51 protein-coding genes and 1 pseudogene are annotated in these 48,266 nt (G+C 34.0%); 14 read left to right on the top strand and 38 right to left on the bottom strand.

Annotated features, from left to right (window positions below):
• The 3 genes and pseudogenes from AO58_RS17295 to AO58_RS0113335 form a co-directional block, all read right to left on the bottom strand.
• Nucleotides 1-489, bottom strand: a pseudogene (locus AO58_RS17295) (hypothetical protein); the annotation flags it as partial.
• Nucleotides 419-2,479, bottom strand: coding sequence for a VWA domain-containing protein (locus tag AO58_RS0113340; protein WP_081764673.1), 2,061 nt, complete (start codon nt 2,477-2,479; stop codon nt 419-421). The pseudogene AO58_RS17295 and the gene AO58_RS0113340, both read right to left, overlap by 71 nt.
• A 48-nt stretch (nt 2,480-2,527) precedes the next feature.
• Nucleotides 2,528-3,067 (bottom strand): hypothetical protein, encoded by a 540-nt coding sequence (locus AO58_RS0113335; RefSeq protein WP_024982183.1) that lies wholly within the window; start codon nt 3,065-3,067, stop codon nt 2,528-2,530.
• Nucleotides 3,068-3,484: 417 nt separating this feature from the next.
• On the opposite strand from AO58_RS0113335, the gene AO58_RS0113330 reads away from it, so the two are divergent.
• From AO58_RS0113330 to AO58_RS0113320, 3 genes are read left to right on the top strand one after another with little or no spacing between them, the layout of a single operon-like run.
• Nucleotides 3,485-3,970, top strand: a complete 486-nt coding sequence (locus AO58_RS0113330; protein ID WP_024982182.1) for a SixA phosphatase family protein — start codon at nt 3,485-3,487, stop codon at nt 3,968-3,970.
• A gap of 7 nt (nt 3,971-3,977) precedes the next feature.
• Nucleotides 3,978-6,044: a polyphosphate kinase 1 gene (gene ppk1, locus AO58_RS0113325; RefSeq protein WP_024982181.1), complete on the top strand. Its 2,067-nt coding sequence runs from the start codon at nt 3,978-3,980 to the stop codon at nt 6,042-6,044.
• Between the two features lie 36 nt (nt 6,045-6,080).
• Complete coding sequence (locus AO58_RS0113320; protein ID WP_024982180.1) at nt 6,081-6,971, top strand: Ppx/GppA phosphatase family protein; 891 nt, start codon at nt 6,081-6,083, stop codon at nt 6,969-6,971.
• A 63-nt stretch (nt 6,972-7,034) separates the two neighbouring features.
• Here the strand turns inward: AO58_RS0113320 and AO58_RS0113315 are convergent, their stop codons facing one another.
• The 17 genes from AO58_RS0113315 to AO58_RS17280 form a co-directional block, all read right to left on the bottom strand.
• Nucleotides 7,035-7,499 carry a hypothetical protein gene (locus AO58_RS0113315; RefSeq protein WP_024982179.1) on the bottom strand — a complete coding sequence of 155 codons (465 nt, stop codon included), beginning with the start codon at nt 7,497-7,499 and terminating at the stop codon, nt 7,035-7,037.
• A gap of 24 nt (nt 7,500-7,523) precedes the next feature.
• Nucleotides 7,524-7,709, bottom strand: a complete 186-nt coding sequence (locus AO58_RS0113310) for a CsbD family protein (RefSeq protein ID WP_024982178.1) — start codon at nt 7,707-7,709, stop codon at nt 7,524-7,526.
• Nucleotides 7,710-7,825: 116 nt separating this feature from the next.
• The gene (locus AO58_RS0113305; protein ID WP_024982177.1) at nt 7,826-8,314 is read right to left on the bottom strand and encodes a hypothetical protein; all 489 of its coding nucleotides are present in this window, start codon (nt 8,312-8,314) and stop codon (nt 7,826-7,828) included.
• 57 nt (nt 8,315-8,371) lie between these two features.
• Nucleotides 8,372-8,794, bottom strand: a complete 423-nt coding sequence (locus AO58_RS0113300; RefSeq protein ID WP_024982176.1) for a low affinity iron permease family protein — start codon at nt 8,792-8,794, stop codon at nt 8,372-8,374.
• 1 nt (nt 8,795) lies between these two features.
• Entirely contained in the window at nt 8,796-9,182 is a 387-nt protein-coding gene (locus tag AO58_RS0113295) for a hypothetical protein (RefSeq protein WP_024982175.1), read from the bottom strand.
• 6 nt (nt 9,183-9,188) lie between these two features.
• Nucleotides 9,189-9,413 (bottom strand): hypothetical protein, encoded by a 225-nt coding sequence (locus AO58_RS17290; RefSeq protein ID WP_074917710.1) that lies wholly within the window; start codon nt 9,411-9,413, stop codon nt 9,189-9,191.
• A gap of 54 nt (nt 9,414-9,467) precedes the next feature.
• The gene (locus tag AO58_RS0113285; protein ID WP_035717810.1) at nt 9,468-9,737 is read right to left on the bottom strand and encodes a hypothetical protein; all 270 of its coding nucleotides are present in this window, start codon (nt 9,735-9,737) and stop codon (nt 9,468-9,470) included.
• A 127-nt stretch (nt 9,738-9,864) separates the two neighbouring features.
• Nucleotides 9,865-10,797: an MlaD family protein gene (locus AO58_RS17285; RefSeq protein WP_024982172.1), complete on the bottom strand. Its 933-nt coding sequence runs from the start codon at nt 10,795-10,797 to the stop codon at nt 9,865-9,867.
• A gap of 113 nt (nt 10,798-10,910) precedes the next feature.
• Complete coding sequence (locus AO58_RS0113275) at nt 10,911-11,645, bottom strand: ABC transporter ATP-binding protein (RefSeq protein ID WP_024982171.1); 735 nt, start codon at nt 11,643-11,645, stop codon at nt 10,911-10,913.
• Between the two features lie 2 nt (nt 11,646-11,647).
• Nucleotides 11,648-12,406, bottom strand: coding sequence for an MlaE family ABC transporter permease (locus tag AO58_RS0113270; protein WP_024982170.1), 759 nt, complete (start codon nt 12,404-12,406; stop codon nt 11,648-11,650).
• A gap of 6 nt (nt 12,407-12,412) precedes the next feature.
• The gene (locus AO58_RS0113265) at nt 12,413-14,773 is read right to left on the bottom strand and encodes a glycosyltransferase (RefSeq protein ID WP_074917713.1); all 2,361 of its coding nucleotides are present in this window, start codon (nt 14,771-14,773) and stop codon (nt 12,413-12,415) included.
• A gap of 1 nt (nt 14,774) precedes the next feature.
• Entirely contained in the window at nt 14,775-15,806 is a 1,032-nt protein-coding gene (locus AO58_RS0113260; protein WP_024982168.1) for a glycoside hydrolase family 130 protein, read from the bottom strand.
• A gap of 524 nt (nt 15,807-16,330) precedes the next feature.
• Nucleotides 16,331-16,765: a response regulator gene (locus AO58_RS0113250; RefSeq protein ID WP_024982167.1), complete on the bottom strand. Its 435-nt coding sequence runs from the start codon at nt 16,763-16,765 to the stop codon at nt 16,331-16,333.
• A 4-nt stretch (nt 16,766-16,769) separates the two neighbouring features.
• Nucleotides 16,770-18,782, bottom strand: a complete 2,013-nt coding sequence (locus AO58_RS0113245) for an ATP-binding protein (RefSeq protein ID WP_024982166.1) — start codon at nt 18,780-18,782, stop codon at nt 16,770-16,772.
• A gap of 83 nt (nt 18,783-18,865) precedes the next feature.
• The gene (locus tag AO58_RS0113240) at nt 18,866-19,405 is read right to left on the bottom strand and encodes a helix-turn-helix domain-containing protein (RefSeq protein WP_024982165.1); all 540 of its coding nucleotides are present in this window, start codon (nt 19,403-19,405) and stop codon (nt 18,866-18,868) included.
• A gap of 346 nt (nt 19,406-19,751) precedes the next feature.
• Complete coding sequence (locus tag AO58_RS0113235) at nt 19,752-20,309, bottom strand: acetate uptake transporter (RefSeq protein WP_024982164.1); 558 nt, start codon at nt 20,307-20,309, stop codon at nt 19,752-19,754.
• A 114-nt stretch (nt 20,310-20,423) separates the two neighbouring features.
• Nucleotides 20,424-20,768, bottom strand: a complete 345-nt coding sequence (locus AO58_RS17280) for a DUF8439 domain-containing protein (protein ID WP_024982163.1) — start codon at nt 20,766-20,768, stop codon at nt 20,424-20,426.
• A 79-nt stretch (nt 20,769-20,847) separates the two neighbouring features.
• Here AO58_RS17280 and AO58_RS0113225 point away from each other — a divergent pair, with 79 nt between their 5' ends.
• Nucleotides 20,848-21,069: a hypothetical protein gene (locus AO58_RS0113225; protein WP_024982162.1), complete on the top strand. Its 222-nt coding sequence runs from the start codon at nt 20,848-20,850 to the stop codon at nt 21,067-21,069.
• A 10-nt stretch (nt 21,070-21,079) separates the two neighbouring features.
• Here the strand turns inward: AO58_RS0113225 and dnaX are convergent, their stop codons facing one another.
• From dnaX to AO58_RS0113200, 5 genes are all read right to left on the bottom strand, one after another.
• Complete coding sequence (gene dnaX / locus AO58_RS0113220) at nt 21,080-22,165, bottom strand: DNA polymerase III subunit gamma/tau (protein WP_024982161.1); 1,086 nt, start codon at nt 22,163-22,165, stop codon at nt 21,080-21,082.
• A gap of 197 nt (nt 22,166-22,362) precedes the next feature.
• Nucleotides 22,363-22,500, bottom strand: a complete 138-nt coding sequence (locus tag AO58_RS0113215; RefSeq protein ID WP_024982160.1) for a hypothetical protein — start codon at nt 22,498-22,500, stop codon at nt 22,363-22,365.
• A 62-nt stretch (nt 22,501-22,562) separates the two neighbouring features.
• The gene (locus AO58_RS0113210) at nt 22,563-24,374 is read right to left on the bottom strand and encodes a M56 family metallopeptidase (protein WP_024982159.1); all 1,812 of its coding nucleotides are present in this window, start codon (nt 24,372-24,374) and stop codon (nt 22,563-22,565) included.
• 5 nt (nt 24,375-24,379) lie between these two features.
• Nucleotides 24,380-24,736 (bottom strand): BlaI/MecI/CopY family transcriptional regulator, encoded by a 357-nt coding sequence (locus AO58_RS0113205; protein ID WP_024982158.1) that lies wholly within the window; start codon nt 24,734-24,736, stop codon nt 24,380-24,382.
• A 134-nt stretch (nt 24,737-24,870) separates the two neighbouring features.
• Complete coding sequence (locus AO58_RS0113200; RefSeq protein ID WP_024982157.1) at nt 24,871-26,088, bottom strand: MFS transporter; 1,218 nt, start codon at nt 26,086-26,088, stop codon at nt 24,871-24,873.
• Nucleotides 26,089-26,181: 93 nt separating this feature from the next.
• Between AO58_RS0113200 and AO58_RS0113195 the strand changes: the two genes are divergently transcribed.
• The 5 genes from AO58_RS0113195 (at nt 26,182) to AO58_RS0113175 (ending at nt 30,184) form a co-directional block, all read left to right on the top strand.
• Nucleotides 26,182-26,784, top strand: coding sequence for a DUF1684 domain-containing protein (locus AO58_RS0113195; protein WP_024982156.1), 603 nt, complete (start codon nt 26,182-26,184; stop codon nt 26,782-26,784).
• Nucleotides 26,785-27,441, top strand: a complete 657-nt coding sequence (locus AO58_RS0113190) for a TatD family hydrolase (protein WP_024982155.1) — start codon at nt 26,785-26,787, stop codon at nt 27,439-27,441. It abuts the gene before it with no gap.
• A 381-nt stretch (nt 27,442-27,822) separates the two neighbouring features.
• Nucleotides 27,823-28,536: a tRNA threonylcarbamoyladenosine dehydratase gene (locus AO58_RS0113185; RefSeq protein ID WP_024982154.1), complete on the top strand. Its 714-nt coding sequence runs from the start codon at nt 27,823-27,825 to the stop codon at nt 28,534-28,536.
• A gap of 79 nt (nt 28,537-28,615) precedes the next feature.
• A complete protein-coding gene (locus AO58_RS0113180) occupies nt 28,616-29,275 on the top strand; it encodes an HAD family hydrolase (RefSeq protein ID WP_024982153.1) in 660 nt (219 codons plus the stop codon).
• Nucleotides 29,276-29,338: 63 nt separating this feature from the next.
• Nucleotides 29,339-30,184 (top strand): DUF2911 domain-containing protein, encoded by an 846-nt coding sequence (locus tag AO58_RS0113175; RefSeq protein WP_024982152.1) that lies wholly within the window; start codon nt 29,339-29,341, stop codon nt 30,182-30,184.
• A gap of 75 nt (nt 30,185-30,259) precedes the next feature.
• On the opposite strand, the gene cysM is transcribed toward AO58_RS0113175, so the two are convergent.
• From cysM to AO58_RS0113160, 3 genes are all read right to left on the bottom strand, one after another.
• On the bottom strand, nt 30,260-31,147 hold the full coding sequence (gene cysM, locus AO58_RS0113170) for a cysteine synthase CysM (protein WP_024982151.1): 888 nt from the start codon (nt 31,145-31,147) through the stop codon (nt 30,260-30,262).
• The gene (gene epsC / locus AO58_RS0113165; protein ID WP_024982150.1) at nt 31,147-31,938 is read right to left on the bottom strand and encodes a serine O-acetyltransferase EpsC; all 792 of its coding nucleotides are present in this window, start codon (nt 31,936-31,938) and stop codon (nt 31,147-31,149) included. The genes cysM and epsC overlap by 1 nt, the downstream gene beginning before the upstream one ends.
• 256 nt (nt 31,939-32,194) lie before the next feature.
• Nucleotides 32,195-32,482 (bottom strand): DUF2752 domain-containing protein, encoded by a 288-nt coding sequence (locus tag AO58_RS0113160; protein ID WP_024982149.1) that lies wholly within the window; start codon nt 32,480-32,482, stop codon nt 32,195-32,197.
• Between the two features lie 103 nt (nt 32,483-32,585).
• Here AO58_RS0113160 and AO58_RS0113155 point away from each other — a divergent pair, with 103 nt between their 5' ends.
• Entirely contained in the window at nt 32,586-32,771 is a 186-nt protein-coding gene (locus AO58_RS0113155) for a hypothetical protein (protein WP_024982148.1), read from the top strand.
• A complete protein-coding gene (locus tag AO58_RS0113150) occupies nt 32,761-33,312 on the top strand; it encodes a DUF8465 domain-containing protein (RefSeq protein ID WP_024982147.1) in 552 nt (183 codons plus the stop codon). The genes AO58_RS0113155 and AO58_RS0113150 overlap by 11 nt, the downstream gene beginning before the upstream one ends.
• 63 nt (nt 33,313-33,375) lie before the next feature.
• Here AO58_RS0113150 and AO58_RS0113145 read toward each other — a convergent pair whose 3' ends face one another.
• Nucleotides 33,376-34,323: a hypothetical protein gene (locus AO58_RS0113145; RefSeq protein WP_024982146.1), complete on the bottom strand. Its 948-nt coding sequence runs from the start codon at nt 34,321-34,323 to the stop codon at nt 33,376-33,378.
• Between the two features lie 147 nt (nt 34,324-34,470).
• Here AO58_RS0113145 and AO58_RS0113140 point away from each other — a divergent pair, with 147 nt between their 5' ends.
• Nucleotides 34,471-35,385 (top strand): EamA family transporter, encoded by a 915-nt coding sequence (locus AO58_RS0113140; protein ID WP_024982145.1) that lies wholly within the window; start codon nt 34,471-34,473, stop codon nt 35,383-35,385.
• A 148-nt stretch (nt 35,386-35,533) separates the two neighbouring features.
• Nucleotides 35,534-36,658 (top strand): cysteine desulfurase family protein, encoded by a 1,125-nt coding sequence (locus AO58_RS0113135; protein WP_024982144.1) that lies wholly within the window; start codon nt 35,534-35,536, stop codon nt 36,656-36,658.
• A gap of 71 nt (nt 36,659-36,729) precedes the next feature.
• Here the strand turns inward: AO58_RS0113135 and cysK are convergent, their stop codons facing one another.
• The 5 genes from cysK to truA all read right to left on the bottom strand — a co-directional run bounded on the left by cysK (nt 36,730) and on the right by truA (nt 42,512).
• The gene (gene cysK, locus AO58_RS0113130) at nt 36,730-37,644 is read right to left on the bottom strand and encodes a cysteine synthase A (RefSeq protein ID WP_024982143.1); all 915 of its coding nucleotides are present in this window, start codon (nt 37,642-37,644) and stop codon (nt 36,730-36,732) included.
• A gap of 176 nt (nt 37,645-37,820) precedes the next feature.
• Entirely contained in the window at nt 37,821-39,209 is a 1,389-nt protein-coding gene (gene lpdA / locus AO58_RS0113125) for a dihydrolipoyl dehydrogenase (RefSeq protein ID WP_024982142.1), read from the bottom strand.
• Between the two features lie 106 nt (nt 39,210-39,315).
• A complete protein-coding gene (locus AO58_RS0113120) occupies nt 39,316-39,858 on the bottom strand; it encodes a hypothetical protein (protein WP_024982141.1) in 543 nt (180 codons plus the stop codon).
• A 31-nt stretch (nt 39,859-39,889) separates the two neighbouring features.
• Entirely contained in the window at nt 39,890-41,644 is a 1,755-nt protein-coding gene (locus AO58_RS0113115) for an ABC transporter ATP-binding protein (RefSeq protein ID WP_024982140.1), read from the bottom strand.
• A gap of 130 nt (nt 41,645-41,774) precedes the next feature.
• A complete protein-coding gene (truA, locus tag AO58_RS0113110; protein ID WP_024982139.1) occupies nt 41,775-42,512 on the bottom strand; it encodes a tRNA pseudouridine(38-40) synthase TruA in 738 nt (245 codons plus the stop codon).
• A gap of 363 nt (nt 42,513-42,875) precedes the next feature.
• Between truA and AO58_RS0113100 the strand changes: the two genes are divergently transcribed.
• The gene (locus tag AO58_RS0113100) at nt 42,876-43,367 is read left to right on the top strand and encodes a metallophosphoesterase family protein (protein ID WP_024982138.1); all 492 of its coding nucleotides are present in this window, start codon (nt 42,876-42,878) and stop codon (nt 43,365-43,367) included.
• Here AO58_RS0113100 and AO58_RS0113095 read toward each other — a convergent pair whose 3' ends face one another.
• The 4 genes from AO58_RS0113095 to AO58_RS0113080 form a co-directional block, all read right to left on the bottom strand.
• On the bottom strand, nt 43,368-45,065 hold the full coding sequence (locus AO58_RS0113095) for a tetratricopeptide repeat-containing sensor histidine kinase (RefSeq protein ID WP_024982137.1): 1,698 nt from the start codon (nt 45,063-45,065) through the stop codon (nt 43,368-43,370).
• A gap of 100 nt (nt 45,066-45,165) precedes the next feature.
• The gene (locus tag AO58_RS0113090) at nt 45,166-46,866 is read right to left on the bottom strand and encodes a tetratricopeptide repeat-containing sensor histidine kinase (RefSeq protein WP_024982136.1); all 1,701 of its coding nucleotides are present in this window, start codon (nt 46,864-46,866) and stop codon (nt 45,166-45,168) included.
• 32 nt (nt 46,867-46,898) lie between these two features.
• Nucleotides 46,899-47,558 (bottom strand): response regulator, encoded by a 660-nt coding sequence (locus AO58_RS0113085; protein WP_024982135.1) that lies wholly within the window; start codon nt 47,556-47,558, stop codon nt 46,899-46,901.
• Nucleotides 47,559-47,687: 129 nt separating this feature from the next.
• Nucleotides 47,688-48,101 (bottom strand): DUF4293 domain-containing protein, encoded by a 414-nt coding sequence (locus tag AO58_RS0113080; RefSeq protein WP_024982134.1) that lies wholly within the window; start codon nt 48,099-48,101, stop codon nt 47,688-47,690.
• Nucleotides 48,102-48,266 lie beyond the last annotated feature (165 nt).

The following is a 48,266-nucleotide window of genomic DNA, read 5'->3' as shown; positions in this document are numbered from 1 at the left end:
AACTACATCACCTACATTGGTAATGCCATCATTATTAGCATCAACATAAGTACCTTCTTTGGTGATGTTGATACTTGATTCTGAAATAGCGTAATTATAATTAGCTTTACAGCCATTTTTATCAGTAATTTCAATAGTGTAATTTCCGTTTTGTAAGCCAGAAATGTCTTCTAATGTAGAACCATTTGACCATAAGAAAGTATAAGGTGATGTTCCTCCTGTGACAGTAATGTTTATTGAGCCATTGTTACAATTTGCACAGTTGTTATTGTTTATAATAATAGCAGTTGCACTTAATGGAGCTGCAGGTTGTCCAACAGTTACTGAATTAGATTGAGAAGAACAAGAATCAGTTACCGTTACGGTATAAGTTCCCGCAGGCAAATTATTTACAGAAGCAGTAGAACCAACTACTGTATTAGAAGCATTTTTCCAAGAATAAGTTACTGTTCCTACAGCTCCAGTTACAGGCTGCTGCAGGTTGTCCAACAGTTACTGAATTAGATTGAGATGAACAAGAGTCACTAACTGTTACAGTATAAGTTCCTGCTGGTAAATTGCTTACAGAAGCAGTTGAACCCACCACAGTATTGGAAGCATTTTTCCAAGAATAGGTTATTGTTCCCACAGCTCCAGTTACAACGCCTGCAGTTACAGAACCCGTACTAGCTCCAAAACAAGAAGCATCAGTTTTAGAAGAAGCTGCTAAAGCCAAAGCCAAAGCCAAAGCTGCTGCAGGTTGTCCAACAGTTACTGAATTAGATTGAGATGAACAAGAGTCACTAACTGTTACAGTATAAGTTCCTGCTGGTAAATTGCTTACAGAAGCAGTTGAACCCACCACAGTATTGGCTGCAGGTTGTCCAACAGTTACAGAATTAGATTGAGAAGAACAAGAATCAGTTACGTTTACGGTATAAGTTCCCGCTGGCAAATTGTTTACCGAAGCAGTAGAACCAACTACTGTATTAGAAGCATTTTTCCAAGAATAGGTTACTGTTCCCACGGCGCCAGTTACGTTACCCGCAGTTACAGAGCCAGTGCTAGCTCCAAAACAAGAAGCATCTGTTTTAGAAGAAGCTGCTAAAGCTAAAGCCGCTGCTGGTTGCGTTATATTTACTGTTAAAGCCGCAGTACTACATCCATTTTTATCTGTAGCAGTAACAATATAGGTACCTGCAGCTAATCCTGTTCTGTTTTTTGGGTCGTTGGTTCCAGTTAAATCTGACCAATCATAAGTGTACGGAGAAGTACCTCCAGTAGCATCATTTAATGTTATTGCCCCAGTAGAGGTGCCAAAACAGCTTACGTTTGTTTGCGAAGCTAAAGTGATAATTGGACAAGGAATATTTGTTGAAGATGTTGGGATGTTTAGTGTTGAATTTTGACAACTAGTGTTTCGATAATTTAGAGATGAAGAACTCACAGTTTTACTTCCACATACATTTGCCTTTGGTGTAAGTTCATATTTTAGGGTTATTGTTTCTACATTCAAAAAGTCAATGTTCCATGAAATCGATTGACCTGAAACAGATGCTGTTCCCTTTGAAGGTGTAACCGCTCCTATTGTAAAGTCATTACTAACTGACTCTGTTGCAAATGGTGTTCCAGTAATTTGTTGAGCAATCCAAGAAAGTTGAGTAGATATTTGGTTATAAATTCCAGTTAGGTTCGCTGCGTTTTCTGTAAAAAAAGCACCAGCCGTTTGAACATTGTTTAAGGTATATTCAGCATTACTTTGATCTGTTCCTGATATTGCACCAAATAAACCCACTGCAAAAATTTGATTGTTATATGTAGTTCCAGAAACAACAGTTGTTTTAGCATCATTTGCTGCTGTAATAGCTGCTTGAATACATGTGCCTTGTTGGCCATTAGTACAGTTGTCACCATTTGCTACATTTCTAGTAGCAACACCATCTGTTAAAAGCACAATACTTCTTGATGTAATACAATCAAAAGTACCTTTTGCAGTTAACTCTTGATCAGCTTTTCTAATTCCGTCCTCTATGTTTGTTGATCCATTTGCAACTAAAGCATTAACATCATTAATTAAAGTTTGTTTACCAGAAGCTAGTGTTAGAGTTCTTACTAATGAACCATTGCTACTATATTTTACTATTGCGATTTTATTTTTTCCTGTTGGATTGTTTGCTGGAGTAAAGACATTGTTTATAAAACTTATAGCAGCATCTTTTGCATAATCTAAAGGTATATTTGGATCATTAGCAATATCGAAACCCATACTTCCTGAAACATCTATTACTAAAACAACTTCAGAAGGCCTTGCCACTGGATTAGAACCTTGCAATTTTAACTCAACATCAATTTTACCACATACTCCTGGTCTTACAGTAACCGTTTTTGTTGGTGTAATTGTTTGTGAGTTTACAAATCCAGTCATTAAAAGAAAAACAAACAAAATAAATGATTTGTTCAATTTTATCTTATGGATACTTAGGTGTAATTGTCTTTTCATCTTAAACTATTTAATAGTGATATTTGGGTATGAAATGATTTAATGATTTTACTCTTGATTTGGATCACTCACTAGAGTATGTAAAATTGTAGTGATAGAATAATTGCTACAATCATTTGATGTAGCGGCAATTTCGGTGCAATTCCATCTGTTGTATGGTGTTCCAGAAGGTATTGTAAGCTTTACTAAAAAAGATTTTGTTTCGCCTGAATTCAAAACTATATCTGAAATTGGATTTGAATCAACATCTGTAAAAAAGAAATTGAGATTAACATTGTTTGATGTAGAACTACCATCATTATTTGTGCAGTTTTTATTAATATCAATTGCTTTTAAATTGAATGACGCTTGGTTGGAGGTTTCATTTGAAATTAGAAGTCTGTATTGAGTACCTTCTGATGAAATACTTCTTGAGTTTCTGTTTTTTTCAACTTGAAGTTTAGACTTACAAGAATTTTGTGCATGGATCAAACTACTACCTATCATAAAAACCAATACTGCCAATATGCTTTTTGTGTAGTATCTTAAGGAAGATTTTTTTTGGTCTATAGGTAAGTTTATTTTTTTTTGAGTAGAGGTAGCTTTCATTGTAAATGATTTTAAGTAATAATTTATGTTTTGATTAACTACTTCAAAATTAGATACAATGAAAAATATATTGTTTTTTTTTCCGTAAACAACCTGAAAAATCGTTAAAAGGAGTTTTTTTAAATGTTTTTTTGTGAATATCTTTCCATTTTTTTGGATTTGTAATTAATTTCTGTTATATATCTAAAATAGGGAATGGTCAATCTAAATTTATTTTTTTTAAATTTTTCAATGTTTTATTTTATTTAGGATTTAGCTATATAAAAATGATAAACAATTGTTAATTAAGTTTCGTTTTCGTTGTTGCCTTGAAAAATTAATGTAATTTAAGTGCTCTTTATAACGTCTATTACTTTCTTTTTTGAGGGTAAATCACAACTACAACATAGATTTATAACTATATAATTTTTTATAAGTATGAAAAACTTAATTCTAATTCGACATGCAAAATCAAGTTGGGAAGCCCCTTTGAAAGATATAGACAGACCTTTGTCTAAGAATGGTTTACAAACAGCACATAAAGTATCAAGTTACGTATCGAAATATTTGCCAAAAACCTATTTGTTTTGGAGCAGTGTTGCAGAGAGAGCCTCTCAAACAGCTTTAATTTTCGCACAAAATTTGTCTTATCCTATTGAAAGTATTATTTTCAAGGAGGATTTGTACACCTTTGATGAGCACCAATTAACTAGTGTTATTAAATCATGTGAAAATCATTTTGATAATGTAATTCTTTTTGGTCATAATGGTGCAATTACAAATTTTGTTAATAGATTTGGGGATGTTTTTATTGAAAATGTTCCTACTTCCGGTTTTGTTTCTATGCAATTTGATGTAAATGATTGGAGCTCAATTGAAAAAGGGAAAACGTTGAAAATTATTGTTCCTAAAAATTTAAAATAGTAAAGTTTTGACACATAAATATATTGATAGAGAGAAGAGTTGGTTAGCTTTTAATGCCAGAGTATTACAAGAAGCAGCAGACCATTCAGTGCCTTTATTGGACAGGTTGCGCTTTTTAGGTATTTTTTCAAATAATTTGGATGAGTTTTTTAGAGTTCGATTTGCTGCCATTCGACGATTGAGTCTTTCTGGTATCTCAGGCGAAAAATATTTAGGTGGAGTTTCTGCTCAACAATTAGTAAAAGAAATTACCGAAATTGTAATAGAACACCAAGAGGAAAGTTTGAATATCTTGAGAGATATTGAGAGTCAATTACAGCAAGAGAATATTTATATTATTACCGAAAATGATTTAGACAAGGAACAAGAAAATTATCTTAAAGATTTCTTTATTCAAAGAGTTAGTCCTGAATTGGTTACCATTATATTGAACGATTTGGCTGAATTTCCTTTACTAAAAGATACTTTTGGTTACTTGGCTATTAAGTTGGTTTTAAATAAAGAAGAGGAAGTACGTTATGCGGTGGTCGAAATACCAAAAACCATTAATCGTTTTGTAGTATTGCCTTCAAAAAATGGTAAACAGTATGTAATTCTTTTGGATGATGTCATCCGTCAAAATTTAGGCAGTATTTTTAATATTTTCGATTATAAAAAACTATCGGCTCACATGATAAAAATCACTAGAGATGCCTCTTTGGATATTGATAGTGATTTGAGTAAAAGTATGATTGAAAAAATTGCGTTGAGCGTAAAAGATAGACGAATAGGAGAACCGGTTCGATTTATTTATGATCAAGAAATTGAGGAAGATACCCTTCGTTTCTTTCTAGATAAAATGCATATCGTTTCTACAGATAGTATCATTCCAGGAGGGCGTTACCATAATAGACGTGATTATATGAGTTTTCCAAATCTAGGAAGATACGATTTATTGTACCAATCAAATGTAGCACTTCCTATACCCGGCTTGAGTCTTGAAGGAAGTATGTTAGATAAAATTAGTAAAAAAGATTTTTTATTAAATGCACCTTATCAATCGTTTTCTTATTTGACCAAATTCTTAAGAGAAGCCGCATTAGATCCTAATGTGCTTTCTATTAAAATAACCTTATACCGTTTGGCCAAGAACTCTCAAATAATTAGTTCATTAATAAATGCTGCAAAGAATGGAAAAAAAGTTACGGTTCAAATAGAATTGCAAGCTCGATTTGATGAAGCTTCCAATATTTCATACGCAGAGCAAATGAAAACGGAAGGTATCGAATTAATTTTTGGTATAAAGGGACTGAAAGTACACAGTAAAATATGTGTTATTGAGCGTCAGGAAAATGATAAAATTAAGCGTTATGGATTTGTTTCTACAGGAAATTTCAACGAATCAACCGCAAAAATATATACAGATGTAACCCTTTTTACAAGTCATCAACAAATTTTAAAAGACATTAATAGAATTTTTGATTTCTTTGATGTCAACTATCGAGTTCATCGCTACAAACATTTAATTGTATCGCCTCATTATACTCGAAGTAAATTTACAAAGTTGATTGATAGAGAAATTTCTCATGCTTTGGCAGGTAGAAAAACTTACATTCGATTGAAAATGAATAGTCTTTCAGATTTTGAAATGATTGATAAATTGTATCAAGCGAGTAAGGCAGGAGTTAAAGTTCAATTACAAATCAGAGGGATTTGTTCCTTAATACCAGGTGTTAAAGGGTTGAGTGAAAATATTGAGGCTATCAGTATAGTAGATAACTATTTAGAACATTCAAGAGTATACATTTTTGGTAATGCCGGAATTCCAGATGTCTTTATTTCTTCTGCCGATTTTATGACCAGAAATTTAGATGCTAGAGTAGAAGTAACTTGTCCAATTTATGATCAAGATATTAAAGACGAATTGATGGATCATTTTGATTTAGGTTGGAAAGGGAATGTCAAAGCTAGATTTCATTCTGAAAATTTAGACAATCTGTATCGTAAACCAGGAGATAAACCTCTATTTAGAGCTCAAACAGAAACGTACAAGTATTATCAAAACAAATTAGAAGTAGTTACAGAAGAGTTATAGAATAAAGAAGTTAAAAAATAAATGATAGAAGGAAGTATGATTAAAATTAAAAAATATGCCGCAATCGATATTGGATCAAATGCCATGAGATTACTGATTGCAAATATTGTGGAGGAAGACGGAAAGGAGACTCAGTTCAGTAAGAGTTCCTTGGTGCGTGTTCCTATTCGTTTGGGGCAAGACGCTTTTACTGTTGGTGAAATTTCTCCAGAAAATATTGAAAGAATGTGCGATGCCATGAAAGCATTTAATCTTTTGATGAAGGTACACAAAGTGGAGAGTTATAAAGCATTTGCAACTTCAGCAATGCGAGAAGCCTATAATGCAAAAGAAGTTGTGGCCATAATTAAGAAAAAGGCCGATATTAAAATTGAAATCATTGATGGTAAAAAAGAAGCAGCAATCATTGCTTCAACAGATTTACATCATTTATTAAAAACTGACGAAACTTATTTGTTTGTAGATGTTGGTGGAGGAAGTACTGAATTTACTCTGTTTTCTAATGGAAAAATGATCACGTCACGTTCCTTTAAAGCAGGAACAGTTCGTTTACTCAATAACATGGTACATGATGTGGTATGGGACGAAATTGAAAAATGGATCAAAACCAACACGGCAGATTATGAAGAAGTTACCCTTATTGGATCCGGTGGAAATATTAATAAATTATTTAAGATGTCAGGTAAATCACAAGAGAAACCTTTGTCCTTTATTTATATTAATTCACAGTATAGCTATTTGAATTCATTAACTTATGAACAGCGAATTTCGCAGTTGGGCTTAAACTCTGACCGTGCTGACGTAATTGTGCCAGCAACACGAATTTATTTAAACGCCATGAAATGGAGCCGAGCTAGACAAATCTTTGTTCCTAAAATTGGATTATCAGACGGAATCGTAAAAGCAATGTATTACGGTAAAATATAAATAAAAAAAGCAAAGGATGTTACCCTTTGCTTTTTTTTATTATCTCTTCTTTTTTTAAAAAGCTTACTTTTTATTGTTTACAGTCAAGTCTTTAAAAGCTTTTCCTAATTCGGTCATATCCGAATCAACTTCTCGTTTAAAGGAATCCCAATCGGTTTGATTGTTCTCGTAATTTTTGACTTTCATTTTCAATGAAGCATTTCTATCTTCAAAGGATTGAATGCTTTTAGAATAATTGGCATCAAAAGTTTTGCCTGGTTTTTTCAAAGCAGCTTTCAATTCAGCAATGCGAACTTCATTAGCAGCAATACTAGTATTTACTTCTTCTTTGTACGTTTGCCACTCCATATCGTTGGCCTTTTTTGCTTCGTCAACATTGATGTCTTCGTTAACGGCATCAAGATTTTCGTTAGCATCAATCACTTTTTCGGTTGCATCTGCCTCTTTTTCTGTATTCGATTTACAAGCAGTGAATACCATTACTGCAAGGAACGCAGTTATTGCAAATGTATAAATGGATTTTTTCATAATGTATAGTTTTCAATTAATGGATTAAAGCGATTCGATAATCCTTTTCAATTCGGCTTTGGTTTTGCCTAATTTTTTTTCAATTCTACCCAACATTTCGTCTTTTTTTCCATCTAAGAATAATAAGTCGTTATCTGTTAGTTTGGCAAATTTTTGTTTGAGTTTCCCTTTTTGTACTTCCCAATCTTCTTTAAGTTCTGTAGTATTCATGATGATAATATTTAAATCAAGAATGTATTTTCCTGACTGTACAAAGGTGCGAAAGCTTGGGAATTTTGAATTGTACTATTTTGAGTAAGAGTTGTAATATTCACACATTGTCTCACTTAAAATCGATATCGGATTCCCAAAGCAATGTCTGGTCCAAAATTATTTTCACGATAATCATTTGAATTAAAATACAATTCAGGTCTAATATCAAGTGATACTTGAATTGGAACATCAAAGTCGTATTCAATACCTAAGTCGCCAGTCACAAAAGCAAAAACGCCATTGTCATCATTCAGATTGTCATTATGATTCCAATACCCTAATCCGCCACCAACTCCAGCATACCAATTAAAACCGCCTTCAATATTCCAAACCCATTGGTAAATTCCTGCCAATTTTAGTGCGTCAATATTGTTATTACTACGCCATCCCAAATCCAGTTCTAAGCGGTTGTTTTTGGCCATTTTTCTTTGATAGGAAAGCTCTCCACCAAAACCATCGTTATCACCAATTCTTAGTCCAAGTGCATTTTTTGAAATTGTTTGTCCTTGTGAACACCAGCTTAAAACTATAAGCAGGCTAGTCATTACAATTGTTTTTTTCATTTTATTGTTGTTTTATAAATTAAAGTTGAAGGCATTAGTATTTTGAATTGATTACATTCAAACTTGATTTTCTGTATTTACATCATTCAAAGCAATATTTACTTCTTTTTCGAATGTAGCATCAGATTCTATGTATTCTTCAGAAAGTTCTCTGATTTCTTTTTCTGTTTTATTACCCGTGTTCATTACAGCATTTTTAGCTCTTTCGTGTGAGGAAATGAGTTCATTCATTTTCAAATGAATTAAAGCCGAATAGCGATTGAAGGATTTTTGAATAATAAACAAACTCAAAAAAGTAAAGCCAAAAATGATATCACCAATATTTTGATGCCAATTATTCGAAGTGAATAAATTAGTACTCCACCAAAAAAGTACTAGCGTTAAAGCCAAAACAAAAGCAAAATAACTCCCGAGAACTTTGGTTACAACTAACGTAAGTCTTTCGAAAAGCAATTCAATTTGTAGTGATTTATTTTTCATTTTAAGGAATTTTAAATGTGGTATTTATCAATTCAATCTTTTGATTTTCTGTCATCTTATCAATGTCCTTGCTGTAAATTTTTATCGCATCAAATTTGGGTTTACCTTGAATGATGTTTATCAATTCGGTTTTTGCATTCGTTGGACCAAAGAAAAAGACTTCGCTACAAGGAGCAACCTCGGCTATTATTCTTTTATAAAAATCGCTTTGTAAATCTTGTTCTTTGTTGTGCCAATGACTTTCTCCTTTTTGTAAAATTTCTTCTTTCACAAAAGGATTCATTTCAGAAGCTATCGTTTTTTCTAGTACCGCTGTTTGATTGTTATAATCAAATACCATCGCTGTATAATGATCCAAATAGATGGCTTTTCTTAAAGTGTTTTTCATGATTTTTTAGATAGATTGAAATAAAACATTGTGGTTTGGGGCATACTTCATCAGTAAATTTCTCAAAGAATTATAATAATCATTTAAAGCTTTTTGATCTACTTCGGGCGAATGCAACATTGGAATTGTTATGGTCATTTCGTTCAAAAAAGGCATTAGTTCTGGAAACTCATTTTGAATCGTTTGAGTAATTCTGAATATGTTGTCATTGAGTTCAGTTACGGATTTCATAGCGATGCAATTAGAAAAAGCACCCAAGGATTAGGATGCTTTTATGGGGTTAAATCAAATTCTAGCCAAAGTCCTATGCAATCTGAGATTGTTTTTTTTGTTTTTTTTCTGAATCTTTTTTGCCAAATCAGATTCGTTTTTTGCTTTGCAGTTACATCCACAAGCCATAGTACTGTTGCCCTCTTTTTGAAATTTTGCTGCTTCATGATGCAGTTTTGCCGCTTTTTCGTGATGTAATGCGGCTTTCTCATGATTGTCAATTATTTTTTGACTTTCTGCTTTTGGGTCTTTTTCTTTTTTTGGAGACTTAATTATGTTTGCCATGATAAGGTGTTTTTAAGCTAATGAAAATGTTTTCATTGCTAATCAAAGTTCTTCTTTTGTTCCCAAGAAGTTGTTACATAACTATTGGTATAAGTTGCTTTATTCCTAGGTTTTGAATGCTGCTGCTTTAGTTCTCTTTTTTTTCTGCCTTGGCTTTTTTTCTAAAAAAACCTCTTAGCAAAAAATTGTGTTTAGCGGCTTCTTCGATTTCTAGTAAATTTTTAGAACCTTTTTCAATATTGGTCAAAGAAGAATCGAGTGAGGCAGCTAGTCGTTCATCATCTACCAATTTGGATAAAATCCCACGACTGCTATTTAACTTTTTAGAAAAAACATCTATTTCATAAGTACTTTTTTCTAAGTTGGTGACCGTTTTTTTTATCGAAGCCGCATATTCTGGATTGGTCATTAATTGTGATAAAGTTCCATTTTTGTCATTCATATTTTTGCTAAAAATGGCAAACTCATCTGAGCTTATTTTTAAATTCGTCATGGTTTGAGCAATTTGATTAGCAAATTCTTCATCGGTCAACACTTTATTTAAAGCTCCTTTTCCTTTATTAATTTTCAAACTAAATTCCGAAAGTTGAAGCGTGATTATTTGAGCGTTATCGACACTTTTTTGCAAACTTTTCATCAAATCTTCGAGTTCAATGGCTTTTACAGAAACAATGGTTGCGTTGTCTTTTACAATTTCATTTGATGAAGTTCCTGGTGAAATCGTGAGTACTTTATCACCCATCAGACCATCTGTTCCTATGCTAGCTTGCGCATCTTTTTTGATGTAGGGCTGAATCTCTTCTTTGATAATCAGTTCCACAATCACTGCCGAATCGGATAGAAACTCGATATTTTTTACACTTCCGACATTAATTCCAGAAAAGCGAACATTATTGCCCACTTTGAGTCCACTAACATTTTTGAATTCTGACCGCAAGCGAAACGTACTCCCAAAAAGATTTTTATTTTTTCCTATAAAATAGATTGTAATGACAAACAAAGTTGCTCCCAAAAGAACAAATGCTCCCAATTTCCAAGTATAGTTTGATGAATTTGCCATAGTATATGTTTTCTGTTCCCACTTAAGGTTTTATGAATTTGTGTATTCCTAAATAGTTGCTTTAAGCAATACCATTTTAGGAGGGGTTTTCTTTATTGAGTAATATTAGTTGCTCATATGAAAAAAGATTTTACCCATTCGTCATTACTATTCTCTAACTCAGAATAAGTTCCTTCGGCATGAATTACGCCTTCATTTAGAATCATGATTCGGTCACTTGTAGCTTTTGCGCAAGCCATATCATGTGTAATGATAATTGAAGTAGTGCGTTGTTTTTTTTGAATAGAAACAATCAATTTACTAATTTCTCTAGCCGTAATCGTGTCGAGTCCCGAAGTAGGTTCGTCGTACAAAATAATTTCGGGTTGAATGATTAATGTTCTTGCTAAACCAACTCGTTTTCGCATTCCTCCTGATAATTCCGAAGGCATTTTATCAATCGCTTCTGATAATCCCACAGCTTCTAGAGCTTCTATAGTTTTTTCCTCAATCTGTGATGTTTCTAAGTCTTTGGTATGGTGTTTTAAAGTAAAGGCTAAATTGTCCCTAACTGACATCGAATCATACAAGGCACCATTTTGAAACATGAACCCAATTCGGATTCTTATTTTGTTTAGGGCTTCCGTTTTTAGCTTGGTTACATCCGACCCAAAAACCAGAATTTGTCCTTTATCGGCTTTAATCAAACCTACAATGCATTTGATACAAACGGATTTTCCTGAACCAGAACGTCCTAAAATAACTAGACTTTCTCCTTTGTTTACAGACAAATTCAACCCTTTTAAAACTTGATTTTTTTTAAAAGATTTCCATACGTTTTCGATGTTGATGAGTGGTTCTTTTTTCATTATTAAAAGAATAAATCGGTTATTTGAACCGTTACCATATCTATAATAAAAATAGAAAGTGAAGCCATAACGACTGCTTCATTGGCAGCTATTCCTACACTTGCTGTTCCGCTAGAGGCATTGAAACCTTTATAGGAACCAATCAATCCAATAAAAAAACCAAAGAAAAAAGTTTTAATAACCGCTGGCATTAAATCTAAAAACTCTAAATGCTCAAATACATCCGAAAAATATCGGTACAATCCCATTGTTCCTCTCACATTGTATCCGATATAGCCACCATAAATCCCAACTAAATCTGCATAAATAACCAAAAGTGGCACCATTAAAGTAGTGGCCAAAATTCGTGTTACCACCAAATAATTGTAGGGATTGATTGCCGATACTTCCATAGCATCAATTTGTTCGGTTACTTTCATTGCGCCTAATTCAGCACCAATTCCAGAAGCAATTTTTCCAGCACAAATAAGTGCTGTGATTACTGGAGCAATTTCTCTGATTAGCGACAATGAAACCATACTAGGTAACCAACTTTCGGCCCCAAATTTTGTCATCGTAGGACGGGATTGAATCGTCAAGACCAATCCCATGATAAACCCAGTGATGGTCACTAATGGAAGTGACTTGTATCCGATGGCATAACATTGCCGAATGAATTCGTTGATTTGAAAAGGGGAGGTGCTGATTTCTTTAAAAAATCGACTTCCGAAAAGCGAAAACTCTCCAATTTCCTCAAGCATTTTATTTATAGCGGTTCCCATATACTTTTATTCGGCACTTATGATTGTGGTTTTGGGTAAGGTTCCATTTTTGGATGGAGGCGGAAGAGCATATTTTTTAGTTTTAGTTTTTTTCTTCGTTTTTTTATATTTCTCAACAGTTAATCGTGACATCATATAACTTACGGTTGATTCTGCTCCTTGATTCAAATTAATGTAGGTTTCTTCTAAACCATCATAACATCCGCCTGTACATGGGTTGTAAATAATTTGATGCAAATGATTTTTACCTAAAAACCATTCAAAAGCTACCTCCATTTTTTTCAAATAGTTTTCTTCACCAAAATGGTCATAAAATTTACTCAATGCCATTATTGTGTAGGCAACATCAATAGGTTGTTCGCCTCCATTTTTCGGTTCAGCAATTTGAACTTTGTTGTGCATCCATCCTTGATTAGAAATAACTTTTATAGTATCCTCATTGAATGTTTTTGAAAGTAAAAAATCAAATGATGTTTTGGCAACAGTTTGATAAATTGGATTATTTGTTACTAAATAGGCACACAGCAAAGCCTCGGGTAGAATACTATTTCCGTAGGTTAAATAACTTTCGAACCATTCCCATTCTTCATCTGATTCATGTTTGTACATTTGAACCAATCTATCGGCTAAGGTTTTTAGTAGTAAAGTGTTTTCGAAACTAAAATTGGCCGAATGACTATAATACAAACCTTTGATGATAAAACCCATCGCACGTGTTGAATGAATTTCAACTACAATAGACAAGGCCAATTGCATTGTTTTTCGGGATTCATTTACCAATGATAACGGAAGTAAATCACTAATAGCGATTAAATTACCAAGTGCCCAAATGGCTCTACCATTAGCATCTTCAAGGTTTTCTGAGTTTTGAAGGGTAAATTTTCGGTTTTTATCAACATAATTTAGAAAATGCCCATCAGGTTGTAAACAAAACTTGATGAAATTGAAATACAACTCAATAAGTACTAAATCACTAGTGTCTTTGGTGAGTTCATAATGTTGGCAAACAGCAACCAATGCTCTAGCATTATCGTCTAAAGTGTATCCAGTGCTCAAATCGGGTTGATTGATTTTTGCAAACTGAATCATTCCAAAATCAGTAGTCATATTTTTTATATGATTCCAATTGAGTGGTGGAATTTTATAACGCAATTGAATTTTTCTTAGGCTCACTTTTTGAAACAAAAGCGCATGAGCAATGGCCGAATTTTCCCAAGCGGTTGATGCAAGTTTATGAATTCCGTTTAAGGAAATGTCTTGTCGTAATTGTTCGTTATTCAATAAATGAATGACATTTTTGGCAAGTTGTTCAGGATTTTCAAAATCGATTATGATGCCTGTTCCGTTTTTTAAGACTTCAACTGCATGTGGAATAGGAGTGGAGATGATAGGGCAACCACAACTAATGGCATACGAAAAAGTACCAGAAACCGCTTGATTTCTGTCTTTAGAAGTAAATAAATAAATATCGGTGAGTTGTAAGTATTCTAACAACTCCTTCAAAGGCAAGTATTTATTAATGAATTTCACGTGGTCATTCAGCCCTAAATCATTGATTTTAGTTTCTAAACTTGTTCTGTAAGCTTCTCCTTCATTTTTTACAACGGTTGGATGTGTTTTGCCAATCACCAAAAAGAGCACTTCTGGGTGTTTTTTAATGATAGTTTTTAATGCATTTATAGAGGTTTCAATGCATTTTCCAGAACTTAAAAGTCCAAAAGTAGAAATGATTTTTTTACCAGCAACTTGGTATTTTTCTTTTAAAATATTTTTGTTAATGTGCTCAACCAAATGGGTTCCGTGTGGAATTACAACTATCTTTTCGGGGGCAATATGGTAATCCTCAGTGATTATTTTTGCTGATGTATTTGTCATTACAATAAATGCAGTAGCATACAAATCTATAGCCAGAACCATTTCCTTTAATAACAGATCCGGTTGGGGTAGCACCGTATGAAATGCAACCACTATGGGTTTCTTTAAGGTTTTCAAAAACAATATAAAATCAGCTTCATTAGCGCGAAACAATCCAAATTCGTGTTGAATGACCACCATAGCGAGATTAGCATTTTCGTTACATTTTTTAGCCAAATCAAGATAGGAGTTGGGATTATCGGTTTCTAAAACGGTATGAATAGCTTCTTGGTACAAATAGTTGTCATTTTGATTTTCTAAAGCACAAATATTGATTTTGAATGATTTCTTGAATTTATTATTCAAAGCAAAAATTAAATCCTGAGAATAGGTGGCGATTCCACACTCTCTAGGCGGATAGGAGGTGATGAAAAGAATTTCAGGCAGGACAGTTTTACTTTTGATTCTTTTTAAAGGAAACAAATTGAGGTTTTTATAGGCTTTTGTTTTCATATTATTTCAGATTGAGTAGTAGTTCTGTTAGCAAATCGGGTAGATGAAGCGAAACGCAAGCAATTCGTTCATCGGCTGCACCATAATAAATATATAGGGTATCGTTGTCCACAATGGCGCCAGTAGGAAAGCAAACGTTATTTACTTCCCCAGTGAGCTCCCATTTAAGGTCAGGTTTAAACAACGGATAAGGCAGTCGAGCCAATTCTTTTTGTGGGTTTTCTAGATCTAATAAGGCAGCGCAAGCACAATATACATAGCCATGTATAGTGTCATGTACACCATGATAGATGAGTAACCATCCTTCGTCAGTTTCTATAGGAGGACATCCGCCACCTATATAGCTAATTTCATGTTCATATTTTGGTTCAATGACAATACTATCTGCGAATTGCAGTAAGTAGCTTTGCCAAAATTCAGCAGTGAGTTCGTTTAAATTATTGATGCTAACGATTTGAATATCTGGTTTTATTCTATGCAGAAAAAGTAGTTTTCCATTTACTCTTCTTGGAAAAAAAAGAACATTTTTGTCCCAAACCCAAACTTTTTTTCCTTTGCGTTCTCTAATTCTATCGTGACTGTTGTAGCGCAAATATTTTTCGTTGATTCTTCCTCTAGTTTCTGCCAAACGTTTGAATTCGTCAAACATAATTTGAGGTACAATAATTCCTTGTTTTTCCCAATGCAATAAATCGGTAGAAGTGGCTAAAGCTCCTAAGGCGTTTACGCCATCATAAGCACAATAGGTCAAATAGAAAGTTTCGTTAATTTTTACAATTCTTCCATCTTCTACGCCGTGTTCTTCGTATTCAATTTGCGGAAAAATTAGTGGCATATCTTTGCGTTCTTCAACTTCAAAAGGCGATTTTAATTTGGCATAGCCAATACTGGAATAGTTGCCTTTGCCCACCGCTCTATAAAAAATATGTATGGCTCCTTCATGCATGATTACCGCTGGATTCAAAACGCCATCAATTTCAAAACCTAAAAGTGTTTTTTCTAAAATAATGCCTTCTTTTTTTATTGCTAACATGATAAATGGAGTTTTTGAGTTCTAGCTACTTTTCGTAAAGTTCGTTTACCTATGAACTTATTTTGTTGTAAAACTTTGCATAAAAGTTACAAGATTCCTAGGGTATAAAACAGAAAAGACGACCATTTAAAGTCGTCTTTTTTGCTAAAATCAAATGCTGAATTAATAATTGGTTTTCAATCTACCTTATTGTCGGCTCTGGTTTCGGCTAAATCTTGTTTTGCTTCAACTACATTTTTTTTGCAGTTGTTTCTTTTTGTTGAGCTGATTTGCACGAAGCCATAATGGTTACAATACCTAGTGTAAGGAGTAAGATTGATTTTTCATCTTTTTATACTTTTAAATGTTTTACAAAGATGGGTTGGTAAACCATTGAAAGTATTATAGAATTGTGTGTAAAAGTTACAAGATTCTTATTTGATAAAACTTTGATGGTGAAAATATAAAGTATTGTCTATGTTAAAGTATTTGTTAAAAAAAGTACAATTTAAACTATGATTTACAGTTTTATAACTAATAAATAATTACATTCGATCAATAAACCAATTAAGTTCTTTTTCCATTTTTTGGTATTTAAAAATGGTTTCTATTGCTTTTTGAAGTCTTAAAAAAGCGGTTTCACTTTTTACAATATAATCAAAAGCTTTGTGATGCATACAACTTATGGCCACATCAATTTTATCTTGACAAGAAAGCATAATTACGGGAATATCGGGGCTAATTTCTTTGATCTTATCTAATGTTTCTAAGCCATTCATAGCCGTTTTATCTATTCCATCTAAATGAAAATCAAGAATGATAACATCGGGTTTTTTTAACAAATTTTTGAGACACAATTCACCAGTTTTATATGTCTCAATATCAAAATCCCCATGTTGAAGGAATTCGATTTCTAGTACATTTAAGAAAATGAGATCATCATCCACTAGAAAGAGTTTTATTTTGTTGTCATTTTTCACAATATTATTTATTTATGATTTCTAATTCTTGCTCCAATTCTCTGCAAGCTTGTGAGCAATATTTCTCTAATTCTAGAACGAGTTCGTTGATTTCTTCAGTAATTTCGATAGTAAAAGCATATTCTTGAATTTTTTTGGCCATATTTAATGTTTCTGCATTACTTCCCATTATGGTAAATGAAGGAAGCATCTTGTGAATAGCAGCTTGCATGGTTTTCCAATTTCTATCAATTAAACTTTGTTTGATACTCAAAATTAGCGAAGGAGTTTGTTCTAAATAGGCATTAATAATTTTAGTCATTAATTGAGGATCGGATTTGGTGACCTTATATAAATAACTCATGTCAGTGTATTTATAGGTGTCATTTTTTGAATTTTCTCCTTTTGTATGCTCAATAATTAAAATAGGTTTTTTTGAAAATCCAATAAGTTTGCTATACAACAAGCGTTCATCTACGGGTTTGGCAATATAATCGTTCATCCCAACAGCCTTGCATTTCTCTACATCAACAGTTGTAACATCAGCGGTTAATGCAATAATTGGTATTTGCAATTTCATCACCTTTCGGATATAAATGGTAGCGTCAAATCCATTCATTTCTGGCATTTGTAAATCCATCAAGATGATATCATAATTTTTAGTTTTTAACTTCTCGATGGCTAATTTGCCATTGGCGGTGATATCACATTCAAAACCAAAATCATCCAAAATTGTTTTCATCAAGAGTTGGTTGAGTTCCATATCTTCAACCACAAGAATTTTGGTGTTTTTGATATCGGTATTCAATTCAAGAATTTCGGGTTCTAAAACCGCATCTGCCTTGGTTTTTTTAAATGTAAGTATAAAACTAAAAACAGAGCCTATATTGACTTTGCTTTGCACTTCGATATGTCCATTTTGTGCTTCCACTAATTGTTTTGATATGGCTAATCCCAGCCCTGTTCCTCCAAAGAGTCGAGACGTTTCGTTAGTGGCTTGTCTAAAATTATCGAATATTTCGTTTATTTTTTTTTCTTTAATACCAATTCCGGTATCGGCAATTGAGAACTTTAATGTGGCTTTGTCTTTATTTTCCTCAAGTAATGTTACACTTACGGTAATGGTTCCTTTATTGGTGAATTTTACCGCATTACTGACTAAATTCAGTATGATTTGATGCAATCGAATAGGATCACCTAATAGTACTTCAGGAATTCTTGAATCGTAGTTGGTAATCAATTGAAGGTTTTTCTCTTGGATTTTGGTTTCGAAAAGATGTAGCATCGCTTTGATGGATAAACTAAGCTTGAAAGGTGTTTTTTCGAAAGTCATTTGGCCCGCATCCACTTTGGCTAAATCCAATATATCATTGATTAAAACGATTAGTGCGTCACCACTCATTTTGATAGCCATTATATACTCTTTTTGTTTGGCCGTAAGTTCGGTTTTGAGTACTACTTTGGTAAAACCAATAATGGCATTCATAGGAGTTCTTATCTCATGACTCATATTCGACAAAAATTGTTGCTTCGTTTTTACGGCTTCTTCTGCTTTTTTGGTGGCGTTTTCGGCAATAACTTTTGCTTTTGTCAATTCATTTTGAATTCTTTTTTGCTCTGTAATGTCTCTAGCAATCATCATAGCTCCAATGGTTTCTCCGTTTTCATCTTTATAAATAGCGCCATTAAATAGAACATCGGTTAGTTTATGATCCTTTATGGTTAATGGAAAAGCATTCACAAACCCTTCTGAAAAAACCAAATCATAACCTATTTTAGCTTGTTTAGGATCTGTGAAATAATCAACAAATGCGGAACCTATCAAAAGCTGTTTAGATACTCCTGTGGCTAAAAACGATGCTTCATTTGTATCCATAATTTTACCTTCGGTACTAATAGCAAAAAGAGGATCTCTACTAGCTTCAATTAGACTCAAGAGGTATTGTGAGGCCCTTTTCAAGGAGTTGATATACTCATCAAGGTCTAGTTCTTGATCTTTGTATAACTGATTTTCTTGATTTTGATTTTCTAGATCCATTAATGTTGCTTTTGAAAGTAATTGATTGTTCGCTTGTCCTCAAAAGCAGTAGTTATATAACTGATGAGTAAGTTTTGTGTAGGTTAAATATCTTCAATTGGATTACGTCTTTTGTCTTTAAGTTGTTTGAAGTGTGATGGAGACAAACCAGTTACTTTTTTGAACTGACTGGATAAATGTGCCACGCTACTGTATCCCATTTTCCAGGCAATTTCACTAATGTTGTATTCTCCGTAAATGATCAGTTCTTTGATGCGTTCTATTTTATGCGAAATGATAAAATGTTCAATGGTGGTACCTTGTACTTCAGTAAACAAATTAGCTAGGTAAGTATAGTTGTGGTCCAGTTTTTCGCTCAGATAATCTGAGAAGTTTACTTTGATAGTTTCGCTAGGATGATGCACCATTTGAATGATGCTGTTTTTAATTTTTTCTATCAAAATGGCTTTTTTATCATCCATTAACTCTAATCCAGATTTAGAGAGCCTTTTTATTAAGTCTTCGCGTTGAAAAGCAGTAAGAGTTTCCATAATTTCAACTTCTCCCAAATCAACCATTAAGAAGTGTAAGCCCATTTGTTTGAGTTCCTCCTTAACCGCTAATTTACAGCGATTACTAACCATATATTTTATGTAAAGTTTCAAATTTATTTTGCAATTAGAGGAAAAACAAAGGTGATAGAATCTATTTTAAAACAATTACAGAACTCTTTTAAAAAGTTATATAATTCATAGATTTTAGTGGATGATAAGTACAAATAAACAGTAACATTCTTATTGTCTCCTAAGTTACGTTTTTAAATACCAATAACATAAGTACTTGTTTGCAAAAGCAAATGAATTTGAGGTTTGAATTAAAACTTGGTATAAAACACTGATAGTTCATTAGTTTTAGCAAAAAAAAATTCGGATTACTTTTTTAAAGTAATCCGAATTAAGATATAAAGTTTTATAAAATATTAACTAGAAACTAATAAGGTAACACGCTCTTATTTTTCACCTCTTCTAATAATTCAGCCATAGCCAAATAGAAAGCACTTCCACCACAAATTACACCAATTACACCTGCAATTTCGTTAATGGCTTCACTGTTTAAAAATTTAGAAAGCGCTAATACAAAGAATAAAATGGTTAACGACAAAAATACAAATTGCTGTACTTTGCTGCCTCCCCAAGTTCCCCACCACATGAATGCCGTAAATAATCCCCATAATACAAGGTAACAGCCAAAAAAAGGTGCTGGTGTTGTTCCGGCCAATTCAAAACCTGTATTGGGGAATAACCAAATGGCAACTAATGAAATCCAGAAAAATCCATAAGAAGTAAAAGCAGTACCTGCAAAAGTCTTTCCTTGGTGAAGTGAAAATATACCTGCTATGATTTGTGCCATTCCTCCATAAAAAAGCCCCATAGATATAATTACACTACTTACTGGGAAAAATCCCATATTATGAATGTTTAATAAAATAGTTGTCATTCCAAAACCTAAGAGTCCTAGAGGTGCTACATTTGCTTGTTTTTTTTCCATTTTATGCAATAATTTTTTTTTATTTTGAATGTGCAAAATTATGCTTTAAAAAGGGCTTTAAGGTTTATGAAATGGGAAATAAATGTTAAAATAAACCGCTACTTTAACATTTTTTTAAGCATCGACATGAAGTCCAAAAGTAGCTCGTAATAAATCAATAGCAGGATTGATTTCTTTTAATCGGTTGTAGCGATCTTGGTCATTTAAATTTCTTTTGACCTCGATGGATTCATTTACAATAACATCAATCGTAATTTCATGATTGTGAAGATGTCCTTTTAAATGGCCTAAAAGTCCATGTTTCTCGCTTTCAAAATCTAATTTTGAACCTTCATTGGGTAATTCAATAGTGATTTTTGTTCCGTCTAATTTAGGATCATTAATTAGCAATAATGATTCCATGATTTTGTAGCCTTTGTTTCCTAATTTTTGAGCATATTTCGTCCATTGCAACAGCATTTGCGTTTCTGTAAATACTTCTGTAGGCGAATGAACTACTTCTTTGACAATCGATTTACTGCTTTCTTCAAGGGCTTTTTTGGCACGAATACTTGATAATGATAAGGCAGAAAATTTCGTTTCGTCAGGTTTAAAATCTAGAGCAGGTTTTACTACATCTGGAACAACTTCTGCAATTGCAGGGGAAGAAATAGAAGGAATTGCAACACTAGGACTTGTTGGTTCGGGAGTAACAGTTGTACTACTTACTGCTTCTGACTTTGTATTATCAGTTATGGAATATTCTTGTTTTCGGAAATAAGTAGGGGGAATTATGAAAGCGTCAACTTTTTTTTTTCTCCATCAAAAGTGATAGAGGCCAATTGCATCAAACAAAGTTCTACTAACAAGCGTTGATTTTGACTCACTTTGTATTTCAGATCACAGTCATTGGCAATTTCGATACCTTTTAATAAAAAATCAGGACTGCATTTTTGAGCTTGTACTCCATACATTTGCTGTGCTTGTTCGCCCATCTCCATCAAAACTAAGGTAGAAGGTGTTTTGGCAACCAATAAATCTCTAAAGTGAGAAGCTAAACCAGACACAAAATGGTGCGCATCAAAACCTTTTGACAAGATGGTATTAAAAGCCAATAACAAATCAGGAATTTTGTTTTCCAAGATCAAATCGGTGATGTTGATATAGGTTTCGTAATCTAAAACATTTAGGTTTTCAGTTACAGCTTGTCGAGTCAAATTGCTACCGCAAAACGAAACTACACGGTCAAAAATAGACAAAGCATCTCGCATAGCACCATCTGCTTTTTGAGCAATAATATGCAAAGCGTCATCTTCAAATTGTATTCCTTGATTTTCAGCAACATCGGCCAAATGTTCTTTAGCGTCTTTTACCGTAATTCTTTTGAAATCAAAAATCTGACAACGAGATAAAATCGTTGGAATGATTTTGTGTTTTTCGGTAGTAGCTAAAATAAAAATAGCGTGTTTTGGTGGCTCTTCTAATGTTTTCAAAAAAGCATTGAAAGCGGCAGAAGACAACATATGCACCTCATCGATAATATAGACCTTATATTGCCCAGTTTGAGGAGGAATTCGAACCTGATCAATTAGGTTCCGAATGTCATCTACTGAGTTGTTAGAAGCCGCATCCAATTCAAATACATTAAAGGCAAAATCTTCTTCGGGATCGTCGTAGCCGGGCTGATTTATTTTACGAGCTAGAATTCGGGCGCAAGTGGTTTTACCCACGCCACGAGGACCTGTAAACAATAGGGCAGAGGCCAAATGGTTGTTTTCGATAGCATTCAGCAACGTATTGGTAATCGCTTTTTGACCAACAACATCCTTAAAGGTTTGTGGGCGATACTTACGGGCTGATACTATAAATTGTTCCATTTTTTACTAAAATTCAAAAGCAAATATAGCTTTTTATATTAATGTTTGTAGCGGTGTAGTATTGAATTCTATAAAACTTTTTGACTCGACTTGCTAAATTATTGAAAGACTGTGTTTTTAAAAGAGGCGCAAAAGAATCTTCTTTTTTGGACTTTGCGGTATTTTTTTAATGCTTTCAGTTCGTATCAAAATCGTATTTACAATGCTTTTTTAGTTACATAGTAGCGATACCCAATAATGGCCATTTGCCATTTTTTGGCTTTCGAGAGGTCTAAGCCTTGCTTTGTGAAACTGGGTAAAATGATTTTGTTGATTTTAGCGAGTACTTTATACATAGATTATTTTTTTCAAAGATAAAAAAAAAAGACGGTCGTTGTAGAATGACCGTCTTTTGAATTTATATTTTATTGTTTTCAGCTTTTGCCTTTTCTATTTCTTTTTTGGCTTTTAGAATTTCTTGTTTCGCTTTTTCTATTTCGGCTTTTGCTTTTTGCATTTCAATTTTTGATAGCTCTATTTCCTTTCTAGCACGTTCCATATCGGCTTGCATATTTTCTCTGTCGTTGAGAGAGCGTTCTACATCAGCTTGAGCTCTTTTGATTATTTTGTTCACATTTACTTCAGTTCTTCCATCTTTAGTTGTAATTGCGATTACGCCGTTTTTACCATCGTCTCCATATTTTTCAATAGAGATGTCTCCTTTATAAACATCCATTCTTTCGATTGATTTGGGGTCTAATTTGGAATTTAATTCTTCCATATTGACATCCACTTTTTTACCATTGATGTACACTATTGGTTTTTCACCATTATTACTTCTGGTTACGATTACCCTTTTTTGGATTTGAACTTTTGGTTGGTTTGGGGCATCTGGAGCATCTGGAGCATCTGTTGCATCAGGAACACTTGGAGCATCTGGTGGAGTTAAATCCTCTTCGTCATCACTAAAAGAAAAAGCAAAGTTAGATTCTTCATCATCTGAAGAATTTAGTACTATTTTTTTATTGATTTTCCCTTTTGGATTGGCTTTTCCAGTATAAAATCCGATACTTGATTTTCCTTTGCTATCGGTATTTTTTATAAAAGTGATAGGTGAAATCGGACGGTCGCTATCAACCTGATTGGTTCCTTTGTTGCCGTTTTTGTCATCAAATTGGACTTTGATTCCTGTAATTTCTTGATTAGCATTACGCTTAACTTTAGAAATTTTCAGGTTAATGCCGTGCAGGTCTTTTAGTAATTGTGCTTCTTGTTTTAATTTGACATCAGAAGTATTTTTGTCAATAACTAAAATGATGTCTTCTGTTGTTGTTTTGGATGTTGTAGTGTGTGTTACTGTTTTTTCCTGTGCCAAAACCTTAATTTGGAAGATAAATACAAAGGCGATTAAAGCTGGAAGTATCAGTGCGTACTTCCACGAATTCCATTTTTTTGATTGATTTTTGTTTAACATAACGATTCGTTTTTTGATTAATGATTGATAAAAATGATTGGTAAGGGCAACACAATTTTCGTGTGTTGTTATTTTTAAAAGTGCCATTTGATAGGCCTTTTTGTCGTCTAGTCGTTTGGTAGCTTCGTTATCCGCAATGAATTCAAGGTTTTGAAGTATGGCTCTTTGGTACAGCCAAATAAAAGGATTGAACCAAAATACGATACTAAAAAAGCGAATAATCAAAACATCTATGGTATGGTGTTGCTCGCTGTGTACTTTTTCGTGTTCTAAAATGCTTTGCAATTCTGATGGCGAATACAAAGAAGAATTGAAAACAATCGTGTTGAAATACGAAAATGGCGCTATTTTTTCTGGAACATCAATCAATTTGAAGTCGGCTTGTTGTTGCGCTTTGCTTTTATTCAATACTCGATTCAAACTCCAATAATCCATTCCAAATTTTATAAAAAACAAAGCAGAGCCTAGTATATAAATGGCAATGGCAGTCAAATACCAATTTATTTCAAAGGATTCCTCAGGCGTGGCTTGTTGTAGTGGAAGTTCTGAAATAGGAAAATTGAGTGGAGTAGGGTTTACCCAAACAATTTTGGTTATGTAGAATAACGGAAGCACTACAGCTGTTCCTAATCCAGCGAGTAAGAAAAAGCGATTGGCTGTAAAGAAAGTTTCTTTTCGTAACAAGAAATAGTAAGCCAAATAAAATAAGGCAATCAAACCGCTTGCTTTTAGTAAGTAGATATAGATGGTTTCCATAACGCTTATTTTTGTTCAATCATCGCTAATATTTCTCGTAACTCTTCAGCAGATATTTTTTCTTCTTTCGCGAATTGCGATACCATATTCTTGTAAGAACTGCCAAAAAATGTTTCTATGGCATTCGACATGAATTTCTTGCGATAGTCTTCAATTTTAACGACAGGGAAATATTGATGGGTGTTACCAAAAGCGTTGTGCGACACATATCCTTTCTCTTCTAGATTTCTGACAATGGTAGAAAGGGTGTTGTAGTGGGGTTGTTCTTCTGTGATTTCTGCTTGAATTTCTTTTACAAAAGCTTTTTTAAGCTTCCATAAAATATGCATAATTTCTTCTTCCTTGTTGGTTAATTTTTGCATCTTGATTACGTTTGATTTAATGACAAAACAAACCTACAACTATTTTTGTAGTTAGCAAACTAAAAATATAGTTATTTAACTAAATTTTAAGTTAGTTAAAAATTTATTGTCTCAAAATGCAGTAAAATAGGGAGTTATTGGTTTTCTTTACGAACCAATCGCATTACCCAAATACAACCCAAAATGGATACTACGCCCAAGAAAGCCATAAAAAGCCAATTGTTTTGGTAGCCAAATCGACTGATAATATCCATTCCAGTTTTGGAACTAACAATATGAGCCAAACTAAAACTCATCGTAAAAAGTGCCATATAACGCCCTTCGTGTCCCTTGGGAGCTCGACTCAAAGCAAAAGAATTCGAAAAAGGAAAAATGAACATTTCTCCAAAAGTGATAAACAATAAACTAATCACTAAAAAGCCCACCCAAAAATTGAACAACAACGCTAGGAAACTAAATGACATACAAACGCAGCCCCAAAGAATGATTTTGAGTTTGTTCACATTTTTGCGTTGTGACGCACTTACGATAGGCATTTCTAGGAAAAAGATAATCAATCCGTTCAACGACAATAGCAATCCACTTTGAAATTCAGTCAATCCAAATTGTTCTTTATGGTACAAAGGCAAAGTAGTAAATAGTTGAAAAAATAATACTGCCGTGATGAAACACACAAACAAGAAAATCCAAAAAACCGTGTCTTTAAACACAGATATTCTTGTAGCATTGATTTCTTTCAGTTTTTCTTTGTCGATAGTGCTTTTCTTTTCCTTTACCAAAAGGGCAAAAATCAAAATAGAAACAATACACGAAGCACCGTCTACCCAAAACAATCCTTGATAGCCCATTCCCATAATGATTAAACCACCCAAGGCTGGTCCAGCCGCAAAACCTAGATTTACGGCCAATCGCACTAATGTCAAGGCTCTCGTTCTGTTCTCTGGTTTGGCATAAGTTCCTAACGAAACAAACATCGCGGGTCGAAACATATCAGCAACTGACATAATAAAGAACATACTGAAGCACAATCCCCAAAAGGAAGTGACATATTGCACAAAAAAGAACAATACTCCAGTAGTAAATAAACTGAAAATCATTATTTTGTAAAACCCAATTTTGTCAGATAGTTTTCCACCTAGCCAAGAACCGAGCATAGAGCCTAAACCAAAACAGACCATAATCCAACCGACTTGGCTAAACGAAAAACCAAGGTCTTCTTTCAAGTATTTGGACAAAAAAGGCAACACCATCGTTCCAGCTCGATTGATGAAAGTCATTAAAGTAAGTATCCAAATTTCTCTCGAAAAGCCTCGGTAATTGTCAAAATAGCGTTGAATGGCAGTGGTCAGCATCTTTTTTTTCGTTTTGCCAAAGGTAGTAACTTTGTTTGGAAGCACTTTGCTGACTGCTAACTTTAAGTTATTTTTGCCAAAAACGACTCAAAGATGAAAAAAGCACTTGTTGTATTGATGATTATTGGCTCAAATTGGACTTTCGGACAAGCTCAAAAAGGTAGCGAAGCTGTAGAAAAATTCCAAAAAGAACTCAATGCAGAATATGCCTCCCCTGAAAAAAGTCCTTTGCTCAAAGAGGATTTAGCCGTTTTTACAAGCTTGGATTTTTTTCCTTACAATCCCAACTTACAAATTGAAGCCCGTTTTGTTCGCACGCCAAATGAGAAGGTGTTTGAAATGAAAACCTCTACCACAAGAAAACCTTTGTACATTAAATTCGGAGAAGCGCATTTCACAATCGACGGAAAAGCTTTGGTACTCAATATTTATCAAAACATCGAACTTTCCAAAAAGAAAGAATATATAGACTACTTGTTTTTGCCTTTTTCTGACCTGACTTGCGGCAAAGAAAGTTACATAGGCGGACGCTACATCGATTTGAAAATCCCAACAACTGATACCATTTTTATCGATTTCAATACGGCTTACAACCCTTATTGCGCTTACAATCACAAATATTCTTGTCCCATAGTACCGCTTGAAAATGATTTACCAGTAGCCATAAATGCGGGAGTAAAAAAGTTTCACGACTAAATGAAATATTTCAATTTACATACGCACAAAGCCACCCAAAATCCCAGCCGAATCGAGTTGGTTAATCAGTATCCAAACGAGTTCGAGAACTCTTTTTCCTATTATTCCATAGGCATTCATCCTTGGTATATTGTGGAGGAACGGATAGCAAACGATTTGGAAATCATCGAGCAACAACTCCAAGACCCTAATTGTTTGGCTTTAGGCGAGTGCGGTTTAGACAAGCGAATTGCCATTCCGTTAGAGGTGCAACAAGCCGTTTTTGAACAACAATTGCATTTGGCGCAAAAGTACAACAAACCTGTAGTGATTCATTGTGTGGCGGCGTATCAGGAGGTAATTGCTAGTAGCAAAAAGTTAAAAATCACTGTTCCGTTGCTCATTCACGGATTCTCAAAGAACGAAATCGTGGCGCAATCGTTACTCAACAACGGATTTTATCTATCCTTTGGGAAGTATTTGGTTCAAAATCCAGCCTTGGCAAGCGTTTTTCAAAAAGTGCCAAACCATCAGTTCTTTCTAGAAACCGATACCATCGAAAACGGAATCGAAGAAGTCTACGCTTTGGCCTCCCAATGCAAAAACACAACCGTTGAAGCCATACAGCAACAAATCAACGCAAACATAAAGCGAGTTTTTGGACTAACTCTCGATTGATTTTAGAATGTAATGAGTTTTTAGGAGCAGAAAAAATAGGCATTTTAGCCAGCAAAGTCCCGTTATCCGCTATATCTTTGCTTTTTTAAAGAAAAAAAGCAAAGGATGCCGCTCCTACCGGGGCTAGAAGAGAAGATTGGGGATTTTTAGGAAACATTTTAAAAAAGAAAATAGATTCAAATAAAAACAGAAACATATCAGTCATTGAAAGTTGTACTAATCAGTTTAAAAAAGTTGAAATTAATAACTACGCTTTCAAGAACAAACAAGTTTTACTCTTATGCACTTTCATTGTGCTTAAAATAATAAGTAGCAAAAACTAAAATGACTCAAATGTTTATAAAATAATCAAATAACAAAGAATAACTTTAAACAAAGAATATGGCAGAGTGGACCGAAAGAGCGGAGCTTTTATTTAAAGCCGAAGGATTACAAAAATTACAAAATGCAAATATACTAGTCGTAGGACTAGGAGGAGTAGGCTCATTTGCTGCCGAGTTTTTGGCAAGAGCAGGCGTAGGAAAGATGACCATAGTAGATGGAGATGTGGTCGATATTACCAATATTAATCGTCAATTACCAGCTTTACATTCCACTGTAGGGCAACCCAAAGTAACCGTCGTTGGCGACCGATTAATGGACATCAATCCCGCACTTAACCTTACCCGAGTACAAGAATTTCTTTCACCAGAACGCGCCTTCGAAATCGTAAATAATGACTATGATTACGTATTAGATTGTATTGATAGTGTAACTCCCAAAATCAATTTAATTCTAGGAGCCCAAAGATATAGAGTAAAAATTATTAGTAGCATGGGTGCTGGAGGAAAAATGGAAGCTTCAAAGGTTAAAGTTGCTGATATTTCTAAAACCATCAATTGCAGTTTTGCTCGAACGATCAAAAGACGTTTGAAAGCACATAATTTATACAAATTGAAAGTGGTTTTTTCTTCCGAAATTCAAGATCCAACCAGTTTAAAATTAACAGATGGTACTAATTTTAAAAAATCTTTTTACGGGACCAATAGCTATATGCCAGGTCTTTTTGGTTTGCATGCCGCCGAAACTGTAATTCGATATTTACTGAAGAATTAGTTCTTAGTGGCTAGTACCTAGTAACTAGTGATTAGTTCAATTCAAAACAAACAAAGCAACTTAGAAACTTAAAAAAAATATGATACAAACTGTAATTTTTGATATGGATGGGGTAATTGTAGATACAGAACCTGTTCATCGTTATGCCTATTACCAATTATTCGATGAATTAAATGTTAGCGTTCCCGAGGAAATGTATACTTCTTTTACTGGTTTTTCAACTCGAAATACTTTTCAGTTTTTGAAAAATCAGTTCAATTTACAACTGGAAGTAGAAGATTTAATTCAGCAAAAACGCAACCGTTTTAATGATGCTTTTGATACTAAAGAAGATTTGGAATTGTTGGCTGGAGTAGAAAATTTGATTAAAGATTTACATCAAAACGGAATGCAGTTAATCGTGGCTTCATCAGCTTCAAAAGTGACTATTGATAGAGTGTTCACAAGATTTAATTTACATCAATACTTCTCGCATATTGTAAGTGGCGAAGATTTTCCGCAATCCAAACCGCATCCAGCCATTTTTGAGCACGCGGCCAATTTGTCTACTGCTCCGAAAGAAAAATGCATCATAATTGAAGATAGTACCAATGGTGTAAAAGCAGCTAATGCCGCAGGAATTTTTTGCGTGGGGTACAAAAGTTTTCATTCCAAAGATCAAGACTTGTCTACCGCAGATACTATTATTCAAGATTTTACTGAATTAAATGCTAATACGATTTCGAAATTGGGTTTTTAATGTTAAAGAGTTAAAATATTGAATCTTATTTGTAAATTTGAAGCACTAACTTAAAAAAGTATCATGAAAAAAATCATTATTGCTTTAGCAATTTTTATTGCTAATTTCACTATCGAGGCGCAAGTAAAAACGCCTGCTCCTAGTCCAAAAGCGACCATTATGCAAACAGTGGGACTAACGGATGTAGAAGTGGTGTATTCAAGACCAGCGGCCAAAGGAAGACCAGTTTTTGGAAACTTAGTTCCTTTTGGAAAATTATGGAGAACGGGAGCTAACGCGAATACTACTATTTCATTTTCAGATGATGTAGTGATTGATGGTAAAACCTTGAAAAAAGGAAAATATGCTTTGTATACTGTTCCAAAAATTGGTAGTTGGGAAGTTATTTTTTATAGTACAACTGACAATTGGGGGTTGCCAGAAGAATTCAAAGAAGAAAATGTAGCCTTGCGTACTACTGTTAAAGAAGAAGCTTTACCAAAAGCAGTAGAATCATTTACTATTGGTATTAATCATTTGGATTTGAATTCAGGGCATTTGGATTTAGCTTGGGAAAATTCTTCAGTATCAATGAAATTTGAAGTGCCTACTCAAAAAATAGCTACCGCAAGTATTGAAAAAGTTTTAGCAGGTCCAACAGCAGGGGATTATTTTTCTTCGGCACAATACATTTTTCAAGCAGAAGGTGATATAACCAAAGCTAGAACCTATATTGACAAAGCTTTGGATATGACCAAAGAAAAGCCTTTTTGGTATTTACGTTTAAAATCTTTGATTCAAGCCAAACAAGGTGATAAAGCGGGAGCAATAGAAACTGCAAAATTGTCTCTTGCCGCTGCTGAAGCCGCTAAAAACCAAGATTATGTAAAAATGAATAAAGACAGTATAGCAGAGTGGAGCAAAAAATAATCTGCAATATTTATTAAAATAGAAATCCCGTTCGTGTCCAATCGAACGGGATTTTTTTATAATCTGAATCTGTTTTTAATCAAACAAATCGGAAGACAGATAACGATCACCACGATCACATATAATAGCGACAATGACTCCTGACTCTAAGGTTTCGGCAATTTTTACTGCAGCTGCTACTGAACCACCGCTACTCATTCCAGCAAAAATGCCTTCTTCTTTAGCTAAACGTTGAGTCATGGCTCTAGCTTCGGCTTCAGTTACTTCTATAACGGTATCCACTTTTGAAGCATCAAAAATTTTAGGTAAATATTCTTGTGGCCATTTGCGAATACCCGGAATTTGAGAGCCATCACTAGGTTGTGCCCCAATAATTTGAATCGATGGATTCTTTTCTTTCAAATAGGTTGAAGTACCAATAATAGTTCCTGTTGTCCCCATCGCCGATACAAAATGGGTTACGGTTCCTTCGGTGTCTTCCCAAATTTCTGGACCTGTAGTGTTGTAATGTGCCTTCCAATTGTCGTCATTGGCAAATTGGTTGAGCATGATATAACCGCCTTCTGCAACTTTTTTGTCGGCATAATCTCTTGAGCCAATGATGCCAGTACTTGCGGGTGTTAAGATTACGGTGGCACCATAAGCTCTCATGGTTTGTGTACGTTCTATGGTGGAATCTTCAGGTAAAACCAATTCAATTTCGATATTGAATAATTGTGCAATCATGGCCAAAGCGATGCCTGTGTTTCCACTGGTTGCTTCGATTAATTTATCGCCCTTTTTGATGTCGCCTCGTTCAATTGCAGATTTAATCATATTGTAGGCTGCACGGTCTTTTACACTTCCTCCAGGATTGTTTCCTTCAAGTTTTAGAAGCAATTTTACGTTGGGATTATGTACTAAATTTTGACTTATTACTAATGGTGTGTTTCCAATAAGATCGACTAACTTTTGTGGTTTCATTATCGTTTTTCTTTTATCTTAACCTCAGTTGTTGTTGTGTTTAATACAGTAGAATCGGCTGGTATTGATTTTGTTACCCATGAATTTCCACCTACTATACTATTTTGTCCTATTACAGTTTCGCCTCCAAGTATAGTGGCATTGGCATAAATGCAGACATTTTTTTCAACGGTTGGATGGCGTTTAGCATTTTTCATTTCTTTACTAACACTTAGCGCACCCAAAGTGACTCCTTGGTATATTTTGACGTTTTCTTCGATTACAGTGGTTTCTCCAATTACAATTCCAGTGGCGTGATCAATAAAAAATGGCGAAGCAATGGTAGCTCCTGCATGAATGTCTGTACCCGTAATGCGGTGTGCGTATTCACTCATTAACCTTGAAAAAAGCAATAAATCCAGTAAATACAATTCATGACTTAAACGATAAATGGCAATAGCGTAAAAACCTGGGTAAGCTAAATATACTTCTTCGATACTATTCGAAGCGGGGTCATTTATAAGAATGTAAGCCGCATCTTGATTGAGTTGTTCTAAAACCAAAGGCAATTTTTCAAGGAAACTATCCCAAGCACTTTCACAATGGGTGGTTGCTTTTTTACAAGCAATTTTTGCAATTTCTTTGAATTGAACCTCCAATTCATCAATACTTTGGTCTAAAGGAGCATTTGAATCAAAAAGGGTATAAAACAGTTTTTCAGTAAAAGCTTCTGTTTTGGTTTTTATACTATAATTAATAGACAAATGACTCTTTTGCGAATGAATATTTTGAATAATTTGATGTCTTGACACAATAGTAAGATTATAAGATGAATTCGAAAACGTAAAAATAAGATGTTTTTTAGATATGTAACTAATTTTTGTGGCAATAAATCATAATTTTTCCTATTTATTAGATAGATTTTGTAGGACTATAAATTTGTTTCTTTTTTAGTAAGTTACCTTGAATTAATCGCGAAAATTAGCTTAAAAAAGAGAGTTTAATCATTAAATAATGATCATTAAATCGAAATTATGAATGATATTTTTACTCGAATGAAAAAGTAATTTAAATCAAAAAATGTTTGTAGGTATAGCCACCAATGACAAAGAAGAGATTAATTGCTATTAAAACAGTTAAACCTTTTTTGGTAAAAGTTGTTTTTTTGGTGGTGTAAAACAAAAGAATTCCCACTAACATTGTAAGCATGGAATATACTGCTGGATACATAACAAACGCGGTACTCCATTCTCCTTTTAGCAACAAAAGCAGGGCGCGTTGAAATCCACAACCCAAGCATTCTATACCAAAAAGTGTTTTGCTCAAACAAGGAATCATATATTCTTCTAAATGCATCGTCATTAATTTGATACAATTTTACAAAAAAAAGCCGATTCCTTTTTCAATAATCGATCTCACCAGTTTTATTTCTTATTTTTGGAGCTTGAAATTTTTTGAAATGAAGAAATTGATGATTTTGATAGTGGCAGTAGCCATAGGAGTTGCTTTTTATGAACAAACTAAACCAGATAAAAATGTTTATTTGATAGTTATGGCTATGATTATTTTCATGTATGGAATGATGCGATTAAGTGGTAAAACGCCAAGTAAAAATCAAGATAAAGAAGAAAATGATGTGGAATAAAGGAGATAAAGTAGCGGTACTAGACGACGATATTAATGGTATTGTTCTAGCTATCAATGGAACCCAAATTACTATTGAAACCGAAGATGGTTTTGTAATGAATTTTGCAACTCATGAATTACTTAACATGAACCAATCGAGTAATTTAATGGATGCTATTAGAAGGATTAATGTAGATGAAATTATCAAAGAAAAAACGATTCCAACACCCAGAAGTTTTGTAAAAGAACGCAAAGAAAAAAAGGAAGTTGGCGTACCTGAATTTGATTTGCACATTGAGAAATTAGTACCCAATAAGCGTGGTATGACGAATTATGATATTCTAACTTTGCAAGCCGATACCGCCAAACGCCATATTGAATTTGCCATCCGAAATCGGATTCCTAAAATCGTTTTCATCCACGGCGTTGGAGAAGGAGTACTGAAAGCCGAGTTGGATTTTCTACTAGGACGTTATGACAATGTTTCGTTTCAAGATGCCAATTATCAAAAATATGGTTTAGGGGCAACTGAAGTATACTTTAAGCAAAACGCAAAGTAATTTTTATCAAAAAAAGGTCAATTCAGTAAAGAATTGACCTTTTTTTGATTGTTGATTTGAGTGTTAATTGGTGATTAATTCTCCGTAAATATAGGTGTCACCCAATAAAAAGCTGTCTTCTCCACGGGTCATTTTTGCTTTCTTAAGTATAATCGTATGTTTATATCCTGTGCCAAAAGTAGTGGTTGTTACTTCGATAATGCCTTCAGAATTAGCAATACCTGCTGCCGCCTTCCACTCTTGAAGAACAGTTGGTGTAAGTGGAGGTGTGGTAGTACAGAAAAAATCACCTGTCAACAAACCGTTATAGGATTTGTAGACTAGACTATTTTTAGTAGTACCCAATAATCCAACTCTAGGAGTATTCAAAGGAGTACTTTCGCTTTTAATTAGTTCAGGATCAATATTGCTTAAAGTTAATGCTTCACTCTTAATAAAGTTATAAATATTTTTTGAAACAGTACATCGGTTTAGCGCCTGAGTGAAAGCAAAAGGTAGCAAAGTGGCCGTGGTCACCTGATTTCCAAAAACAAACTCTGGATAAGTTTGATCTTTACCGTCTGACTTTTTAAAAGTAATATTTCTCAATACTATAAAATGATTATAGCCTGTAATTCGAGTACTATTGTTGGTCTCATCAATTTTTTTGATCGGTGTCGATGCAATTTCAACAATACCGGCTGTTGCATTCCATTGATCTGTTACAATTGGTGTTCCAGGAGGTATAGTTTCGCAAATGTTGGCTTGCGATACTTTTCCATCGTAGAAACGATACACCACCCGATTTTCACCACCGATGATAACAGATTGCGTTTTGGTTTCGTTTGGTAAAACTAATCGTGGAAGCTCCAGCAATAAGGCTTCTTTTTCGTTGAGTTTGTAAATAATACCATTAGTTTCGCATTTGGCCACCGTGGCATTGTCAAAATTAATATCTTCTAAAAACAGGTCGCCATCATCGCAACTGTTCAAAATTAGTGATAAGAATAAGATACCTAAAAATCGTTTCATTATAGAGTTTATTTTAAGCAAAAATAGAATTTTTAATTGGTATCCGCTTCATCTCTTTTTTAAAATGATGTTAATGTAGCCGATTTGTTTTGGATGAAAAAGACAAGCCAAATGAAATTAGTACCTTTGCCGTCCTATTTAATCTAAATGAAACAAACGAAACATTATCTAGCTGCATTTTCCGCTTTCTTTATTTGGGGATTTTTCAGCTTGGCACTAAAACCTATTGCCGATTTTCCTTCTTTGGACATTCTTTTTTACCGCGTTTTTTTGAGTGTTGTACTTTTAACGCTTTTGAATGTTGTTTTAAGAAAAAGCGTGATTCGAGAGAATTGGGCTCTTTTTCAAAATTTTGAACCAAAAGTTAAGAAAACCATTTTGTGGTTGACATTAGGAGGAAGTTTAATACTGGCTTCGAATTGGTTTATTTTTATTTATGTTGTCAATCACGTTAGTGTGAAGGCAGGTTCCTTGGCTTACTTGATTTGCCCGATACTGACGACCGTTTTTGCCTTTTTTCTTTTAAAAGAAACACTTTCAAAGACGCAATGGTTAGCGGTTTCATTGAGTGTTGTGAGTTGTTTGTTGTTGTCAATGAATGATTTGCATGATATTTTTTATAGCTTGGTGGTTGCGGCAACTTATGCGCTCTATTTAGTAAGTCAACGAAAAAACAATCAAATGGATAAGCTTTTGGTACTCAATGTACAATTGCTTTTTATTGCGCTGTTGATATTGCCATTTTATCCAATTTATAGCGGCCCACTGCCTACAACACCTTTGTTTTATGGTTGTTTGTTATGTATTGTGGTCTTTTTTACGATTATTCCTTTATTTTTAAATTTGTTTGCATTGAAAGGAATTTCCTCTGCGACAGTTGGAATTTTGATGTATATCAATCCAATGATTAATTTTGCAATTGCTTTGTTGTATTTCAAAGAGAAAATAAATGGAATTCAGCTCTTTTCTTATGTACTGATTTTGATTTCTGTTGTGATTTTTAATAAGAAAGTGATTTTGGAATTATTGAAAAAATCGAAAGAGAAACGATTGGTTACCTAAAGAACGTCTGGTTTTGCAGGGTTTGCGTGAGGGTAGAAGTGGAGCTCTTTTTTAGAGACTTTTTTGTCTCTAAAAAAAGCGGGAACGGATGCCCGACCCGACTTTTTCTGGCGGGGCACGCCCAAATAAAAATGAAAAGTATTTAATTATGAAAAAAGTATATCTCGACAATGCTTCTACAACTGCGATGCGTCCCGAAGTGATTCAGGTAATGGTAGAATGTATGGCGCAAGATTACGGAAATCCGTCGTCTACGCATAGTTTGGGTCGTCACGCCAAAAGTATTTTGGAACTGTCTAGAAAGAGCATTGCCAAGGCTTTGAATGCTACGGCGCAAGAGATTTTGTTTACATCGGGTGGGACAGAGGCCAATAATTGGATTTTGCGTTCGGCAGTGAAGGATTTGAAAGTGAGGCGAATTATTTCGAGCAAAATGGAACATCACGCGGTTTTGTATCCTATTTTGGAATTGCAAAAGGAGTTTGGTGTTCAAGTGGAATATGTAGAAAATTCGGTTGATGGCGTTCTTGATTTGACGCATTTAGTGAGTTTGCTTTCTGAATCTACGGAGAAAACGTTGGTGAGTTTAATGCATGTGAACAATGAAACGGGGGTGGTTTTGGATTTGGAACGTGTGTCACAAATTTGTCAAGAGCATCATGCTTTGTTTCTCTCGGACACGGTGCAATCTGTAGGCAAAGCGATTTTGGATTTACAAAAAGTTCCTGTAGATTTTATTGTGAGCAGTGCCCATAAATTTCACGGTCCAAAAGGCGTTGGTTTTGCTTTTATTCGAAAAAATTCGGGTTTGCAGCCTTTGTTTTTTGGTGGAGAACAAGAAAAAGGACTGCGTTCTGGTACTGAAGCAATTCATCAAATTGCTGGAATGGCAAAGGCTTTGGAAATTTCTTATGCCAATTTAGAAGCTGAGCAGCAGCAAATTAGTGCTCTAAAACAGTATTGTTTGGAACAATTAGCTTTGCATTTTCCTGGAGTTAAAGAAAATGGAGTTGCTACTTTTTATCCGATTTTGAATGTACAATTGCCTTTTTCAGCGGATAAAACAGCCATGATTTTGTTTTATTTGGATATGAAAGGGATTTTTGTTTCGAGAGGAAGTGCTTGCCAGTCGGGAAGTGTGAAACCCTCGCATGTGCTGGCTGAAATGCTTTCGGAAGCTGATTTGAAAAAACCAAGTTTGCGAATATCGTTCAGTCATTTATCTACTCAAGAAGATTTAGATTTATTGATTGAGGCGTTGAAAGGCGTCTAAGGCTTTTTTTTAAAAATACAAAACCTGACAATTGTAAAGTTGTCAGGTTTTTTGCTTTATACAATTTTATGTTATTCGAACAATCCTTCGATGCTCAAATAGCGTTCGCCGGTGTCGTAGCAAAAAGTAAGTACAGTTGCACCATCTGGGATTTCGTTTAGTTTTTTAGCTACAGCGGCTAAAGAGGCACCAGATGAAATGCCTAACAGGATTCCTTCTTCTTTAGCGGCTCTTTGTGCATAAGTAAATGCCTCGTCTTTGCTAACTTGTATGGTGCCATCTAGTATTTCAGTGTGTAAATTGGTGGGTATAAAACCTGCACCAATCCCTTGAATTGGGTGTGGACTTGGCGCACCTCCACTAATTACTGGAGAAGCTTCTGGTTCTACCGCAAATACTTTTAGATTTGGAAAGTGTTGTTTTAGGATTTCGGCACAGCCCGTAATATGTCCGCCAGTGCCTACTCCTGTGATGAGGTAGTCGATTCCGTTTGGAAAGGCGTTGATGATTTCTTGTGCTGTTTTTTGTTTGTGCACCTCAATATTTGCTGGGTTTTCAAATTGTAGCGGTGACCAAGAGTTAGGGATTTCGTTTACTAGTTCTTGCGCTTTTTCGATTGCGCCTTTCATTCCTTTTTCGCGCGGCGTCAATACAAATTCTGCACCATAGATACTCATTAAACGGCGTCTTTCTATAGACATCGATTCTGGCATAACCAAAATAAGTCGGTATCCTTTTACTGCAGCAACCATAGCTAAACCAATTCCAGTGTTGCCCGAAGTAGCTTCAATAATAGTGCTACCTTTTTGCAATACTCCTTTTTGTTCTGCATCTTCAATCATGGCTAAAGCAATACGGTCTTTGATGCTAGCACCCGGATTGGCACGTTCTAATTTTATCCAAACCGATTTTTTTTCTCCAAATAGTTTGTTGATTTTTACATGGGGTGTGTTACCGATTGTTTCAAGTATGTTGTTATAAGTCATGGTTTTATTTTTTTATTTTAAATCCTAGTAAATTTATAGAATAAATTGGTTTTTACAATACAGCAACAGTTAATTCTATGGTAAAATGAAATTACATAAAAAAATCCGTTTTGTTATACACAAAACGGATTCTATATTTATCTTATAATCTATTTAAGAGGTTCTAAAACTGAAGGTTACAAGTGAATTACTTCGCCATAAGCATCAGCAACGGCTTCCATAACTGCTTCACTCATAGTTGGGTGAGGGTGGATGGCTTTTAAGATTTCGTGACCTGTAGTTTCTAGTTTACGAGCTACAACTGCTTCAGCAATCATATCCGTAACACCAGCTCCAATCATATGACATCCTAACCATTCGCCGTATTTGGCATCGAAAATTACTTTCACAAAACCATCTGCAGCTCCAGAAGCTTTTGCTTTTCCAGAAGCAGAGAATGGGAATTTTCCAATTTTCAATTCATATCCTTTTTCTTTGGCTTGTTTTTCTGTCAAACCAACAGAAGCAATTTCTGGCGTTGCATAAGTACAACCTGGTACATTTCCGTAATCGATTGGTTCTACATGAAGACCTGCAATTTTTTCAACACAGTTGATTCCTTCTGCAGAAGCAACGTGTGCCAAAGCTTGACCAGGAGTTACATCTCCAATAGCGTAGTAACCAGGAATGTTAGTGGCATTATAAGCGTTCACTAAAATTTTATCTCTATCAGTAGCAATACCTACTTCTTCTAATCCAATGTTTTCGATGTTGGTTTTGATTCCAACAGCCGATAATAAAATATCTGCTTCTAAAACTTCTTCACCTTTAGCCGTTTTTACATAGGCTTTTACACTAGAACCAGTAGTATCGATTCTTTCTACAGAAGAGTTAGTCATGATTTTAACTCCTGCTTTTTTCATAGAACGTTCCATTTGTTTTGAAATGTCTTCGTCTTCAACAGGAACGATAGTTGGCATGAACTCAACGATAGTTACATTGGTTCCCATAGAGTTGTAGAAATGTGCAAATTCCACTCCAATCGCTCCAGAACCTACAATAATCATAGATTTTGGTTGTGTAGGTAATGTCATTGCTTGACGGTATCCAATTACTTTTACTCCATCTTGCGGCAAGTTTGGTAACTCACGAGAGCGAGCTCCAGTAGCAATGATAATGTGATCTGCACTGTATTCAGTAACTTTTCCTTCTTTATCAGTAACGTCTAGTTTTTTTCCAGCTTTTAGCTTTCCAAATCCGTCAATAACGTCAATTTTATTTTTTTTCATTAAGAACTGAACGCCTTTGCTCATTCCGTCAGCTACACTTCGGCTGCGGTTAACTACAGCACCAAAATCTTTGTCAAATTCTTTTACAGTCAATCCATAGTCAGAAGCATGTTTTAAATAATCAAAAACTTGTGCTGATTTTAGTAAGGCTTTAGTTGGGATACACCCCCAGTTCAAACAAACGCCACCAAGATTTTCTTTTTCAACTACAGCTACTTTAAAACCTAATTGTGACGCTCTAATGGCTGTTACATAACCTCCAGGCCCACTTCCTAAAACTATAATATCGTATTTCATTTGTATGTGTTTTCTAAATTAATTTCAAGTTGCGAAATTAAGGATTTATTTTAAAAAAAATTAGACCTTTCAAAAGTTTATTAGTTCGTAGCATCCGTAAAAACTATTATTTCATTTTTAAGAAAGCTTCCATATAATTGCTTGTTGAAAAATATTCGTTTTTTAATTTTTTCAAATGATTGAGGACTTCCTCATGTTGCGGATATTTTGGATTAAGACAATCTTTAATTTCCGTGTCCGTTACTGTTAGCACTAAATACCAAAAACCTGTTCTAGTTGCGTAAAAATCTTCTAATAATGACTCTTTTCCTTTACTATTTCTATCAGCATCTATAATAAATGGGATCAAATTTATTGTTTCTGTTGTTCTCTCACGTTCAAAAAAAGATAAATAATACCTAGTGTTATTGATAGTAATTGGCACATTTGAATCGACATTGAAATGCTTCAAATTGTATTTAGTGTTGATGAAATTATAAAACTCATTTGCATTCTTGGGGTCTTCAAAAATGTATCCGTAAAAATTCGGTAAGTCTTTTTTAAATTTTTTTGCCTTAATTATTTTTTCTCCTTCTATAGTTGGAGCAATTTTGTACGGTATGCAAGAATAAGCTAAGAAAATTAGAAGATAACAACCGAGTTTTTTCATACTACTAAGTAAGAATTAATTAGTTTAATAATTAATTCGCTATCGAAAACTGCGAATCGTAAAGGTTTTTATAAAAACCATTTTCTAAATTCAATAGCTCAAAATGGGTTCCTTGTTCTACAATTAAGCCTTTGTCCATAACTACGATTTTGTCAGCGTTTACAATTGTAGCCAAACGGTGTGCAATCACTATTGAAGTTCTACCTTGTGTAATGGTTTCGGTGGCGCGCTGAATCAATTCCTCTGAATACGTATCAATAGAAGAAGTGGCTTCATCTAAAATCAAAATGCTCGGATTAGAAACAAAAGCACGTAAAAAAGCAATCAATTGGCGTTGACCAGACGAAAGCATAACCCCGCGTTCTTTTACGTCAAAATTATAATCATCAGGCAAACTCATGATAAAGTCATGTACTCCAATTTTTTTGGCAGCAGCTACTACTTCCTCTCTTGTAATTTCTGGATTATTAAGGGTAATGTTGTTGTAAATAGTATCTGCAAATAAAAACACATCCTGAAGCACCACCGCTATTTGTTTTCGTAAAGAACTTAATGAATAGTTGTCGATATTTTCGTTATCAATACAAATCGTACCGCTGTTGATTTCGTAAAAACGATTCAATAAATTAATTATAGTCGATTTTCCTGCGCCTGTAGAACCCACAATAGCAATGGTTTGTCCGGCTTTTACTTCCAAATCGATACCTTTTACCACTTCTTCGTCAGGGATATAGCCGAATCGTACTTTTTTGAACGAAATATTTCCCTTGAAAATCGGCGCTTCTACTGTTCCTTTGTCTTGAATTTGGTCTTCGGTATCCAAAATGTCAAACACACGATTGGCTGCAATCATTCCCAATTGCATTTCGTTGAATTTATCCGCGATTTGGCGCAAGGGATTGAATAGCATTCCTATAAACATAGTGTACGAAAACAAATCTCCAAATGTGGTAAAGTTGTCACCGTTCAATATTTTGATTCCACCATACAAAACGATAAATCCTAACGTCAATGACGAGATAATATCAGCAATAGGGAAGAAAATGGAGTTGTACAAAATTGTTTTTATCCACGCTTTTCTATGTTTATCATTAATGTTTTTGAATTTATCAAACTCAATATCTTCACGATTGAACAACTGAACGATTTTCATTCCTGTTACGCGTTCTTGAACGAAAGTATTCATATTCGCAATTTGGGTTCGTACTTCCTCAAAAGCCACTTGCATTTTCTTTTGAAAAATACGCGTGAAAAAGACCAAAACCGGCATGGCTACAATGACAATCCAAGTGAGTTTCCAGTTCATATAGAACATAAAAATAAGCACCACAAGCATTTTCATCAAATCACTAATAATCATGAAAAGGCCTTGACTAAAAATACGAGCAATGGCTTCAATGTCCGATACACAACGGGTTACGACTTGTCCAACAGGAACCAAATCAAAGTATTTCATCCTAAAACTAAGCAAATGTGCAAACAATTTAATTCGGATGTCTTTTACAATATCTTGGCCCAACCAATTGGCCCAAAACACAAAATAGAATTGCGAAAAAACTTCTAGAAGCAATACAATTCCCATCAAAGACACATACAAAAGTAAACCTTGTTGGTCATGGGTTTTGATGTATCCATCGACTGTTTGCTTTAACAAATACGGACGTAAAGCTGCAAAAACCGATAAGGAAATGGCAAAGGCAATGACCCCATTGAATCGTAATTGATAGGGTTTTGTATATTTTAAAATTCTTTTGAATAATCGAGTATCGAATGCTTTTGCTTTCATGTTTAGGAGCTATTTCCCGCTATTCGCTTCAAATGTAATTCACTGAACTCCTATGTTAATAAAAGTTTAGTGAAGTAATCTTTTTTGTTTTTAAAGGAAAAACAAAAAAGGATTTCCACTACTATCGGGGCTATTTTAGGTATTCATAAGTGATTTCGGTTAAGTACAAACCATGCGCTGGAACCGAAAAACCTGCTTTTTCTCTGTTTTTGCTTTTTATGATGTTTTCAAAATCAATCAAAGTGATTTTATGTAATCCCACATTGACTAATGTTCCTACAATAGAACGCACCATATTTCTCAAAAAACGATTGGCGGAAATGGTAAAAATCAAACGATCTTTTTCCTTACTCCAAACTGCGTCAAATATAGTGCAATCAAATGTATTTACATCAGTATTCACTTTCGAAAAGCACTGAAAGTCGGTATGATTTAATAATAATTTAGCAGCTTCATTCATTAAGGCTACATCCAAATCTTGGTGGTAATACCAACTCAATCCTTCTAGAAAAGGATTTTTTAGGGTATTGATATGGTATTCGTAAGTGCGTTTGGTAGCATCAAATCGGGAATGCGCTTCATCGCTTACGGGGATAATGTCAAATATGGCGATATCTTTTGGTAAATACGAATTGAGTTTGTGTACCAAGGTTGCTGTTTCTAGTTTTTTTTCACTATCAAAATGAGCATACATTTGGCTGGCATGTACGCCAGTATCGGTTCTACCAGCCCCCATAATATTTATAGTGGTGTTCAAAAGCACCGAAAGAGCTTTGTTCAGCGTTTCTTGGACAGAGCTGGCATTGGGTTGGTATTGCCAACCGTGATAAGCAGTTCCGTTATAGGCTAATTGTATAAAGTACCTCAAGATGTTTTGTGATTTTGGGTTGTAATCGTTTTAATGCGTTACAAAGGTATGGTAACGATTGCTTGTTTTATTGGCTGCAAATTTACAATCTTTAGAGTGATTTTTTTGTTTTTATATCATTTTTGTAATTGCCTGAATAAATGCCGAATGTTTGATGCTAGCCCCGATGGGAGGGAATATCCTTTTTTTTATACCTGTCAGGTTTTAAAACCTGACAGGTATAAAAAAAAGATAGGAAGGACAGCGGGAATCCCTGTTTATTTTTAGCCTTTTGTTTGGCTCCAAAAAAAGAACTTCAAATTTTGGCTAGAATGAGAGAGAAGCGTTTATTTTTGCTGTCTTTTATTTTTAATCTTCCATAGTATGACCAGAATTCTTTTGCTATCAGATACGCACAGCCACATCGATGAGGCGATTTTGAAACATGTAGCTTGGGCTGATGAAGTTTGGCATGCAGGTGATATTGGAGATTTGAATGTGACCGATACGCTAAAAAAACACAAGCCTTTGCGAGCAGTGTACGGTAATATTGATGGGAATGAAGCTAGAATTGAATTTCCCTTACACAATCGTTTTGTGTGTGAGCAAGTTTCGGTTTGGATTACGCATATTGGCGGTTATCCTGGGAAATATAATCCTGCTGTTAGAGATGAAATGGCAACGAATCCGCCTATGTTATTTATTTGTGGACACTCTCATATTTTGAAAGTTCAGTTTGATAAGAAGCATAATTTGTTACACATGAATCCCGGTGCTGCTGGAAAAAGCGGTTTTCATCAGGTTCGTACACTGTTGCGATTTGTGATTGATGGCGATAAAATTAAAGACTTGGAAATTGTCGAAATGAAAAAATAATTACGCAACAGGAATAATAAGTTTGATGGTTGTTCCTTGATTTTTTTTGGAGGTGATTACAAATTCCCCTTTCATATTGTTGATTCGTGCTTTGATTCTGTTGATTCCGTAACCATCGGTGCTGTTTTTTTGAAGGTCATTAAATCCTTTTCCGTTGTCTTGAATGGTGATATGAAGTTGTTGATCTTCTATGATGGTTTCAATTTTGGAGTAGTTGGCTTTACTGTGTTTTAGTATATTGTTTATCAATTCTGAAACAATAAAGTAGAGTTTGATTTCGAATGTTTCATCGAATCGAGTCTCAATATCGATGGTGTTGCTGTAGTCAAACTTGATATTGGAGTTGGAGTTTTTTTCGCATAAATCTTCTAAGGCAAAAAACAAACCAAAACGAACGAGTAAGGAAGGCATGAGTTCATGTGAGAGGTCTCTTACTTTGTGATGAGCATCATCGAGAATGTGTTTTGTTTTTAGGATTTCTTCGCTCGGTGTTTGGGTAGTGGTACTAAAAACATTCAAATGCATGCCTGCAGATGATAATAACGCACTAATATTATCGTGTAATACCGTGGCAATTTTCATCCGTTCAGACTCTTGCCCATCAATAGTAGCATTGATTATGTTTTGTTGTACTTTGTTTTGAATCTCTTTAATTTTGTCTTTATGCTTGTATTTTTCATGTAACGAAACGGCATAAAAAAGAAAAAATATTAGTAATGAAAATACGATGATTAGTACTACCTTTTTTTTGTTTTGAGCTTGTTGTTCCATCCAAAAGGTTTCTTTGGTTTTGAAAGTTGAAGCAATAGTGGCTATTTCTCTTTTGTATTCTTCAACTTCAAGATTAATCCCTGTGTTTTTGGCTGTTTTTATCTTGCTGTCGTTTTGAATTTGATTGGTTAAATCTTCAAATTTTTTACCGTAAGTGTAGGCTTCTTTGAATTGTTTAGTTTTGGCTAGAAAAAGGGAATAATTATAGTATACAACTGATAAATCAAATTTCTCATTGCTATTTATACCAAATTTTATGGCCTTTTGATAAAATTGAGCAGCTTTTGGATAATCATTTAGGTATTCAGAATACATACCGTTTAGCATATTGAGTATAGTGAGTGTTGATTCATCAGCATATTTTTTTTGGTATTTATTTAAGTAATCCAAAGAACTCTTGCCGTTGGAGAATTGATTTTCTTGAAAAAAAGCCCAAGTAATGTTTAATTTTCTTAAGAATATTTTACTGGTATCGGCAATTTTTTCTGTATAAAATAATGATTTTTGGTAATGTTCTAGACCTTTTTTATATTCTTTTTTTTCAAAGAAATAAATGTTGGCTAGATTGTTGTAAATTTTTCCTTTTAAAGTGTCATCTTCGGTTTTTTGGGCAAATATTAAGCTTTTTTGGTAATAGAAAAATGCTTTTTCTAATAGGAACAAATCATCGAAATTCACTCCAATTACGTTATAAGATTTCGCAATTAATTTATTGTCTTTGAGTAGTAGTGCTTTAGAGAGCGCGAGATTGGATTGCTTTAAGGACGTTTCGTAACGGTCATTTTTCCAATTTTCAATGGCTTGATTGAGTAGTTTTTGGATTTTTTGTTCTGTGACAACTTCATTTTGTGAATAGCAGATAATAGGTAAAAGGTACCAACAAATTTTAAAAATTATTTTTCCAAAAGAATTTAGTAGTGGATTCATGTGTACTTCAAAATTGTTTTCTGGTTTACTATTCGTTGAATGTATCGGTATTATTAGCTGTTTTTTTGTTTTTATAATAAAGCGTTGAAAGTAGCTATCATCATGCTATAACTGGAACAATGAGTTCAATAGAACTTCCATTTTCGTTATCAGACACGATGTAAATTTCTCCATGCATACTGTGAATTCTGGCTTTGATTCTATTAATTCCAAATCCTTCGATGCTTGAACTGTTTTCATTAAATCCTTTTCCGTTATCTTTTACAAGGATATGTAGTTGATTGTTAATTAATGCTACATGTAGTTTTGCATGAGAAGCCTTGCTATGTTTTAGGATGTTGTTGAGCAACTCAGAAATAATAAAGTACAGTTTCATTTCAAAGGCTTCTTCAAATCTAGTGGACATCTCTAAGTCATGTATGAATTCAAATTGAATTTGGGAATTCGAATTTTTTTCACACAAATCATCTAAAGCATACATCAACCCAAAACGGACCAAAAGCGCTGGCATCAGTTCATGTGATAAGTCGCGAACTTTATGATGAGCTTCTTCAAGGATGTATTTTGTTTTTAGGATTTCATCGGATTGTTCTTCATTTTTACTTGAAAAAACGTTGATATGCATCCCTGCAGACGAAAGTAAAGCACTGATGTTATCATGAAGAAATGCAGCTATTTTTCTGCGCTCTGATTCTTGTCCATCGATAGTGGCATTAATTAAATTTTGTTGGTTTTGGTTTTGTAATTCTTTGAGTTTGTTTTTTTGCTTTAGTTTTTCATTTATGGCTAAAAAATAAAAAATGATGAGTATTAAAATCGAAAGTGTTACAATGACTAATACTATTTTTTTATTACGTGATTGCTCCTCCTTCCAAATAGTTTCTTTGTTTTTATAGGTCACGGCAATTTTGTCAATCTCTCTTTTGTACTCATCTAATTCTAAATTAATTCCGGCTAAATTGGCTTTTTTTATTTTATCTTCTGAATTAATTTCTTCAGTGAGTTGATTGTATTTTTCTAAGTTTCGATAAGCTTCTTGGTGTTTGCCAATTTGGTTTAAAAATCGAGAATATTCTAAATATGTATATGAAAGATCTGATTTTTCTTGGTTTTCAATCCCAGTTTTTATGGCTTTTGTGAAGTGGGTAGTCGCTTTTTCAGGTTGTTTTTTAAACTTGAAATACATTCCATTCAACATGTGTAGTACTGTACTTAAAGCAGGGTCACCATATTTTTTAAAATGAGTGTTCACAAACGCCAAATATCTATATCCTTCCTTGTATTTTTCAATATCAAAAAAAGCCCAAGTTATATTGATTTTGGTAAAAACCATTTTTACAGTATCTTTAGTTAGAGTACTATAACCAAGGGATTTGTTATAATGATACACCCCTTTTTTAAAGTTTTTTTTATCAAAAAAATAAATATTACCAAGATTATTGTGTAGGAAGTTTTTTAGCTCGGTTTCTTTGGTTCTATTTGCAAAAAAAAGCCCCTTATTGTAATAAAAAAGAGCTTTTTCATATTCTAATAAACCATCAAAGTTTCCTCCAATGATGTTGTAAATTTGAGCAATTACAGCATCATCTCTTAATAATATAGCGTGGCGTAAGGCAGTTCGAGCTTGGATTAATGATTTTTCATACAACTCATTATGCATGTTATTGACAGCTTCTCGGGATAAAGATTGAATTTCATGTCGAGAAAGTTTTTTTTCTTGAGCATGACTAAAAGATAGAGTTAACAACCACAAAAAGAGTAGCGCAAAAAGAGAGGAAAGAGGTTGTTTTAAAAATTTCATTGGCAGTTTTGATTCACAAAAAAATAAAAAAATTAAGCTTCAATGAGTTGATTTTTAAGTGCATATTTCACAATACTGATCGTGTTTTTCGCTTTTATTTTTTTCATAATATTCTTGCGGTGTGTCTCGACAGTATTGGTACTGATGTATAAGCGCTCGCTTATTTCTTTGCCACTGTATTCTAAAGAAATTAAAATCATAATCTCAAGTTCGCGTTCTGTTAATGTTACGTCGAGTCCAAGAGGTAAAGGTTTTATTTTAGGATTGTTTTTGGTAGCGGTATTGAAAATTTTGTTTTGAACACTTTTACAAAAATATTCTTGCCCTGAATGAATTATGTTAATGGCGTCAATAATGCTCTCGCAGGCGCATTCTTTGGTGAGATAGCCACTAGCTCCAAGTTTCATTACTTCTTTTACAATTTTTAAATCGTCATAGCTGGATAAAATAATGACCTTGCATGGAAAACCTTTTTTTGCAAATTCCTTTAAAACTTGTATCCCATCTTTTTCAGGCATGCTGATGTCAAGGACAAGAATATCGGTATTGTTTTGAGTCACTTCCTCAAAAATGTGAGTTCCGTTCAGGGATGTTCCTACAATAGAAAAGCCAGGTATGGTGTTTAAAAGCGCTCTAATTCCGTCAATTAGAATTTGATGATCATCGGCTAAATGAATATTTATATTTTGCATAGTATAGATCTTGAACCTTTCAAATATATTCTTTTTTTAAAGATAATCTAAGATTTTTTCTGCAAAAATAAAAAAACCCGATTTATAAAAATCGGGTTTTCCTCGCACAAATAAACTAAGTTTATAGGTTTATCTCAATCTGTCCACAGATTTTACAAGATCTTCATCCTTCTTGATGGCTTTGTTAGCTAAAACTAACAACACGATAGCCAAGACAGGTACAAACATCCCAATACCTTTCTCAGAAACCAATGGGGTTTCTCCAGATAAATTTAGTGAACGATATACAAATAATCCTAATAAAATTAAATTTAATATCATATTCAATCTGCCCATTACAAATTGATTTTGTCGCTTTTTAAATGAAAAAATGCTTACCAAAGATAGGGTAGTACTCAATCCTAAAAGAGCTACATAAACTGGGTTTTGCATGAAATAATAGTCTTTATTATCTGCAGTAATCCATAACGGAAAAAGGTAGGGCAAAACCAAGGTAGCCAAAAAGGCTAAAAATAAGTAGATCGATTGAATGCGTTGTATCATTGTTAGTAATATTCTAACGCAAAAATATATTTTCTTTTTTAGAAATACTATTGTATGATTGAATTTTATTCGTATTATTGCATCATAAATCCGTAAGCACTTCATTTTGCGGTTGATTCAAGAAAAAAATCCTTTCTTTTTCTTCACACAAAATTCCAAATTACA

Source organism: Flavobacterium succinicans LMG 10402, from assembly GCF_000611675.1.
In the GTDB taxonomy this organism is placed as follows: domain Bacteria; phylum Bacteroidota; class Bacteroidia; order Flavobacteriales; family Flavobacteriaceae; genus Flavobacterium; species Flavobacterium succinicans.
Note: the sequence above shows the minus strand (reverse complement) of the source record. Positions and strands in the feature narration are given on the sequence as shown.

Excerpts from the sequence above, each read along its gene's own strand:
- AO58_RS0113340 (WP_081764673.1), bottom strand. The coding sequence starts at position 2,479 with ATGAAAAGACAATTACACCTAAGTATCCATAAGATAAAATTGAACAAA.
- AO58_RS0113335 (WP_024982183.1), bottom strand. The coding sequence starts at position 3,067 with ATGAAAGCTACCTCTACTCAAAAAAAAATAAACTTACCTATAGACCAA.
- AO58_RS0113330 (WP_024982182.1), top strand. The coding sequence starts at position 3,485 with ATGAAAAACTTAATTCTAATTCGACATGCAAAATCAAGTTGGGAAGCC.
- AO58_RS0113320 (WP_024982180.1), top strand. The coding sequence starts at position 6,081 with ATGATTAAAATTAAAAAATATGCCGCAATCGATATTGGATCAAATGCC.
- AO58_RS0113315 (WP_024982179.1), bottom strand. The coding sequence starts at position 7,499 with ATGAAAAAATCCATTTATACATTTGCAATAACTGCGTTCCTTGCAGTA.
- AO58_RS0113310 (WP_024982178.1), bottom strand. The coding sequence starts at position 7,709 with ATGAATACTACAGAACTTAAAGAAGATTGGGAAGTACAAAAAGGGAAA.
- AO58_RS0113305 (WP_024982177.1), bottom strand. The coding sequence starts at position 8,314 with ATGAAAAAAACAATTGTAATGACTAGCCTGCTTATAGTTTTAAGCTGG.
- AO58_RS0113300 (WP_024982176.1), bottom strand. The coding sequence starts at position 8,794 with ATGAAAAATAAATCACTACAAATTGAATTGCTTTTCGAAAGACTTACG.
- AO58_RS0113295 (WP_024982175.1), bottom strand. The coding sequence starts at position 9,182 with ATGAAAAACACTTTAAGAAAAGCCATCTATTTGGATCATTATACAGCG.
- AO58_RS17290 (WP_074917710.1), bottom strand. The coding sequence starts at position 9,413 with ATGAAATCCGTAACTGAACTCAATGACAACATATTCAGAATTACTCAA.
- AO58_RS0113285 (WP_035717810.1), bottom strand. The coding sequence starts at position 9,737 with ATGGCAAACATAATTAAGTCTCCAAAAAAAGAAAAAGACCCAAAAGCA.
- AO58_RS17285 (WP_024982172.1), bottom strand. The coding sequence starts at position 10,797 with ATGGCAAATTCATCAAACTATACTTGGAAATTGGGAGCATTTGTTCTT.
- AO58_RS0113275 (WP_024982171.1), bottom strand. The coding sequence starts at position 11,645 with ATGAAAAAAGAACCACTCATCAACATCGAAAACGTATGGAAATCTTTT.
- AO58_RS0113270 (WP_024982170.1), bottom strand. The coding sequence starts at position 12,406 with ATGGGAACCGCTATAAATAAAATGCTTGAGGAAATTGGAGAGTTTTCG.
- AO58_RS0113265 (WP_074917713.1), bottom strand. The coding sequence starts at position 14,773 with ATGAAAACAAAAGCCTATAAAAACCTCAATTTGTTTCCTTTAAAAAGA.
- AO58_RS0113260 (WP_024982168.1), bottom strand. The coding sequence starts at position 15,806 with ATGTTAGCAATAAAAAAAGAAGGCATTATTTTAGAAAAAACACTTTTA.
- AO58_RS0113245 (WP_024982166.1), bottom strand. The coding sequence starts at position 18,782 with ATGGATCTAGAAAATCAAAATCAAGAAAATCAGTTATACAAAGATCAA.
- AO58_RS0113240 (WP_024982165.1), bottom strand. The coding sequence starts at position 19,405 with ATGGTTAGTAATCGCTGTAAATTAGCGGTTAAGGAGGAACTCAAACAA.
- AO58_RS0113235 (WP_024982164.1), bottom strand. The coding sequence starts at position 20,309 with ATGGAAAAAAAACAAGCAAATGTAGCACCTCTAGGACTCTTAGGTTTT.
- AO58_RS17280 (WP_024982163.1), bottom strand. The coding sequence starts at position 20,768 with ATGCTGTTGCAATGGACGAAATATGCTCAAAAATTAGGAAACAAAGGC.
- dnaX (WP_024982161.1), bottom strand. The coding sequence starts at position 22,165 with ATGGAACAATTTATAGTATCAGCCCGTAAGTATCGCCCACAAACCTTT.
- AO58_RS0113215 (WP_024982160.1), bottom strand. The coding sequence starts at position 22,500 with ATGTATAAAGTACTCGCTAAAATCAACAAAATCATTTTACCCAGTTTC.
- AO58_RS0113210 (WP_024982159.1), bottom strand. The coding sequence starts at position 24,374 with ATGGAAACCATCTATATCTACTTACTAAAAGCAAGCGGTTTGATTGCC.
- AO58_RS0113205 (WP_024982158.1), bottom strand. The coding sequence starts at position 24,736 with ATGCAAAAATTAACCAACAAGGAAGAAGAAATTATGCATATTTTATGG.
- AO58_RS0113200 (WP_024982157.1), bottom strand. The coding sequence starts at position 26,088 with ATGCTGACCACTGCCATTCAACGCTATTTTGACAATTACCGAGGCTTT.
- AO58_RS0113195 (WP_024982156.1), top strand. The coding sequence starts at position 26,182 with ATGAAAAAAGCACTTGTTGTATTGATGATTATTGGCTCAAATTGGACT.
- AO58_RS0113190 (WP_024982155.1), top strand. The coding sequence starts at position 26,785 with ATGAAATATTTCAATTTACATACGCACAAAGCCACCCAAAATCCCAGC.
- AO58_RS0113185 (WP_024982154.1), top strand. The coding sequence starts at position 27,823 with ATGGCAGAGTGGACCGAAAGAGCGGAGCTTTTATTTAAAGCCGAAGGA.
- AO58_RS0113180 (WP_024982153.1), top strand. The coding sequence starts at position 28,616 with ATGATACAAACTGTAATTTTTGATATGGATGGGGTAATTGTAGATACA.
- AO58_RS0113175 (WP_024982152.1), top strand. The coding sequence starts at position 29,339 with ATGAAAAAAATCATTATTGCTTTAGCAATTTTTATTGCTAATTTCACT.
- cysM (WP_024982151.1), bottom strand. The coding sequence starts at position 31,147 with ATGAAACCACAAAAGTTAGTCGATCTTATTGGAAACACACCATTAGTA.
- AO58_RS0113160 (WP_024982149.1), bottom strand. The coding sequence starts at position 32,482 with ATGCATTTAGAAGAATATATGATTCCTTGTTTGAGCAAAACACTTTTT.
- AO58_RS0113155 (WP_024982148.1), top strand. The coding sequence starts at position 32,586 with ATGAAGAAATTGATGATTTTGATAGTGGCAGTAGCCATAGGAGTTGCT.
- AO58_RS0113150 (WP_024982147.1), top strand. The coding sequence starts at position 32,761 with ATGTGGAATAAAGGAGATAAAGTAGCGGTACTAGACGACGATATTAAT.
- AO58_RS0113145 (WP_024982146.1), bottom strand. The coding sequence starts at position 34,323 with ATGAAACGATTTTTAGGTATCTTATTCTTATCACTAATTTTGAACAGT.
- AO58_RS0113140 (WP_024982145.1), top strand. The coding sequence starts at position 34,471 with ATGAAACAAACGAAACATTATCTAGCTGCATTTTCCGCTTTCTTTATT.
- AO58_RS0113135 (WP_024982144.1), top strand. The coding sequence starts at position 35,534 with ATGAAAAAAGTATATCTCGACAATGCTTCTACAACTGCGATGCGTCCC.
- cysK (WP_024982143.1), bottom strand. The coding sequence starts at position 37,644 with ATGACTTATAACAACATACTTGAAACAATCGGTAACACACCCCATGTA.
- lpdA (WP_024982142.1), bottom strand. The coding sequence starts at position 39,209 with ATGAAATACGATATTATAGTTTTAGGAAGTGGGCCTGGAGGTTATGTA.
- AO58_RS0113120 (WP_024982141.1), bottom strand. The coding sequence starts at position 39,858 with ATGAAAAAACTCGGTTGTTATCTTCTAATTTTCTTAGCTTATTCTTGC.
- AO58_RS0113115 (WP_024982140.1), bottom strand. The coding sequence starts at position 41,644 with ATGAAAGCAAAAGCATTCGATACTCGATTATTCAAAAGAATTTTAAAA.
- AO58_RS0113100 (WP_024982138.1), top strand. The coding sequence starts at position 42,876 with ATGACCAGAATTCTTTTGCTATCAGATACGCACAGCCACATCGATGAG.
- AO58_RS0113095 (WP_024982137.1), bottom strand. The coding sequence starts at position 45,065 with ATGAATCCACTACTAAATTCTTTTGGAAAAATAATTTTTAAAATTTGT.
- AO58_RS0113090 (WP_024982136.1), bottom strand. The coding sequence starts at position 46,866 with ATGAAATTTTTAAAACAACCTCTTTCCTCTCTTTTTGCGCTACTCTTT.
- AO58_RS0113085 (WP_024982135.1), bottom strand. The coding sequence starts at position 47,558 with ATGCAAAATATAAATATTCATTTAGCCGATGATCATCAAATTCTAATT.
- AO58_RS0113080 (WP_024982134.1), bottom strand. The coding sequence starts at position 48,101 with ATGATACAACGCATTCAATCGATCTACTTATTTTTAGCCTTTTTGGCT.